Source organism: Pseudomonas sp. FSL L8-0168 (assembly GCF_037976155.1).
In the GTDB taxonomy this organism is placed as follows: domain Bacteria; phylum Pseudomonadota; class Gammaproteobacteria; order Pseudomonadales; family Pseudomonadaceae; genus Aquipseudomonas; species Aquipseudomonas paracarnis.
On record NZ_CP150262.1, the window covers coordinates 287,840 to 345,510 of the forward strand.

At 60.2% G+C, this 57,671-nt stretch carries 38 protein-coding genes and 1 pseudogene (2 of these 39 running past the window's edge); 17 read left to right on the forward strand and 22 right to left on the reverse strand.

What is annotated here, in order from left to right; translation table 11 throughout:
• A protein-coding gene (locus MHH62_RS01245) for an amino acid adenylation domain-containing protein (RefSeq protein WP_339232267.1) crosses the window boundary here: on the forward strand, positions 1-2,444 show its 3' end. Its footprint begins 8,044 nt before the window's first position; 2,444 of the gene's 10,488 nt are visible here — the last part of the coding sequence; its start codon lies off the left edge, out of view; the stop codon is at positions 2,442-2,444.
• Between the two features lie 131 nt (positions 2,445-2,575).
• On the opposite strand, the gene MHH62_RS01250 is transcribed toward MHH62_RS01245, so the two are convergent.
• Positions 2,576-5,008: a TonB-dependent siderophore receptor gene (locus tag MHH62_RS01250; protein WP_173877515.1), complete on the reverse strand. Its 2,433-nt coding sequence runs from the start codon at positions 5,006-5,008 to the stop codon at positions 2,576-2,578.
• Between the two features lie 118 nt (positions 5,009-5,126).
• Positions 5,127-6,779, reverse strand: a complete 1,653-nt coding sequence (locus MHH62_RS01255; RefSeq protein WP_019816834.1) for a cyclic peptide export ABC transporter — start codon at positions 6,777-6,779, stop codon at positions 5,127-5,129.
• Positions 6,780-6,981: 202 nt separating this feature from the next.
• Here MHH62_RS01255 and MHH62_RS01260 point away from each other — a divergent pair, with 202 nt between their 5' ends.
• Positions 6,982-7,809 carry a N(5)-hydroxyornithine transformylase PvdF gene (locus tag MHH62_RS01260; protein ID WP_014718818.1) on the forward strand — a complete coding sequence of 276 codons (828 nt, stop codon included), beginning with the start codon at positions 6,982-6,984 and terminating at the stop codon, positions 7,807-7,809.
• A gap of 51 nt (positions 7,810-7,860) precedes the next feature.
• Here MHH62_RS01260 and MHH62_RS01265 read toward each other — a convergent pair whose 3' ends face one another.
• The 3 genes and pseudogenes from MHH62_RS01265 to pvdM form a co-directional block, all read right to left on the reverse strand.
• Positions 7,861-8,733: a formylglycine-generating enzyme family protein gene (locus MHH62_RS01265; protein ID WP_014718817.1), complete on the reverse strand. Its 873-nt coding sequence runs from the start codon at positions 8,731-8,733 to the stop codon at positions 7,861-7,863.
• A 29-nt stretch (positions 8,734-8,762) separates the two neighbouring features.
• Positions 8,763-10,031: an aminotransferase class V-fold PLP-dependent enzyme gene (locus tag MHH62_RS01270; RefSeq protein WP_020303054.1), complete on the reverse strand. Its 1,269-nt coding sequence runs from the start codon at positions 10,029-10,031 to the stop codon at positions 8,763-8,765.
• 18 nt (positions 10,032-10,049) lie between these two features.
• Positions 10,050-11,399, reverse strand: a pseudogene (gene pvdM / locus MHH62_RS01275) (pyoverdine-tailoring dipeptidase-like protein PvdM).
• A gap of 142 nt (positions 11,400-11,541) precedes the next feature.
• On the opposite strand from pvdM, the gene MHH62_RS01280 reads away from it, so the two are divergent.
• Positions 11,542-13,170, forward strand: a complete 1,629-nt coding sequence (locus MHH62_RS01280; protein WP_339232268.1) for a PvdJ/PvdD/PvdP-like protein — start codon at positions 11,542-11,544, stop codon at positions 13,168-13,170.
• 17 nt (positions 13,171-13,187) lie between these two features.
• On the opposite strand, the gene MHH62_RS01285 is transcribed toward MHH62_RS01280, so the two are convergent.
• Entirely contained in the window at positions 13,188-16,955 is a 3,768-nt protein-coding gene (locus MHH62_RS01285; RefSeq protein ID WP_339232269.1) for a hypothetical protein, read from the reverse strand.
• A 174-nt stretch (positions 16,956-17,129) separates the two neighbouring features.
• The gene (locus MHH62_RS01290) at positions 17,130-17,672 is read right to left on the reverse strand and encodes a thioesterase family protein (protein WP_014718812.1); all 543 of its coding nucleotides are present in this window, start codon (positions 17,670-17,672) and stop codon (positions 17,130-17,132) included.
• A 109-nt stretch (positions 17,673-17,781) separates the two neighbouring features.
• Here MHH62_RS01290 and MHH62_RS01295 point away from each other — a divergent pair, with 109 nt between their 5' ends.
• Positions 17,782-18,753, forward strand: a complete 972-nt coding sequence (locus MHH62_RS01295) for a helix-turn-helix domain-containing protein (protein WP_339232270.1) — start codon at positions 17,782-17,784, stop codon at positions 18,751-18,753.
• 140 nt (positions 18,754-18,893) lie between these two features.
• On the opposite strand, the gene MHH62_RS01300 is transcribed toward MHH62_RS01295, so the two are convergent.
• Both MHH62_RS01300 and MHH62_RS01305 read right to left on the reverse strand, forming a co-directional pair.
• Positions 18,894-19,241 carry a hypothetical protein gene (locus MHH62_RS01300; RefSeq protein ID WP_081036792.1) on the reverse strand — a complete coding sequence of 116 codons (348 nt, stop codon included), beginning with the start codon at positions 19,239-19,241 and terminating at the stop codon, positions 18,894-18,896.
• Between the two features lie 145 nt (positions 19,242-19,386).
• Positions 19,387-20,109, reverse strand: a complete 723-nt coding sequence (locus MHH62_RS01305) for a pirin family protein (protein WP_014718809.1) — start codon at positions 20,107-20,109, stop codon at positions 19,387-19,389.
• A 181-nt stretch (positions 20,110-20,290) separates the two neighbouring features.
• Between MHH62_RS01305 and MHH62_RS01310 the strand changes: the two genes are divergently transcribed.
• A complete protein-coding gene (locus MHH62_RS01310; RefSeq protein WP_019816841.1) occupies positions 20,291-21,241 on the forward strand; it encodes a GlxA family transcriptional regulator in 951 nt (316 codons plus the stop codon).
• A 95-nt stretch (positions 21,242-21,336) separates the two neighbouring features.
• Positions 21,337-22,839: a winged helix-turn-helix domain-containing protein gene (locus MHH62_RS01315; RefSeq protein WP_014718807.1), complete on the forward strand. Its 1,503-nt coding sequence runs from the start codon at positions 21,337-21,339 to the stop codon at positions 22,837-22,839.
• Here the strand turns inward: MHH62_RS01315 and MHH62_RS01320 are convergent.
• Together MHH62_RS01320 and MHH62_RS01325 are read right to left on the reverse strand one after the other, a co-directional pair.
• Positions 22,786-25,548 carry a winged helix-turn-helix domain-containing protein gene (locus MHH62_RS01320; RefSeq protein WP_014718806.1) on the reverse strand — a complete coding sequence of 921 codons (2,763 nt, stop codon included), beginning with the start codon at positions 25,546-25,548 and terminating at the stop codon, positions 22,786-22,788. The genes MHH62_RS01315 and MHH62_RS01320 overlap by 54 nt on opposite strands.
• 58 nt (positions 25,549-25,606) lie before the next feature.
• Positions 25,607-26,005, reverse strand: coding sequence for an AraC family transcriptional regulator (locus tag MHH62_RS01325; protein WP_014718805.1), 399 nt, complete (start codon positions 26,003-26,005; stop codon positions 25,607-25,609).
• A 205-nt stretch (positions 26,006-26,210) separates the two neighbouring features.
• On the opposite strand from MHH62_RS01325, the gene MHH62_RS01330 reads away from it, so the two are divergent.
• Positions 26,211-27,119, forward strand: coding sequence for a LysR family transcriptional regulator (locus MHH62_RS01330; RefSeq protein ID WP_014718804.1), 909 nt, complete (start codon positions 26,211-26,213; stop codon positions 27,117-27,119).
• Positions 27,120-27,374: 255 nt separating this feature from the next.
• Here the strand turns inward: MHH62_RS01330 and MHH62_RS01335 are convergent, their stop codons facing one another.
• A complete protein-coding gene (locus MHH62_RS01335) occupies positions 27,375-27,857 on the reverse strand; it encodes a copper chaperone PCu(A)C (protein ID WP_014718803.1) in 483 nt (160 codons plus the stop codon).
• A complete protein-coding gene (locus tag MHH62_RS01340; protein ID WP_003191741.1) occupies positions 27,857-28,465 on the reverse strand; it encodes an SCO family protein in 609 nt (202 codons plus the stop codon). The genes MHH62_RS01335 and MHH62_RS01340 overlap by 1 nt, the downstream gene beginning before the upstream one ends.
• A 181-nt stretch (positions 28,466-28,646) precedes the next feature.
• On the opposite strand from MHH62_RS01340, the gene MHH62_RS01345 reads away from it, so the two are divergent.
• From MHH62_RS01345 to MHH62_RS01355, 3 genes are all read left to right on the forward strand, one after another.
• Positions 28,647-29,030, forward strand: coding sequence for a DUF2946 domain-containing protein (locus MHH62_RS01345; RefSeq protein ID WP_003191740.1), 384 nt, complete (start codon positions 28,647-28,649; stop codon positions 29,028-29,030).
• Positions 29,031-29,092: 62 nt separating this feature from the next.
• Positions 29,093-29,638, forward strand: coding sequence for a putative natural product biosynthesis protein (locus MHH62_RS01350; RefSeq protein ID WP_014718802.1), 546 nt, complete (start codon positions 29,093-29,095; stop codon positions 29,636-29,638).
• 129 nt (positions 29,639-29,767) lie between these two features.
• Positions 29,768-32,662, forward strand: coding sequence for an RHS repeat-associated core domain-containing protein (locus tag MHH62_RS01355; protein WP_339232275.1), 2,895 nt, complete (start codon positions 29,768-29,770; stop codon positions 32,660-32,662).
• A gap of 54 nt (positions 32,663-32,716) precedes the next feature.
• Here the strand turns inward: MHH62_RS01355 and MHH62_RS01360 are convergent, their stop codons facing one another.
• The 4 genes from MHH62_RS01360 to MHH62_RS01375 form a co-directional block, all read right to left on the reverse strand.
• Positions 32,717-37,147, reverse strand: a complete 4,431-nt coding sequence (locus tag MHH62_RS01360) for a SpvB/TcaC N-terminal domain-containing protein (protein ID WP_339232278.1) — start codon at positions 37,145-37,147, stop codon at positions 32,717-32,719.
• Entirely contained in the window at positions 37,144-41,823 is a 4,680-nt protein-coding gene (locus MHH62_RS01365; protein ID WP_339232281.1) for a neuraminidase-like domain-containing protein, read from the reverse strand. Before MHH62_RS01365 ends, MHH62_RS01360 begins: the two co-directional genes overlap by 4 nt.
• A 34-nt stretch (positions 41,824-41,857) precedes the next feature.
• Positions 41,858-44,494, reverse strand: coding sequence for a Tc toxin subunit A (locus MHH62_RS01370; protein WP_020303042.1), 2,637 nt, complete (start codon positions 44,492-44,494; stop codon positions 41,858-41,860).
• 183 nt (positions 44,495-44,677) lie between these two features.
• Positions 44,678-45,154 (reverse strand): hemerythrin domain-containing protein, encoded by a 477-nt coding sequence (locus MHH62_RS01375; RefSeq protein ID WP_020303041.1) that lies wholly within the window; start codon positions 45,152-45,154, stop codon positions 44,678-44,680.
• A gap of 298 nt (positions 45,155-45,452) precedes the next feature.
• Between MHH62_RS01375 and MHH62_RS01380 the strand changes: the two genes are divergently transcribed.
• Positions 45,453-45,659, forward strand: a complete 207-nt coding sequence (locus MHH62_RS01380; protein WP_003191730.1) for a hypothetical protein — start codon at positions 45,453-45,455, stop codon at positions 45,657-45,659.
• A gap of 60 nt (positions 45,660-45,719) precedes the next feature.
• Here the strand turns inward: MHH62_RS01380 and MHH62_RS01385 are convergent, their stop codons facing one another.
• Both MHH62_RS01385 and MHH62_RS01390 read right to left on the reverse strand, forming a co-directional pair.
• Positions 45,720-46,280, reverse strand: a complete 561-nt coding sequence (locus tag MHH62_RS01385; RefSeq protein WP_020303040.1) for a type 1 glutamine amidotransferase domain-containing protein — start codon at positions 46,278-46,280, stop codon at positions 45,720-45,722.
• Positions 46,281-46,310: 30 nt separating this feature from the next.
• Positions 46,311-46,814 (reverse strand): DUF4142 domain-containing protein, encoded by a 504-nt coding sequence (locus MHH62_RS01390; protein ID WP_020303039.1) that lies wholly within the window; start codon positions 46,812-46,814, stop codon positions 46,311-46,313.
• Positions 46,815-47,010: 196 nt separating this feature from the next.
• Between MHH62_RS01390 and MHH62_RS01395 the strand changes: the two genes are divergently transcribed.
• From MHH62_RS01395 to MHH62_RS01405, 3 genes are all read left to right on the forward strand, one after another.
• The gene (locus MHH62_RS01395; RefSeq protein WP_014718794.1) at positions 47,011-47,220 is read left to right on the forward strand and encodes a hypothetical protein; all 210 of its coding nucleotides are present in this window, start codon (positions 47,011-47,013) and stop codon (positions 47,218-47,220) included.
• A 178-nt stretch (positions 47,221-47,398) separates the two neighbouring features.
• On the forward strand, positions 47,399-48,193 hold the full coding sequence (locus tag MHH62_RS01400) for a class II aldolase/adducin family protein (RefSeq protein WP_339232284.1): 795 nt from the start codon (positions 47,399-47,401) through the stop codon (positions 48,191-48,193).
• 198 nt (positions 48,194-48,391) lie between these two features.
• Positions 48,392-51,388, forward strand: a complete 2,997-nt coding sequence (locus MHH62_RS01405) for an amino acid adenylation domain-containing protein (protein ID WP_339232286.1) — start codon at positions 48,392-48,394, stop codon at positions 51,386-51,388.
• On the opposite strand, the gene MHH62_RS01410 is transcribed toward MHH62_RS01405, so the two are convergent.
• Positions 51,368-52,213: a helix-turn-helix transcriptional regulator gene (locus MHH62_RS01410; RefSeq protein ID WP_032905012.1), complete on the reverse strand. Its 846-nt coding sequence runs from the start codon at positions 52,211-52,213 to the stop codon at positions 51,368-51,370. The genes MHH62_RS01405 and MHH62_RS01410 overlap by 21 nt on opposite strands.
• A 109-nt stretch (positions 52,214-52,322) precedes the next feature.
• Between MHH62_RS01410 and MHH62_RS01415 the strand changes: the two genes are divergently transcribed.
• The 3 genes from MHH62_RS01415 (at position 52,323) to glsB (ending at position 54,115) form a co-directional block, all read left to right on the forward strand.
• Complete coding sequence (locus MHH62_RS01415; RefSeq protein ID WP_020303036.1) at positions 52,323-52,733, forward strand: hypothetical protein; 411 nt, start codon at positions 52,323-52,325, stop codon at positions 52,731-52,733.
• A 73-nt stretch (positions 52,734-52,806) separates the two neighbouring features.
• Positions 52,807-53,151 carry a hypothetical protein gene (locus MHH62_RS01420; protein WP_014718790.1) on the forward strand — a complete coding sequence of 115 codons (345 nt, stop codon included), beginning with the start codon at positions 52,807-52,809 and terminating at the stop codon, positions 53,149-53,151.
• 55 nt (positions 53,152-53,206) lie between these two features.
• Positions 53,207-54,115, forward strand: a complete 909-nt coding sequence (gene glsB, locus MHH62_RS01425) for a glutaminase B (RefSeq protein WP_014718789.1) — start codon at positions 53,207-53,209, stop codon at positions 54,113-54,115.
• A gap of 1,257 nt (positions 54,116-55,372) precedes the next feature.
• Here the strand turns inward: glsB and MHH62_RS01430 are convergent.
• Both MHH62_RS01430 and MHH62_RS01435 read right to left on the reverse strand, forming a co-directional pair.
• On the reverse strand, positions 55,373-56,617 hold the full coding sequence (locus MHH62_RS01430) for a saccharopine dehydrogenase family protein (protein WP_019817179.1): 1,245 nt from the start codon (positions 56,615-56,617) through the stop codon (positions 55,373-55,375).
• Between the two features lie 28 nt (positions 56,618-56,645).
• Positions 56,646-57,671 carry the 3' portion of a carboxynorspermidine decarboxylase gene (locus MHH62_RS01435; protein WP_019817180.1) on the reverse strand. Its footprint extends 72 nt past the window's final position, so the window shows 1,026 of its 1,098 coding nt (coding positions 73-1,098); the start codon falls outside the window, past its right edge; the stop codon is at positions 56,646-56,648.

Genomic DNA, 57,671 nt, shown 5'->3' on the forward strand with positions numbered 1-57,671 from the left:
TGGTAGGTGTGGCGATGGAACGCTCCATTGAAATGGTGGTAGCACTTCTGGCTGTGCTTAAGGCAGGTGGCGCCTATGTGCCGCTGGACCCGGACTACCCGCGCGAACGCCTGGCCTACATGCTGCAAGACAGCAACGTACCGCTGCTGCTGACGCAGGCGCATTTGTTACAGGCCTTACCGGTCAGCACGCCCTCGCACTGTCTGGTGGTCGAGCCCGACGATCACTGGCTGAGCGAGTATGCCGATACCGATCCTGATGTGGCCGTAGACGCGGAAAATCTCGCTTACGTCATTTACACCTCCGGTTCCACCGGCCAGCCGAAAGGGGCGGGTAACCGCCACTGTGCGTTGACCAATCGGTTGCTATGGATGCAACAGGCTTATACGCTCGGCGCCGAAGATACGGTGTTGCAAAAGACACCGTTCAGTTTTGACGTATCGGTATGGGAGTTTTTCTGGCCCTTGATGACCGGTGCACGGCTGGTGGTAGCGGCTCCTGGAGATCATCGAGATCCATCGAAGTTGGTGGAGTTGATCAATCGGCACCAAGTGACCACCCTGCATTTCGTGCCTTCCATGCTGCACGCATTCCTGCAGGATTCACAGGTGGCCAGCTGTCAGGGGTTGCGCCGTATCATCTGTAGTGGCGAAGCCTTGCCGGTGGGGGTGCAGCAACACGTATTCGCCGAGCTGCCGAATACGGGCTTGTTCAACCTGTATGGACCGACTGAGGCTGCGATTGATGTGACTCACTGGACGTGCGTCGATGAGCATCGTGACAGCGTGCCGATTGGCAGACCCATTTCCAATCTGCGCACTTACGTGCTGGATGCGCAGTTGCAGCCGGTCGCGGTGGGCGTTGCGGGCGAGTTGTACCTGGGGGGCGTCGGGCTGGCACGCAGTTACCATCGACGTCCCAGCCTGACCGCAGAGCGGTTTGTACCGTGCCCGTTCCAGCCTGGCACGCGGTTGTATCGTACCGGCGACCGGGTGCGACAGCGCAGGGATGGCGTGATCGAATACATTGGGCGCCTGGATCATCAAGTAAAACTACGCGGTTTGCGCATAGAGCTGGGTGAGATCGAGGCGCGCTTGCTGGAGCATCCACTGGCGCGCGACGCCTCGGTGCAAGTGCATGAAGGCAAGTATCTCGTTGGGTATGTGGTGCTGCAGGATTCGACACTCGCCTGGCGTGATGCACTGAGCACTCATTTATTGGCACATGTGCCGGACTACATGGTGCCTGCGCAGTGGGTACTGCTGGACCATATGCCACTGAGCCCCAACGGCAAACTGGATCGCAAGGCATTGCCTGCGCCGGATTCAAACTTGCACGAACGGCACTTCGTCGCAGCGCGCAATACGCTGGAGCAAACACTTGTAGCCATTTGGCGCGAAGTCCTGGAGCTTGAGCAGGTGAGTGTCGAAGATAACTTCTTCGAGTTGGGCGGGCATTCGTTGCTGGTCTTGATGCTCAAGGAGCGCATCCGCAAAGCTGTTGGCGTGGAGCTGTCGGTGAGTCAGTTGATGCTCAATCCGAGCGTCGCAGGGCAGGCGGCTTGCCTTGAGGGAAGCGCTGGCAGTTCGTTGATCGTGAGGCTCAACAGTCAAAGCCGTGGAACACCGTTGTACCTGTTCCATCCCAGCTATGGCTCGGTGCATTGTTACAAGGCGATTGCCCTTGCGTTGCGTGAGCACAGGCCGGTGATGGGGGTGATGTGTCGCGCCTTGGCCGAGGAGGGCAGCGAGGTGCCAGCCTGGGCTGCAATGGTCGAGGACTACACGACGCAATTGTTGAAGGCTCAGCCCGAGGGTCCGTTCCGTTTGGCCGGTTGGTCGCTGGGGGGCAACCTGGCGATGGAAGTCGCCTATGGCCTGGAGCAGGCGGGCCGACAGGTCGAGTGTGTTGGCTGGATCGACGCATCCCCGCCGCAGTGGGTCAAGCCGTTTTGGGATACGGCGGTGATGGTTGACGAAAGAGATATTTCTGCCAATGAACGGCGTGTGGAACTGTTGGAGGTGATGTTCCCTGAGTTCTCCCAGCAGATTCATGCCCACTGGTCCGAGCTGCAATGCTTAGAGGCTGCAGAAGGCGAGCAATGGACTGCATTCAGCCACTGGGCCGAGGAAACCCTGGGCTCGCGTTTTGGCGAGCTCAAGGATGAGTTGCTCAGTGGCCACGAAGCGCAGATTTCCTGGGAGGTTGACCGCATTCTCGGGCAGCGCCTGCACGATGCCGACTTCAAGGCGATCAAGGCACCGATAAGTTGCTGGTGGGCGACCTTGAGTCGTACTGGGGTACATCATCAATTGATTGAGGCGAGCATGCTGGAAGTTGCCGTGCAATCAACGATCGAGCGCTCAGTGTTGATCGAGACCAGCCATGACCGATTAATCGATAACGCAGAGTTCGTCCATAGCTTCGCTGCCGCGATGAGCTGACCAGAGGCCAATATGAAAAGCCCCCAGTCACCTTGAGCGACTGGGGGCTTTTTTATGGCCCTATCTATAGTATTTATTCGGACAAACAAAACGCCCCGGGCAGTCATTGCCTCGGGGCGTCTGATCCTGCTTTAGAAGTCCCAGCGAGTGCTGAGCATGAAGTTACGGGGTTCACCATAAGCGGCAGAATTGTAGAAGCCGATGTTGGTGTAATAGGACTTGTCGAAAACGTTGTTGATGTTCAGCGTCGCCGACACGTTTTTAGTGAATTGATAACGGGTCATCAGGTCCACCAACCAGTACGCTTCTTGAGAGAACTCCTCGTAGCCACCACGGGGAGAGTTATAGATATTCTGCCAGCCAACGCTCTGCCAGCGAGCGCCACCGCCAACGGTCAACTTGTCAAGATTACCCTTGAGCTTGTAAGTGGTGTACAGGCTGACCTGGTCTTCGGGTTCGAAAGTGGAAATCTTGACGTCTTTGTCGTCACGCACAATCTTGTGCGTATAGCCAGCCTGGAGCTGCCAGCCCGGAGCCAGTTCGCCGGACATCTCCAGCTCGTACCCCTTCGTCACGGCCTGGGTGCCTTTGAACGCGTAGTTCGAGGGGGTAGGTTTCAAGTTGTTGTAGTCATCGTCCGAAACGGAACGGTTGTCTTCATGGATCTCGAAGTAGGCCGCACTGGCGTTTACACGACCATCCAGGAAGTCGGCCTTTACACCCAACTCCCAATTCTGGCCTTCGTCCGGCTCAAGCAGCTTGTTGTCCCTGTCGCGGTTATAGCTTTCCTGGGGCATGAAAATATCGGTGTAGCTGGCGTAAACCGAGTAGGTGTCATTCAGGTCGTACACCGCACCGACATAAGGTACAAAGCGTCCTGACTCGCGATAGGTAGGGTTGTAGCCGGTCACCGTGTAGTTGACTACCCGGCCACCGAGCAGCAGCTTCAGGTCGTCAGCAAGGTTCAGCCGTGTTGTCATGTACATGCCGGTCTGGCGGACGGTGTCGTCGATTTTCGATTGTGGTTTGCCCCAATCAGGTTGCGGTGCGTTGCCGTGCCAGTTATTGAAGTCCACCAGGTTGGGGGCGAGGTTCCAGTAACCATTGCCATTCCATTCCGAAGCGCTGATGGAACCGCCGAATACCAGTTCATGCTCCCTGCCTCCCAGGCTGAAGGGGCCGCTCACATACAGATCGGCGGAGTCACTGACGGTTTCACCGGTGTATTTGCCCGAAGTCAGCTGTGACTTACCATCCAATCCCGGGGTGTCACCCTGAATGGAACCCATGAGTGCGTGGTAGCCGTTGATCTTGTGATCCAGTTGCAGTTTGGTTATCCAGCCATCCCCCAGGTCGTGCTCCAACATGGCGAAGACGGTGCGGGTGTATTGCTCCCAACTGCTCCAGTCGGCCGCGTTGTTGAACGAGCGCTTGACGTCGTTGCGATTACCCTGGGCGTCGATCAATGGGAAACTGCCCGACCAGGATGAGCCTTTCGGCAGGCTGTCCTGATAATCGCCGCCGACTGTCAGCAGGGTATCGGGAGACAGGTCGAACTCCATGATGCCGTAGTAAGTCGGGCTTTTGCGCTCGTAGCGGTCCATGAACGAGTGTTTGTCCTGATAGGCGGCGACGGCCCGGCCACGGATATTGCCGGTCTCGGTCAGCGGGCCACTCACATCCAACTCGCTGCGGTAGTTGTCCCACGAACCGGCACCCAGCGTGGCATGACCTTGGAACTCAGAGGTCGGCTTTTTGCGTACCAGGTTGATGGTGGCCCCCAGTGAACCAGCACCGGTCAGCAGGCCAGTCGCGCCCTTGAGTACTTCAACACGGTCGTAGATCGCCATGTCGCTCAGCGTGTTCCCCGCCGAGTAAGCCACGTTGCGTGCGGTGGAAGGGATCCCGTCATATTGGAAGTTGTTGATAGAGAAACCACGAGCGTAGTAGTTGCTGCGCTCAGTATCGAAGGCTGAAACGGTAATGCCCGGCGTGTGGCGCATCACGTCGTCGACACTGTTCAGGCCAAAGTCGTCCATGTGCTGACGCGTGACCACGGTCACCGATTGCGGGGTTTCCTTGGGCGTCAGGACCAGGCGCGTTGCGGTGGCAATCGAGCCTGGCGTATAGGAGCCGGTATTCTCGGTGACGTTACCCAGCATGTTGCCAGTGACTTGCGTCGGGCTCAGCTCCAGCCCACCACCACTACCAGCAGCAGTGACAGTCAAGGTGTTGCCGTTGAGGTTATAGGTGGTCTGGCTACCGGCCAGCAATGCATTGATGGCCTGCTGTGGCTGCATCTTGCCCTTGACGGCGGGGCTGTTCTTGCCCTGCACATCGCCCGGGCTGTAGAGCACTTGCACATTGGTCTGGCGGCCAAATTCCTGCAGTGCGCTCCCCAGCGACTGTGCAGGAATATTCAACTCGATCTCCTGGGCCTGCACATAGCCTGCAATCGGCATCGACACAGCCAACGCCAGGGTACTGGGCAAGAGGTTGATGTTCAGGGCCCGGCGCATGGATAGCGCTTTGCTCAGGGGGCTGAGACCGAGTCGTGCTGGCATGGATGCTTTCTCTTCTATGTTTTAAGTGGGCAATTCTAAGTGTTTATTGAGTTTAGTTCTCATTACCACTAGTGAGACGTTCCTACTTCGCAAAACCGGAAAAAATTATTCCGGTACTTCATGCAGGCTCCATCTCATGCACCACCTGACCGGCGCGCAGGCGCACCAAATGATCGGCGATGTCGAAATAACGGTCGTCGTGGCTGATCACGATGATGGTCTTGCCCAGGCGTTTGAGGTCCGGCAGCAGCTCGGTGTAGAAGATGCGGCGGAAGGCCGGGTCCTGGTCGGCGGCCCATTCGTCGAATACCAGTACCGGGCGCTCCTCCAGCCAGGCATTGACCAGGGCCAGGCGCTTGCGTTGGCCGGTGGACAGGTCAGTGGTGCTGAACACACCGTCCTTGACGCTGACCTTGTGCGCGATTTCCAGGCGCTCAAGGTATTGGGTGGCGCTGTCCAGGGACTGGGTGGCACTGCCTTGTACCAGGTCATCGAACAGGTAATAGTCGGAAAACACCGTGGTGAACAACTGGCGATAATCATCGCGCTCTGGGTCGGTCACCGCTGTACCGTTGAGCAGGATCTCACCCGCCTGAGGCGGATACAGGCCCAGCAGCAATTTGATCAGGGTGGTCTTGCCGCTGCCGTTCTCGCCGACGACAAACACGATATCGCCTTGTTTGATGCTCAGGTTGATCGGCCCCAGGTGGAACGGTTGGCTGCCTTCAACCGCTGGCGGGCTGTAGCTGACGCCGCGCAGTTCGAGGCTGTTGACCACAGGCTTCGGCGCTTCACTGTCGTCCATCAACAAGTGGGGCTCGGGCGAAGAAAAACGTTCCGACAGTTCGCTGATGCGCCCAAAGGCAATCTTCGCCTTGCCAACGACGGGCAAATAGCCCAGCAGGTGTTCCAGCGGGCCTTTCATATACAGCAGTACCAGCACGAAGCCGGTAATCACGGTGGGATCGGGGTTGGGATTGTAGGCCTGCATCGCCAGGGCCAGGCCGATGACCACGAAGAACAGCATCGAGCCAAAGGTCTTGGCCAGGATATAGATGTTGACCGAACGCACCTGGATATCGCTGATGCGGTCTGCGGTTTCCTGGATGCGGTGGGTGTTCATGCGAAACCGCCGCGGGCGGTGCATGCGCAGTTCCTTGGCGCCAGAAGCAATCGCATTGTAGTAACGCTGCAATTCATCTTCGTGGCTGCGGGCCAGATCGAAGCCCTGAATGCCTTTGCCACCGGCGATGAATTGCACGGCGCTGCCGATGATGATTGCGACCACCATCATCAGGAACATCGGCACGGACAGGTAAGCCAGGTAACCCAGGCATCCCAGGGTAACGGTGGCGGCGATGGCCAGGGGCGTGAAGGCAAAGGAAAAATCGCTGATGGTGTCCACGTCGTGGGTCAGCACCGGGATCAGGCGGTGAGAGCGATATTGCTCGATCTGCCCGATGGGCGCTGACAGCACTTTTTCACCCAGGTCCTTGCGCAGGGCGGCAATGATCCGTTGCCCGACGTAGTTGGTGCCGATGTCGGAAATGATCGAGCTGACCAGCGCCACCACGCACAATGCGGCGAAGGTCAACACCACACCCTGGGTCATGCCCCCCGCCGAATGCAGGGCATTGTTAATCGTCGCCAACAGCAAGGTAATGGCCAGGCCGCCCGCCATGCCAAGGGCGACGGACACCGTCACGATGGTGCGAAAGGGCCTGAGCAATGCGAGCAAACCTTTGAAGGCGCCGCGCTTGGGGTCGGTCATAAATACTTCCCGGAAAGTGAAAAAGAGGGGGCTGGGCACACAGACCCTTACCCATGACAAACGAAGCTGTGGCGTGACTATTTAGCGCGGCGTGCCGGGCGGTGGCAGTGGGCGATAAATTGCCCGGGGCCTGGTTCGTTCTTGTTCTGTAGGCGCACGTGTATCAATGCCGTGCGTGACCCTTTGAGCGAGAGCGAAACACATGACGAAAAAGAACCTGGTGTATGTCTGGTCCCTGAGAAACGCCGCCGCCGACAAGGCGGGGCAACCGGTGGCCTATAAAGACCACGAGCGCTATATGAAATCGGTGCTGGAGTTTCTGGTGGGCTCGCTCAACGACACGTCGCTGGGCGAGGCTTACAACCTCGTAGGCGTGGTGTATGACGACGATGAGCACAACCCGCGGGACCAGCAGTTGGTGGCGGACTATGGCTTTGCTTACCAGCCGGGTCGCCAGTGGTTGTACCCGGCGGATTTGCGTGTGCAAGGCACGTTGGTCAATGACCTGCTGCTCAGCGTGCCGTCGACCTATCGTCGCCTGCCACGGGGCAGCGCCGAACATGTCGCCGGCAAGCAGGATTTCGAGCGTCGGCTGCATGACACCCTGGTGGAGTTGAAGGCTGACATCGTGGTGCTGGATGGTTTGCTGGTGATCCTCGACGAACTGGTGCGCCCGGGTGCGCCGTTTGCACGGCGCATCATGAACATTCATCCGGGCATCACCCGCCTCGAGTCGCCTTACGAACGCCGTGGGGCGTACGCCACCTGGAATGCGCTGTACGGCGCACGTGGGCAGGCGATTACCGACTGGGCAACCAAGGCGACTCAGGCGTGCGAGCCGTTGTATTGGACCGGTGCGTCATTCCACTACGTGGATAACGGCATCGACTCGGGAGAGGTGTTCCACGACGTGCTCAAGACCGAGATTTCGCCCGAGGACACCATCCTTGAGTTGCGCTGGAACAACTTCAACAACAGCCTGTTCCCGGCATTGCATGAAGGCTTGGAGCTGTTGGCCAAACAAGGCTGAACCCTGTAGGAGCGAGCAAGAACTAGGCGTCCCCCTCGCTCCTACAAGGTATTAGAGTTCGCGTACTACCCGGAACCCAATCCAATCCCCCCGTGTTTGCGGGTAGATGTTGTTGCGATTGCCCGAGCGTGAAAACACCGGCGCCTCGCCCCAGTCATTGCCGCGAATCTGGTAGGCCTCGCAGTTGGGCTCCACCCAGGCACTGCCATCAGTTGGCGCGCCGACGTAGTTCGGATGCTCGCAATCAGCCACCCGCTCATACACATTGCCGTGCATGTCATACATGCCAAAGGCATTCGGTGGGTAGCTGCCCACGGGCGACGAATAGCTGTAGCCGTCCGCCGGGCCGTAGGTGTTGGCGTGCTGGGCGATGCTGTAGCCCTTGCCTTCGTCGAACGGGAAGGGGAACGGGCCGGTGGTGCCGGCGCGGGCGGCGTATTCGCGTTGGGCTTCGCTGACCATCTGGTACGTGTGCCCGGTCTTCTTCGACAGCCAGCTCACGTACTGCTTGATGTCGTCCATGTCCATGCACACCGCCGGCTGACGTGGCCCCTGGGGGTAGCGCGGCTTGCTGGCGATGCATTCGCGGCCGGGGCGGTCGTCGCCATTGGCGATCTTGACTCCGGTCTGGCGCACGTAGCTGTCCCATTCGCCGGCGGTGATGTGGAAGCGGCTCATGGCGAACGGCTTGGCGAAGGTCACGGCATGCATGGGGCCTTCGTCGGGCTCGCGGCCCACTTCGTCTTCCGGGGTACCCATGGTGAAGGTGCCGGCGGGCAGCACCACCATTTCCGGGCAGTCCTTGCAGTCTTTGAAGACCTTGCCCGGTTGTGGGGCGGCGGCATGGGCCAGGCCGGGCAGCAGGGCGCCGCACAGGGCGGTGAGTGCCAGTGCGGTGAGCGGTTTGAGTCGGGATGGCGTCATGGAGGCGTCTCGTTCAAAGGGAAAAGGGGTCATAACCGCTGGCTCAGCAGGGTCATGAAGCGCTGGATCTCATCGGAGTTGTTAAGCAGGCCCGGCGAGGTGCGAATCACCGGGCCAACGTCACGGTCCACCGCGTCCACCACCACGCGGTTTTTCATCAGGTAGGCCGCGACGGCATCGCTGTCCTGGTTCTTGACCCGAAAGAAGGTGAAACCTGCTGACAGCTCGGGGCTGCGCGGCGTGACCAGTTCGATCTGCGGGTGGGCCAGCAGTTGGTCCTTGAGTTCGGTGTTGAGGGCATGGATGCGTGCCTGCACCGCTGCCTTGCCCAGTTGCAGGTGCAACTTGAAGGCTTCGTCGGCGGCCCAGCGATGTTCGAAGGCGTGGTAGCCGCCTGGCGTCATGGTCGTGGCGAAGTTTTTGTCTTCGGAGAAGGTCGGAATCATCGGCGTGACGTATTTGTTTTCGGTCTCGCGGGCGCACACCAGGCCGGTGCCCCGCGGGCCGAACATCCACTTGTGGGTGCCAGCGATGAAGAAGTCGCAGTGCATAGCGGGGAAGTCGAGGTCTTCCACGCCGAAGCCGTGCACACCATCGACGATATAAAGCAGTCGGTCCGGCTCGTCGCGGTTGCGGTTGTGTTCGTCCACCAGCTTGCCGATCTCACCGATGGGCAGTTTTACGCCGCTGCCGGATTGCACCCAGGTCATGCCCAGTACACGGGTGTTGGGGCGAATGTTGCGCTGGATATTGCCCAGCACTTCATCGGCCGAGACCTGATTGGGGTTTTTGAACAGGCGTATCTTGCGAACCTGGGTCTGCTCCTTGCGTACCCGGAAGTCCAGGCTGAACTCGGTAGCGTAATGCTCATGCACCGTGGTGAGGATTTCCTGGTCGGCGCGCACCTTGATCCCGCCATAGATCATCGCCAGCCCTTCGGACGTGCTGCCGGTCAGGGCGATCTGCGCTGGCGTGGCGTTCAGGTAGCGGCCGGCCCACTCGCGTACCTGGCCCTCACGCTTCCAGGTTTCCTGCAGGTCCCAGTCCATGGCCAGGCCAGGGTTGCGGTCGATCTGTTGGCGGTAGCGTTCGATGGCCTCGCGCACGGGCCTGGGGTGCGAGGCCACCAGGAAGTTGGAAAAATGCAGGTAATTGGGGTCCTGGTTGAACAGTTGTTTCAATCCCGTCCATGGGTCGTTCGTGGCGGCGGCGACTGCCTGAGGCAGCAACGCGGTGCCCAGCGGCAGGCTCGCGGCAAAGACGCCGGCCTGCTTGAGAAATGTACGGCGGTCGGTCATGGACTTACTTCGTGGTGGTTAGCGGTTGGCCAAGGGTTTGGCGGCTTTTTGGACCTGGTCCCACACCCGCAGGAAGTTGCCTCCCCACAGCTTGGCGATATCGGCTTCGGAGTAGCCGCGCTGGATCAGTTCGGCGGTGACGTTGCGCACTTCGCCGACGTTCTCCCAGCCCTGGAGGCCGCCGCCGTCGTTGAAGTCCGAGGCAATGCCGACATGATCGATGCCGATCTTGCGCACGGTGTAGTCGATGGCGTCGCCGAGGTCCTTGAGGGTGGCCTTGGGCTCTTCCTCGAGAATGCCGTACAGCGCGCTGGCGTATTGGCCGAAGCGTTGCTCGGGCCAGGCGGCAATGATTGCATCGCCGGGCATCAGGGCCATGGCCAGATTCGGCAGTGGCGGCAGGTCGAACCGTGCGCGCAAGGTATTGAGCTTGTCCTGGGTCGGCTGGCTCAAGGGGCGCAGGTAGGCGGGGAAGCCCACCACCTGCACCACGCCGCCACTGTTCTTGATCAGTTGCAGTTCCTTGTCGCTGAGGTTGCGCGGGATATCCACTGACGCCCGAGGCGCCGAATGGGACGCCACCATCGGCGTGCGGCTCAACTGCGCGACCTGCTCCAGGGCCTTGGTCGACATCTGCGACACGTCGATGATCACCCCCAGGTCATTGAGGCGATGCACCGCTTGCTGGCCGATCGGCGACAGGCCTTCAAGGGCGTCGGGGGAGTCATTGAAAAACGGCAGCGGGCGCGACGAGTCGGACCAGGCGTTATTGCCGATGTAGCTGAACCCGAACATGCGCATGCCGCGTGCGGCCCACAGGTCCAGCTGGTTCAGGTCATTGCCCAGGGGGTAGGCGTTGAGCATGCTGATAAAAATCGCGAACTTGCCTTCGCCGTGCAAGCGGCGCATATCGTCCGGGGTGTAGGCGATGCCCACCTGGTTGGGAAAGTCGCGCACCATGCCGGAGATGATCTTGTAGCGCACCTCCTGCTCGTGGCGGGCCTCTTCGACAAAACCATCGGTGGGTTTGTGCGGAGCGTTATCGCCGTTCTAGATTTCCGGCCAGCCGAAGATCGTCAGCGCGGCGCCCGACAATCGGCCGCGGGCGGCCTTGGCCAGGTCGAACTGGCCGCTGCCATCCTTGTCGGCCTCATTGCCCGCCGTGCCGAAATCCAGGGGCAGGGTGATATGGCTGTCAAATGACAACAGGCGATCCTGCATTTCATTGGCCTGCTTGATCACCTCCAGCGGGTAGCCGGCGTTGCCCTTGAACCACTGATCCCAGACCAGCAAGCCAGCCCCGGCGCCGATAGCCAGGGCCAGCGGCAGGCCGATATACAGCGCCTTTTTCGAACGTGATTTTGTCATTGCCATCTCAGTCAGTTGAGGCCTTTGCTATCAGGGAAGGACGAGCGATGACGGGGGAAATTTAGGTGGCGGGGGCAGGGCGGTAAATTTCATCGGGTTGCAAACGTTCTAGCTCTGATCAAGCCGTTTCCTAAGGTAGCCAATGACAATCTCTCGACGTGGGTTCATCGCAGGCCTGGCGCTGACCGGTGCAGCGGTGCCTGCGGCCTTTTATGCCCATCGCGAGTTGACGCGGGAAGACGAGTTTCCCATCACCCCCGACGAAGCTACGGTCGACCTCGCTGACACCCAGGGCCAGCACCTGGCGAACACCCTGCGGGGCGTCTGGAGCCTGCGCCTGGAAGGCCGCGATGCGGGCCTTGCGGGCCTGCCGCTGCAAGGCTTGGAGCTGCTGCTGGACATCGCTCCCCGTGGGCGTGGCCTGCGCGGTTACCTGGACACCGCCGAGCAGCTGCGTGCGGACGGCGAGCCGCGCTACCGCGTCTTGGGTGATGTGCTGACGGGCGAGGGCGCCGTGCTCTATTGGCGCTTGATCGACCGCGATTCCGCCGGCGGTGTGCCGGCCTATGAATTCAAAATGACCCTAGATGAAGTCTGGGCCGATTTCAGCAATGCCGGCAGCGCCACCCTCAGCGGGCACATCCTCGATCTTGAGCGGCCCTTGGCGCTGACCGAACGCGACAACCGTTTTATCGCCCACAAACAACTGTTCCCCGAAGCCCGCCAGCGCATCGGTCTCAACCCGACCTTGCTGGCCTGGCTGGTTTCCCCCGAGCATCGGCTGTTTCACCAACTGTGGCACGCCACCCGCGATCAGTGGCACAAGCTCTCCGAAGAAAAACGCGAGGCCCTGCGTGGCATCGGCTGGCAACCCGGGCCCCGTGGCCAGGAGCGCGACGCCCGCGGCAAGCGCAAGGACCGCAATGGGTCGGGCATCGACTTCTTCTTCATGCACCGCCATATGCTTGGCACCGCACGCTCCATGCAGGACTTGCCGTCCTGGCCGCAATTTCCCGAGCCGCAACCGCCGTTGGAGCGTGATCGCCTGGGCTTTGTGCGCTACTTCGACAACCACGACGGTTTCGCGCTGCCGCCCTGTTGGTCAGCGCCGGATGATGCCGACTACACCCAGTGGGTCAGCGATATCAAGGCCGCCCAGACCTACCACAGCAATTTCCAGGTGTGGGAATCCCAATACCGCGACCCGCGTTACCTGGCCAAGTTGACCCTGGGCCAGTTGGGCTCGGAAATGGAACTGGGCCTGCACGACTGGCTGCATATGCGTTGGGCCTCGGTGCCCCGCGACCCGTCCAACGGCGCCCCGGTACCCTTCGCCCGTGACCCCGCGGACTTTGCCCCACGTTGGTATGCGCCGGAGAACGACTTTCTGGGCGACCCGTTTTCATCCCATGTAAACCCGGTGTTCTGGCATTTCCACGGCTGGATCGATGACCGCATCGAAGACTGGTTTCGCGCCCACGAACGCTTCAACCCAGGCGAGGTGAGCCGCCTGGAAGTCAACGGCGTAGCCTGGTTTGCACAGGGCCGCTGGGTTGAAGTAGGCGACCCTTGGCTGGGACCGGACACCCATGGCTGCAGTACCACACCGGGGCTGCAACGAGGGCGTTCGATGGAAATGGATCCGGAAGTCATGAAGCTGGCCCTGCGCATTACCTTCGGCGCCGATGAGGACGTGCTCAAGGGGTTGTTCAAGCGCGTGCCGCGGCGGCCGTGGTATGCCCGACATTTGAAGGTCACGCACACGCTTTAAAACGTGTTGCAGGCGCTCTAGGTCACCGATATCGCTGCCGAATACAGCCCGCTGACACTTCGAGGATCCCCTATCTTGTTGATCAGGTATAACTCGTTGAATTCAGACACCGTGTACCCATCGGCCTTTTTGAGCGGCTGGAACAAATGGCTGGTCTGGCCACTATTGAGTGCACGCTCCATACCGCTGCGCATGTCCGCCTCCTTGGAGAATTTGACGAGCCCGAAGTTGGGGTCATAGTAAAACCAGATCTTTTGGTCCTTCGTGATTTTGACGCCAGCGGTAACACCGTGCTTTGAATTGCTGATAAGAAAGGCTTTGGAGGTGGTGGCCGTTGCCAAATCCGAGATGATCCTGTCGCAGGTCGCACTGCGGGTGAGCTGCCCAGAGTGAAAATCATCTCTGAGGGTGTTTTGAAATCTCTCCAGGCTGTCGCGGAACCTTTCAGTATTAGGGTGTTTGGGGTGCGCCAGACTGAGGAAGAAGTTGCTGATCAAGGTGTTTTCCGAGCCATCGAGCATGGCCATAGCCATGGTATTCGCCAACGCGGCGCAGCCGCCCTCGGATGCAACGTTGACCTGGCTCAGGTAATACCCTTGCGGCATGGCGATCAAAGTGCCATGGGCGGCGGTCATGTCATCAGCGAATTTTCTGCTTAGCTCTAAGCTGGTTTCCATTGCTCGTTTTTGCAAATGCTTGAACAGAGCCCCGACTTCGGCAGACGTCAGCTTCGGGTCCAGTATCAGTTCGCGCAATTGATGCATTTTCATTGTCGGTGAGAAGCCGTTGATCCCGTCCGGAGCCCCCCTTGCGAGCGCCTCTTCAAACTGCAATTGTTCTGGCGTCGCGGGCTTGCCGGGCAATGGCTTTGTGGGCGGAATGAGCTTTTCGTAGAGTGTTTTGACTTTGCCTGGCAGCGCCTCCAGCTCGTCGATACGCCTGGACAGGCTACCCAGTACCTCGGGTGACGCGGTGGCGTCCGTGGCCAGTTTTTTCAACTGAGTGATGCCCAGCTCTGCTGAATAGCCAGAAATGCTGGCCGGGGCGAGCGTGTTGTACCCCTGATTGAATGCCGCGTGGCCTGTGGTGGTTGCTTTTGCTGCGTCAACTGCGTCGTTGAAGGCCTCCGGTATGGGTATGCCGGGTTTTGCCGGGTTGAACCAGTTGGCGACCCACTCGCTGAGGGTGCCGTTGATTTCACCCTGGGTTGCCAGGACTCTCGGCGTGAAGCCATTCACCGGCGTGCCGTAGGGTTGACGGGTGATGGGGTCGTAGTGGTGCCACTGATCGTTTTTGAATACCACAACACTATCAACTGTGCGCCCGCCGGAGGTGATCGAACCGAGCAATGCATTGCCATGCTCCTGGCTGATAGCCTTCAACCAATCATGGGCTTTATCCGTGTTTCGTATGTTGGCCAGCCACGCGGTGCTTTTGGTCAACCCTTTGCTCAGCAGGTTTGCGCCGCCAATGGCCAGGTCAGCCAACCCGTCCAGAGGGTTGAAGTTGCTCAAGGTGACCATGCCGATGACTTTGCCCGTTCGCGCAACCTTGGTGGCAAGGGATGCGGCACTGCCGGCGACCTTGGTGAGTTTGCCGATATTGGCCGCGCCCGCTGTGAGAAAGCCAAACACATCCAGGGCCAAGTCAAACCCGCCCTCGACGTTGTTGCCTTTTTTAAAGTTTTCAATTGCCGAGCGGAAAGGAATCAAGTTCATGAAGAAATCGTTTACCTGATTGATTTTCTCGTTCGCCAGGTCCTGGGTCGTCTGCCCTCTGGCGTATTTCTTGATATCCGGGTCATCGAGATTGAAATGCTCAACGAAGGCATCAGCAATGTCTTGCGTGCGGGCGGTAGCAAAACTATCAATAGCTGCGTCAGTTGCGCCGGCGCGTTCGTTTGCGTGGTCGGCACTGACGCTTTTGGGGACGAACACGCTGGTGTTGAACGCTACATTCGCCTCCCTGGATTCACGTTCTTTCAGCGCCCACATTTCAATGGGCACGATTTCGCCTTTGGTCGGGTCGATACGGTAGCCGCTGGATTGCCCGTCGCGTTCAATTTTCACCAGCAGGTTTTTTTCATACACCGGGTCGGACTTGCTCCAGAAACCCAACTCAGTGGATGAGTTTCGATAATACGTAACTTTGCCGTACTCAAAGTTTCTACGGTCTTCCAGGGGGAGCTGCGCGATCAGGTGTTTGACCGTCGTGGCGAGGGCGATCTTTTTCTTCTTGATTGTTTCCTCAAAGCGCTTTTCGAAGTTATCGCTCACACCAAATCGGTAGCGGGCGTTCAAGTCGTTGATCGGTACACGTTTGTTCGCGGCTTCAAAGAGATAGGGCAATCTCAGATCCATCATTGCGATGTCGAGCATCGAATGCAGGCCGGGTAGCCATGTGTGTGCCTTGTTCTGCCCTCTGCGCGGAATGTTGCTGGTCTTGATCAGTTTTTGTTTGAACAGATCACCCAGGTCGCCATACCGTTCCACCAGTACGGCCATGGCCATCTTTTCTCGGGTGGGCAATTCCAGATCCAAGGCGGCAGAGGCGCCTAGCATGTCCTGCTGTCGGGCTGTGAAGGTGGTTTTCAGGGTTTCCAGCTCTTGCACGGTGTATTGCGTGTCGTCCTTGCGGGCAATTACGTTATGGCAAACCCCCCAATCTACCAGCGCTGCTGTACGAGCTTGCGCAGCCGCCTCGGGTTGCGCCACCCTTGCATGTTCGCCTTCCTGCATCACTTGGGCAAACGTCATGTTCGGGACTTTCCCCGGCGTACTCGCTTCAATGCTCGCCACGGTAATGACCAGGTTCAGCCAGGCTGGGCTGCCGTGCCTCACGGAGGGCGGTATGTCTTTGATCAGGTAAACAGGGGCCTTCCTGGCCAGCAACACATACGCAGCCACTTTGGACAGCACAGGGCTGATCCTGCCACTGTCGACCAAATGCTTGCTCAACGTATCCAGCACTGTAGACGCGGGTTTGCCCCAGTGGCGCGCGTGCGCCAGGTCAAACCCCGCCACGTTATTACGTTGAGGGGCGGTAATGGATTCGGGGTCCAGTTGCAACTGAATGGCAGCCATCAGGTAGTCGGTGGCGCTGTTGGCAGTGGCGATACCGCCGGATTGCTCCTGCAGGTGTTTACCCAGCGTTTGGCCTGCGGAGGAACTGAGCAGGGCCTCCAGTGCTTGCGCGGGGTCACTTTGTACCTCGGGGGTTAGCGGGTGCTGGGCCAGCAAGGCATCCAGGGCGTTCAGGTAGTCAGACCTCATGGAGATAATGCGTAGTCGGCTCTGCTCAGCCTGGCTCAGGGGTATTGACCACGACAACGCGCCACCAAAATTACCCATCGGCTGCGTCAGGGCTTCCTGTTTCACCGTCTTTATCAGCTCGGTCAGCGAAAGTTGGGTGGTAGGTATCGGCCAGCCCTTGGCCCTGATAAAGCTCTCCAGTGTCGCGCCTTCACTGGGGCGCACAGGGAACGATGAGTCAGGATGAATATCCAGGGGGGCTCTCAAGGCAGCCAGTATCGCTTGAGGCGTGGTGTTCACATCCAATTGCTTCGCGATGTCTCCGAGTTTCGTGGTCAGCGTTTGCAGGTCGTGTCTGTCGCCGAACCCTTCCTTGTAGGTTTTCGGTGCAGGCGCGTGCGTCGCGCCAGCCAAGGCAGGGGGAGTGGTTAGCGGCTCGATCAGCGGTGGCTGGCGAGGTGGCCCATCGGGCTTGGTAGAGTGGAAAGGGACGTCATACCAGTGGGGGTTGGCTTGCTTGGTCGTACTGAGCATGGGCGGGGACCTGTAAGGCGAATATCCAATAGGCAAGTTTCCTGAGGAGTGCGTCTGAATTTCAGACGCATTGTTGGGTGAAGGAAAAAGCTGCGAGAGTTCCGCTCGGGCAAAGGATGGAGTGTGACCAATAGCGACATGCGGTTAGTCGCGTTTCGGTGGTCTGAACACCCTTCAGGCTCGCTCTTGTTCCCGTAATTGCGCACTCATCTCATCGCAACTGCATGACCAGTCGCTGAGCCATTGCGGCATCGGCGGCGAGGTGTCGTCCAACCCCAGCTCGCGGACGAACTCGGAAGGGGGCAGGGTGCCCTTGGCGGAGCGAAACAACCCACGCATCACCACCACGCCGACCACTCGCCCATTGCTGACGAAACGGTGCTCCATCAGGTTCCACTTGTGGTCCCAGCCGAGAATGCGAGTGTGCACTTCGAATGCTTCGAACAGCTTCAATTCCCGGCGAAACTTGCCCCAGGTATCGCCGACTATCGGCATGGCCTTGTGGCGCAGGGCCACGCGAAAGGCGCCGGTGCGCAGCACAAAATCCATGCGCGCCACGTCGGCCAGGGTGAAATATCGGCCATTGGTGACATGCCGGTTCAGGTCCAGATCCAGGGGCCAGACCCGCATGCGCACCACTGTGGTGGCCAGGCCATGGACCGGTTTGCGCCAGGGGCGGCGCAACAGCATATGCAGTAATCGAAACCAGAGATTCATAAAGACGCCAGACAGTTGATCAATGGCTGCACTGTACGGAGCCGGAATCGGCTAAGGTAGATGCGTAAATGACTTATTACATGCGAAAAGTGCAAGCTGGAGTTTTTACATGCACGTCACCTTGCTCCTGGCGGACCAATGCTCCGCTGCCAGTGCCACCCTGGCCATGGAAATGCTCAGCGCGGCCAATCTCTTCGCCGACAGCCCGCCCTTCGAGGTGACGCTGGCGTCCCTGGACGGCCTGCCGGTGACGGCGTGGGGCGGGCAATGCCTGCAAGTGCAGGGTTCACTGGCGCAGATCGCGCATACCGACCTGGTGCTGATTCCCGGTTTTCTCTTTACCCTCAAAGAAGCCATGCCGACGTTCGCCACCTACGGCCCCTGGTTGCGTCAGCAGCATGGGCAAGGCGCTGTGTTGGCTTCGATGTGCACGGCGGCGTTCATGCTGGCCGAGACGGGGTTATTACACGGCTTGCGTGCGACGACCCACTGGGCATTTGCCGGGTTCTTCCGGCGTCGATATGCCCAGGTCAGCCTGGATGAGCGGCAGATCCTCTGCGAAGAGAATCGGCTGGTCACGTGCGGTGGCGCCACTGCGGCGATGGATTTGATGCTGCACCTGATCCGCCGTTTCGGCTCGCCGGAGCTGGCTCATACCTGCGGCAAGTACTTGCTGATCGATGCCGGGCGCACCGAACAGTCGGCCTATGCGATGTGGTCGTTGCCCAAGAGCCACGGTGATGCGCAGATCCTGCGTGTGCAACACTGGTTGGAGCAGCACTTTGCGCAGTCGTTGGTGATCGACGAGGTTGCCCAGCGCTTTGGCTTTGGCGTGCGTAATTTCAAGCGGCGCTTCAAGGACGCCACGGGCTCTACACCGATTGGTTATCTGCAGAGCCTGCGTCTGGAGCGAGCCAAGCAGATGCTTGAGTCGACACGTATGACGCTCGATAGCATCACGTATGCTGTGGGTTATGAAGACAGTAATTCGTTTAGGCGGTTGTTTCAGCAGCGGGTGGGGATGCTGCCGGCGGCGTATCGCAAGAAGTTCCTGATCGCCCAGGGTGTGAAGACGACCTGATACACCCACGATCCCAATGTGGGCGTTGGCTTGCCTGCGATGGCGGCCTGACAGCGTGTGATGTAGAGACCTTGCCAATCGAAGACGAAAAAAAACCGGCTGATCAGGCCGGTTTGGGGTGTCCCGCCAACAGTGCGGGGTTATACGTGGGTGCTCAGCAGACGCTCGGCACCCCCTTCAGCCAGACCACGTTCCTGCAAGCGATCAGCACCGCCTTCAGCCAGACCACGTTCTTGCAAGCGATCAGCACCGCCTTCAGCCAGACCACGTTCCTGCAAGCGATCAGCACCGCCTTCAGCCAGGCCACGTTCCTGCAAGCGATCAGCGCCGCCTTCAGCCAGACCACGTTCTTGCAGGCGATCCGCGCCACCTTCGGCAACACGGGTTTCTATCAGGCGATCCGCGCCGCCTTCAGCGACAACCGGGTGGGCAAAAGCGTTTGCAGCGAGTACCGAGAAAGCGAGGCTAAGCAGGATTTGGCGTTTCATGATGGTGTGCTCCGAGTATTTAAGTTGGGTGCCGTTTGGCATGGGTTTGATGTTACGCGTTGCATTTTTTAAGAGAACTTCATTGCGCTGATGGTGACTATCGATGCCAACGATGGTCCCGCTGGCGGGACCATCACTGCGACCGTCATGGCATTTGCGGCAGTTCGTTGGGGCGCAGGTCAAACACCAGCACTTCGGCGTCTTCGCCATGGCTCAAGCGGATCTGGCGTTCGTCCCGTACGCGTACACCGTCGCCTTCCTGCAAGCGCTGGCCGTTAAGCTCAATGCTGCCGCGCGCCACATGGATGTAGGCGTAGCGATCCGGTGCCAGTTCCAGGCGGGCACTTTCGTCAGCGTCGAACAGGCCGGCATACACCCGTGCGTCCTGGCGCACTTTCAGCGAACCGTTGGCACCCTCTGGCGAGATGATCAACTGCAAGCGCCCACGTTTTTGCGCTTCAGTGAAATGCTCTTGCTGATAGCGCGGTTTGGCGCCGGCTTCGTTGGGCACGATCCAGATTTGCAGGAAGTGCACGCCGTGACGCTGGCTGTGGTTGAACTCGCTGTGGGCCACGCCGCTGCCCGCGCTCATCAGTTGCACATCGCCGGGGCGGATCACCGAGCCGGTGCCCAGGGTGTCTTTGTGCTCCAGCGCACCTTCGAGCACGTAGGAGAAGATCTCCATGTCGCGGTGCGGGTGCTGGCCGAAGCCTTTGCCTGCGGCGACGCGGTCATCATTGATCACCAGCAGGTCGGAAAAACCCTGTTCCTTGGGGTTCCAGTAGTTGGCGAATGAGAAGGTATGAAACGACTTCAACCAACCGTGATTGGCGGCGCCGCGTTCGGAAGCTTTGCGAAGGGTCAGCATGGTCCAGTCCTCAAGTGAGCGCGGGCTGCGAGATGCAGGGCGCTTGCGTTGAGAAGAAGGTTAATGGTTAACGAATGATTGATTAAGAAGATGAAAATAGAATAACTGTCGCTTTCAGGTTGACAGTTAAAGTCGTGCCATAATGCTCGCCGCACTCCTTCTCGATGGACATTTCCCGCTTATGAAAACCGTGGCCATGGCGCTGTTCCCGGACTTCCTGCTGCTCGACATGGCCGGGCCGCTGGAAGTGTTTTCGATTGCCAACCGCTACCTGCCAGCGGCCGATCACTACCAGATCCTGACCATCGGCACTGAGCCCGGCCCGTTGCAGGCCTCCAATGGCGTGAGCGTGCAGACCGACCTGCTGTTGGAACAGGCCCAGGCGGCTTATGACTTGCTGTTGGTGCCGGGCGGCCCCGGCGCCTATAACGAATGCCACCCCGCGCTGTTGCCGTGGCTCAAAGCTGCGGCGCCACGGGCTCGGCGTATTGGCTCGATCTGCACCGGCGCTTTTGTGCTCGGCCACGCAGGCTTGCTCGACGGGCACCGCGTGACCACCCATTGGCACTACACCGAGCGGTTGATCAAGGCGTTTCCCAACGCCATCGTCGAAACCGACCGCATCTATTTGCAGGACGGGCGCCTGATCACCTCTGGGGGCGTCACTGCGGGTATCGACCTGGCCCTGTCGGTCGTTGCCCAGGACCATGGCAAGCAAGTGGCGGTGGACGTAGCCAAGGTGCTGCTGGTGGTGATGAAACGCCAGGGCGGCCAGGCCCAGTTCAGCCCGATGACTGCCGCCGTGGCGCCCCAGGAAACCCCGATCACCCGTGTGCAGAACCACGTCCTGGCGCATCTGGATCAACCCTTTACCATCGAGTCCATGGCTGAGTTGGCCGGGATGAGCGCGCGCCACTTTGCGCGGCTGTTCGCCAAGGACGTGCAGATGACGCCCATGGCGTTCCTGCAGGGCGCGCGTATCGACCGGGCCCGGCACCTGCTGGAAACCACCGACCTGCCGCTCAAGACCGTGGCCTTCCACGCCGGCTTTGGCAGCGTGCGGCATATGCGCTTTCTGTTCAGCGAAAAGCTCGGGCTGAACCCTACCCAATACCGACAACAGTTCAGTTAACGACACCCTGTCCGTCTCAGGCACCCGATTGTCCGTATTGCTCCCCGTGCCAGCATTGTCCTGTCATCGCCAACTGGCAAGATAGCGTCGAGCCCATGGAAAAGGATGCGCAGGCACTCAAGCACGGGTGTTTCAGCGCTGTGACGGACATGCAAAATGGTACGGCGGTGAGCTTTGGCCCCTACACCTTTCATCGGCAGCAGCGCCTGGTCAGCAAGGCGGGTTGGCCGGTGCCGCTGGGCGGGCGAGCCTTGGATATTCTCGCGGTACTGCTTGAAGCGCCCGGGCACTTCATCAGCAAGGCGACCTTGATCGAACGGGTGTGGCCCAACAGCGTCGTCGAGGACAGCAACCTGCGCGTGCACATCGCCGCGCTGCGTCGTGCGCTGGACGGCCAACGCTGGATCCTCAATCACCCCCAGCGCGGTTACTGCTTCGCTGCGCCTGCGCAGGACGCGCTGCCGACGCTGCTGCCTCAGCACAACCTGGCTGCACGGCTCAGCCCGGTGTGGGGGCGTGATGAACTGGTGGGCGTGCTGGCGCGACGGTTGGCCGCGCAGCGGTTGCTGACCCTCACCGGTGTGGCCGGCATTGGCAAGAGCACGCTGGCCCTGGCCCTGGCCGAGCGGGTATTGCCGCGTTATCGCGACGGCGTATGGTGGGTCGATATGGCCGCTGTGCAAGCGCCAAGCGAGCTGCTCGATAACCTGGCCAGGGTCTTGCTGTTGCATTCGGCGCCCGCCAGCCTCAACGAACTGGGCCGGCGTCTGGCATCGCGTCAGTTACTGCTGATACTCGATGGCGCCGACCTGCTGCTGGGCGCGTGTCGACAGCTACTGCGTGCGCTGCGTGAGATGGCGCCTGGCATCAGCGTGCTGATCACCAGTCGTGAAGCCTTGTTGGCCCCTGGCGAGTGGGTGGTGCGCGTGCCTCGGCTGGCGATGCCGGCGCCGTCGGCCAATGTCGAACAGGCGATGGCCTGTCCTGCGGTGCAACTGTTCGTGGCGCGCGCGCGTGCCAATCAGCAGGGGTTTGATTTGCGGCCTCAGGATGTGGCGCCGCTGCGCGACCTGTGTCGGCGCCTGGATGGCCTGCCGTTGGCCCTGGAATTGGCGGCGGCCCAGGTGGATGCGTTGGGCATCGGCGGTGTGCAGATGCAAGTACGCACGGGCTTGCAAGTGCTGGCCCGTGGGCGCCGCACGGCGGTGGCGCGCCATCGATCACTGACCGCGGCCCTGGATTGGAGCTACGAGCGCTTGAGCCTGCCGCAGTGCTGGCTGTTTCTGCAATTGAGTCTGTTCAAGATGGCAGTCACCTTACCCACCCTGAGTGACCTGGTGGCCGGTACCGAGCTCGAACATGCCGACCTGTCTTACCTGCTGGCGCGCCTGGTCAACGTCTCGCTGCTGAATGTCGAGCCCGGCCTGGGCCCGCCGCGCTATCGCCTTCTCAACTGCGTGCGCAGCTACGCCTTGGGGCAACTGCGGGACCCGCGCCAGGTCGAGCGTTTGCAACAAGGCTATGCGCCTTGCCTGGGCGCGTTCTCAGGCCGGCCGCTTGTCCTGCAACTCGTCGAGCAGGCAGCGCACGCGCAGTAGATCCCGGGTGGCGAAGCCTTCGCTGAAGCGTGCATGGATTGAACTGAGCAAGTCCCTGGCGAGCTGAATGCGCCCTTGCTGTTGCCACAGTAGCGCCAGGGATGCGCCGCAGCGTAGCTCCCAGGCCAGAGCGCCTTGCTGGTGCGCCAGGCCCAGCGCCTCCAGCAGCAGGGTTTGCGCGGCGTGCTCATCCTCTAGCTGCAAGGCGTACACCCGCAGAATCTCCGGGGCGCACCAGCCCGCAGCTCCACTGCGCGCGCGTTCCAGGGTTGGCACATCCACAGCATGGGTGCCGAAGGTGATCAAGGTGTCTTGGATCAGGCCCAGGCCCTGCCAATCCGGTTGGCCAAGAATACCGGCGTAATGCCCGGCCCAGGTCTGGAACAACTGCACCGAATGCTTGTGCGATTGCTCCAGCAGCAGCCTTTGCAGGGCTTGGGCGTCGTCTTCGGCGCCGTTGTAGCGGGCGATCACCACTCCAGCCAGGGCCAGGGTGTAGCAGATCGAGGTGCCGTGGTTGATCTGTAGCGCCAGCTCCAGCGCCTGGCTGGCGGTGCGCCAGGCGCGCTCGGGAAAACCCTGTAACCACAGGATTCGCGCCAGCACGGTCAAGGAGGCGACGCTCTGGTCGTATTGCACGCCAACCCCGAGGGCAAAGCGGTTCACGTGACCACTTTGGGACATACGCTGCAGCACCTGCTCGGCGTGGTGCCTGGCAAGAGCCTGGTTCCCGGTGTAATGCTGGCCCAGCGCACGCAGCCGCTGGGCGCTCAGGTCCAGCAACGGCTCGGTGCGTGGGTCCAGGCGATCGAACTGCAGGCTCAGCTCCTGCGCTGGGCCATAGCGCCCGGCGCACAGGTTCACCGCCATCAGCCCGGAGACCGCGCGCAACTGGCCTGCACGGTCCTGGTGCATCTCGGCCAGGCGCGCAGCCCCCTCAAACGCCGCGATGGTCCGAGGCGCAGCGCCCATGGCGTGATAGGAGAGGCTGCCCAGCGCCAATTGCAGTTGCAGGGTCAATTGCGTGCAGGGCGCGCTGACCTGGCCGATCAGCGCCAGCGCCTGGTCCACATAGCCGCCGTGCTCACGCAGCAACGACAATTCTTGCCACAGCGGCATCGCGCTGACCGTCAGGCGGATAGCCAGCAACTGCGCACCGCCCTCGGCAAAGCCCCAGTCGAGGGCGGCACGCACGTCTTCGCGCAGCGGTGCGTAACGGTCGATCCACGGCTGTGTGGCGATCAAATCCCAATCGCCCTGGGCCTGTTCCATCAGTGCCAGGCAGCGGGCGGCGTGGCGCTCTCGCGTGGCATGCAGCTCGCAGGCTTGGCTGAGCTTTTCCAGGGCATAGGTGCGGGTGATGTCCAGCAGGCGATAGACCATCTCGTCATCGCTGGCCTCCACATTCAACAACGACTTGGCCACCAGTTGCGTAATCGAGCCCAGCACTTCGGCGGGGGCCACCTGCTCTCCGGCGATTACCGCCGCTGCGCTGGCCAGGCTGAAGCCGCCACGAAAGACCGCCAGGCGGCGCAGGCAGATTTGTTCGCACGCGGTGAGCAGGTCAAAGCTCCAATCGAGCGTGGCGCGCAGGGTCTGCTGGCGAGGCAGGGCACTGCGTCGCCCACGGGTCAGCAGGCGAAAGTTGTCTTCCATCTGCACCAGCAGGCCCGGCAAGCCAAACCGTTCGATTTGCGCCGCCACCAGTTCTATCGCCAGGGGAATGCCGTCCAGGCGCTGGCAGATATCAATCGCCAGGGGCAGTTCAGCGTCGCTGAGGGCAAAGCTTTCCTGGTGGGACATGGCGCGCTCGATCAGCAATTGCATGGCCGGGTAACCCAGGGCCTGGGCGCGGTTGCCGGTGGCGGGCGGGCAGGCCAGCGGTTCAAGGCGCTGCACATGCTCACCTTCGGCGCGCAGGGCTTCGCGGCTGGTGGTGAGGATGTGCAGGTGCGGTGCATGGCGCAACAGGGTTTCACTGATGAGGGCAATGTCGTCGAGCAGGTGCTCGCAGTTGTCGATCACCAGCAGCATCTGGCGTGCCTGCAGGTTGCGGGCGAGGCTGGCCAGGGACGCATTCTCGCCCGGCGTCAGGCCGAGCAGGGCGGCCAGGTTGGGCAGGATCATGGACGCTGCACTGAGCGGCGCCAGGTCCAGCAGGTGAATACCGTCGCGGTAATGCCCAATCAGCAATTCCGCGACGCGCAGGGCGACGGTGGTCTTGCCGATGCCACCGGCGCCGGTCAGCGTGATGAAGCGTTGCTGCGGCAGTTGTTGTACCAGGGCGTCGATCAGCGCTTGGCGGCCGATCATGCGTGTGCGGCGCAGGGGCAGGTTATGGCTGGGGCGTTGGGGCGCGCCGTCGGTGGGCAGCGTCATGGGTTCGATGCTCAGTGGCGCAACAAAACTGTAGCCGCGCTGGGCGACCGTGACGATATAACGCTGCCCGGCCTGGCCGTCCCCCAGTGCCTTGCGCAACGCCGCCATGTGCACCCGCAGGTTGCCGTCTTCCACCACGCTTTTGGGCCAGACTCGCGCGATCAACTCCTGTTTGCTCACCACATTGCCGGCGTGTTCCAGCAGGATCAGCAGAATGTCCACCGCCCGCCGCCCCAGGCGCAGCGGCCGGCCGGCCTCAAGCACCAGGCGCTGGCGCGGGTGGATGCGGTAGGGGCCGAAATGCACGGCCTGGTCGCTCAAGTCATTCATGGCTGCCCAGGTTCTGGAGGAAGGAAGCGGCCAGCATATTCCAGGTACGTGCAGACCACTAGGCAGCGATCACATCAGGTTTGCTACGCGAGTGGTGGTTTCGCCAGGTCATCGGGTTGACGCCTTCGCTGCGGGTGAACATATGGCAAAAGTGCGCCTGGTCGCAAAAGCCACATTCCAGGCTGATCTGCGTGAGGCTCAGGGACGAGCCGGTAATCAATTCCTTGGCGCGCTGGATGCGTTGCTGGCGAATCCATTCCTGGGGCGACAGCCCGGTGGTGCACTTGAAGGCGCGGGAAAAATGGCTGCGCGACAAGGCGCAGGCCTGGGCCAGGTCGGCAATCGCCAGGCTTTCGCCGAGGTTGGCGAGGATCAGTTGCTTGGCGATACGCTCACGCCGGGGGCACAGGCCGCCGGTGGGAGATAACCGGGGGGCATATTGCTCGAGTCGGGCCATGACAAATATCCGCAGTCGATGGGAACGTTCCCGGTGGATGGGTGCAGTGTAGACGCGCTTTATCTTGTTGCCCGAGTGCCTGGCTGACGAGTTAATCGTTGTTAATTTCGCCAGGTGCGGTGCTGGAAAAGACAGCACAGCTATGCAATCCCAGGCGTGCAGTGCATGCTTCCCTGGCCCTCTGGAAAACGTTTGGATAGCACCCATGAACCGCAACGATCTGCGCCGCGTCGATATGAACCTGCTGGTGATTTTCGAAGCCTTGATGTTCGAGAAAAACCTGACCCGGGTCGCCGAAAAACTGTTTATCGGCCAACCGGCAGTGAGCGCTGCATTGGGCCGCTTGCGCGATTTGTTCGATGACCCGTTGCTGCTGCGCAACGGCCGTGCCATGGAACCCACGGCGCGTGCACTGGCGATACTCAAGGAGCTGCAACCGGCCATGGACACCATCTCGGGCGCCGTCAGCCGTGCCAAGGATTTCGACCCCTCCACCAGCTGCGCGGTGTTTCGCATCGGTTTGTCCGATGATGCGGAGTTCGGGCTGTTTCCGTCGTTACTCAGCCGCCTGCGCGAAGAAGCGCCGGGCATCATTGTGGTGGTGCGCCGGGCCAATTACCTGTTGATGCCTTCGCTGCTGGCCAGCGGAGAAATTTCCGTGGGGGTCAGCTACACCACCGACCTGCCGGCCAATGCCAAGCGCAAGAAGCTGCGCGATATCCCCTGCAAGGTCCTGCGCGGGGATGACGGCGAGGCGCCGCTGACCCTGGATGATTACTGCGCAAGGCCCCATGCGATGGTGTCGTTCTCTGGCGACCTGAGCGGCAATATCGACCTGGACCTGGCCCGCATCGGCCGCTCGCGTCGGGTGGTGCTGGCGGTGCCGCAGTTCAGTGGGTTGCGGGCGTTGCTGGCGGGGACGCAGATTATCGCGACCGTGCCCGATTACGCCGCGTGCGCATTGACCGAAGGCACACGCCTGCGCGCCGAGGACCCGCCGTTTGCGATTGATGCGGCGGAGCTGTCGATGGTGTGGAGCGGGGTGCATGACAACGACCCGGCGGAGCGTTGGTTGAGGGGCAGGATTGCGGAGCATATGGCGCGGGACGTGTGATGGAGCTGACTCCTCTCCACCTGACACCTCACAGGGCTATGTACTGCCCGCAGAATCAGCGCCAGACGAAGTCCTTGTGGGAGCGGGCTTGCCCGCGAAGGCGGCCTGATGGTCGACACAGTTATACCGAGTACATGCCCCCACCACTCGGCACCCCGCCTGCGTTCGGCCAGCGTGGTTTAACGGGGCGCCTGAGATCAAGCTCAAAAGCAGCTCGCTTACGCGGGAGAAAAGGCCGTAGGTTTAATCGCCTACTCAATGCATCTTGCTATGGTCCATTTTGCTATGGTCCATGCCATCCAACCCACGGGCTGTCGCTTTCACTTCGACAGCCTGCTTTTCCCCCTTGGCATCTTGCACCGTCAGGGTCAGCGGTACCTGGTCGCCTTCCTTGATCTGGCCGGTCAGGCCCATCAGCATCACGTGGTAGCCGTTCGGGTCGAGCTTGACGGTTTTGCCGGCAGGCAGGGCCACCGAGTCCACTGGGCCCATGCGCATCACGTCGTCCTTCATGCTCATCTCATGAATCTGTACGTCTTTGGCGACCGGCGAGGCGACGCTCAGCAGTTTGCTGTCGCTGTCGGCGGTGAGGGTCATGAAGGCGCCGCTGGAAGGCTGGCCGGGTACGGAAGCGCGTACCCAGGCGTCGGTTACTTGTACTTGGGCGCTGGCGTGGGCGGCGAGGCCCAGCAGGGTGAGGCCGAGGGTGAGACGCTTGAGGTGTTGAACGGCAGTCATTAGCAGACCTCCATGACGGTGAGCAGATCTTCTGCGCACTCTTGAGCGGTAAGGGATGCCTGCAAGCCAAGGCGCAGGTTGCCACGGGTGTCGAACACGAAACTGGTGGCGGTGTGGGAGAGGGTATAGGTGTCGCCGGCGGGGATCTTTTCATAAAAGATCCCGAACTCCTTGGCGGCCACGGCGATTTCTTCCGGGGTGCCGTAGAGCGCTTCGAAGCTGGGGTCGAAGGCCTTGACGTAATTGTTGAGAATCTCGGGGGTGTCGCGCTCGGGGTCCAGGGTGATAAACACCACCTGCATGATCTTGCCATCGCGGCCCATCAGTTTCTTGGCTTGGGCGGCGCGGGCCAGGGCGGTCGGGCAGACGGCCGGGCACTGGGTGAAGCCGAAGAACACCACCGGCATGAGGCCGCGGTACGAGCTCAGGGTGACGGTTTCGCCGTCGGTGTTCTTGAGCTTGAAGGTACGGCCCATGATCTTGTCACTGAGGTCCTTGCCGTACTTGAAGTTCAGCTTGGGGCTGTAGTCACAGCCGCCCAGCAGGCTGCCCAGGCCCAATAGGCCCATGCCGGTCAGCACTTTGCGGCGGGTGAATAACGTACTCATCAACTGTGCATCCTGTGAAACGCCTGTAGGGCCGTGGAGCTGCTCCGCCAGGCTTTGAAAAGGAGTAACGAGAAGGGGACAGAGTCTAGCAACCCTGGCCGGCGCGCGTAATCTGCGACGTTCTGCCACAGGGGCGCGGCGCATTTCGTCCTTTTATGGCTTCGGTGGTAGAGTCGCCGCCATGAAATTGCGCCACTCTGACCGCTCACTGATCGCCTGGGCCCTGTACTTCTGCGTGCTGATGAACCTGTTCGCCTGCGGTTTGGGGCATGGCCAGATGATGGGGCAGCAGCTCAACGGCATCGGCGGGCTGTTCTGTTCTGTGGACGGCGGGCAGTCGCCCATTTCCGACAAAGGGTTGGCAAACCCGTCTTCCAGCAACATCTCGAACTACTTTGCCTGCCCGGTGTGCAACGCGGTTACCGTCGCCCTGGTGTTCCTGATCGGCCTGGCCTGGCTGCTCGGTCTTACGCAAACCCCACGTGTCGCCCATGAGCGGCGCAACAAGGCGCCTCCGCGCTATTCCTGGCCCTCGGCCAACCCCCGCGCTTCTCCCGCATCCTGACGTGTGCCTTGGGCTTCCTGTGACCAGGAGGCATTCTCTCGTCACGATTGTGAGAACACTCTATGAACCCTCAATTGCCTGCCGGCGCCAGCCGCCTGGTCAGTAAGGCGTCGCGGCGCCTGCGTGCGCAACCGGCGCTGCCTGATTACCCGAGTAATTCGCGCTGCTTCGTGCACCTGGATGCACGCCTGCTGCCTCACTGGCATACCTTGTTCGACATCTGTCCGGCGTTGCTCAAGCTCGACCCACCGGAGGGCTTGAACCTGTTTCGCGCCTTCATGACCTGGGCCTATCGCAACCAGCCGCCGCTGGACTGGACCTACCATCTGAACGTATGCCGCTGGTTGCTGAGTTCGGCGTACCGCACACAGATTGATGAGGAACCGATCGAAGCCTTCATGGCCGCCGCTGCTGCGCGCTGGGTGCTGACGGACGACAGCCCGTCGGCAGGCATTGTCCTGAGCTGGCGCGATTGCACGCTGTTCGACTGGAAGCATCACCCTTCGATAGCCGCGCCGCGACCGGCATTGCCGCCGCCCGCCTGGGACTTTGCCTGGTGCCCGTTGGATGCCCAAGGCGCTTTCAGCGGTTGGCTGCCGGTGCCATGAAGCGCCGCGTCCGGTAAGCCTCACGACACCCTCGGAAGCGCCGCACACGGCGCAGCGTGCGGGGCCCGCAGGCTGGCACCGACTTGATGACTAGGCTCTAGGCTTCTTTGGTTTTCAGGTCATCAGGTTATGTCTTCTTTGCATCACAACACGCCCACGCTGACGGTGGTCGACCCGCGAGGGTTGACCGTGCGCAGCGTGGCGTACCCTCGCAATACCGCGCAGCAATCACCCAGCGCGCAGGTCACGCGGCAGGTGTTCGACGCTCGCGGCCTGTTGCAGCAACAGTGGGACCCCAGGTTGTTTGAGTTGCACGCTGCCGACCCCGACGTGCCGCCCAATCTGTCTCATCGTTATAGTTTGGGCGGGCAAGTGCTGAGCACCGACAGCGTGGATGCGGGCCGTCAGACGCGCTTGCTCGGCAGTGGCGGCCAGGTCGTGCAACAGTGGGACAGTCGAGGCACGCGCCAGCGGTTCGAATACGACCCGTTGCTGCGCCCCGTGGCGGTATTCGAGCGCACGGAGGAGGTGGCGGTTGAACGCTGTGTCGAGCGCATGAGCTACGCGGGCATGACGTCTACGGAGGCGGCGCGCAATCGTTGTGGGCGCATGATTCGTCACGATGACCCGGCAGGCACGTTGCTCGTTGAGCGCTACGACGTGCAAGGCAACATCACCGAGCAAACCCGGCGCCTTTGCACGTCGCACACCGCGCCCGACTGGCCGCTGCCCATGAGTGAGCGGGATGCACAGTTGCAAGCCCAGACCTTCACCACCACTTGGCAGCACGATGCGCTGGGGCAACGTCTGGAGCAGGTCGACGCGCGCGGCAATCGCCAGCAATCTCAATACGGTGTCGACGGCCAATTGACGAAAAGCGAGATTCTGTTCAAAAGCGGAGCGCGCAAGACCCTGGTGGATCAACGCAGCGTCAACGCCTCGGGCCAGGTGTTGAGCGAACGCCTGGGTAATGGCGTGGTCAGCGTTGCCGAGTATTCAGACACCGATGGACGTTTGACACGCTTGAGCGCCCACCTCAAGGATTCGGCAGGCAAGCGCCTGCAAGACCTCTTCTATAGCTACGACCGGGTCGGCAATGTGTTGCGCATCCGCGATGCGGCGCAGCCGACCCGCTGGGCCAGCAACGTGCAGGTGGAGGCAGTAAGCACATTCGAATACGACAGCCTGTCGCGATTGATCAAGGCCACTGGCCGTGAAAACGCGCGCAATACTGGCGCATCCGCACTGCCGGGCCGAATCACGTTCGGCGCCACAGACGACAGTCTCTGGGGCAGCTACACCCGCCACTATGCCTACGACTCGGCCGGTAATCTGACGCAGATGCGCCATGTGCCCAGCACCGGCAGCGGTTATACCCAACGGATGCAGGTGGGCGAACACAGTAATCACAGCGTGATTGCCCGCGAGGGCGCAAAGGCGCCGGGCCTGGGTAACGGCTTTGACCAACGTGGCAATCTTCAGGCTCTGGCGCCTGGTCAGGCATTGACCTGGAATGGGCGCAACCAGTTGGTTCGCGTCGCGCAGGTGCTGCGTGACAATGGCGAACATGACGATGAGGTGTATCTGTACGACGGCGCCGGCCAGCGAGTCATCAAGCGTCGCGTGGCTCATGGCAAGACGCAGGCTCACACCCATGAAGTGCTTTATCTGCCAGGGCTGGAGCTGCATCGCCACGGGCCGGATGGCGAGTGGTTGAACGTGATGCTCGCGCCGGGCGGGCGCCATTCGGTCAGAGCGCTGCAGTGGGAGCAGCAGCGCCCCGAGGAGATGCAGGACGAGCAACTGCGCTTCAGTCTCGACGACCATTTGGGCAGCGGCACCCTGGAGCTGGACGAGGCAGCCGGCCTGTTGAGCCAGGAAAGTTATTACCCTTTCGGCGCAACCGCCTGGTGGGCGGCAAAAAGCGCCTTGGAGGCGAACTATAAAACCCGACGTTATTCGGGCAAGGAGCGCGACGCCAGCGGGTTGTATTACTACGGCTTCAGGTACTACGCGCCGTGGTTGTTGCGGTGGATCAGCGCTGACCCGGCGGGGGATGTGGATGGGTTGAACCTGTATACGATGGTGGGGAACAACCCCATGGGTTATGTAGACGAAGACGGTTTGCAGCGCCGCTCGATGCTGGAGGTGGTGACGGTTCTGCTCCTGGTGTTGTTGATCGGGCATGGGATTGGTATAGAGGTTGGATACAGGGTTGAGCTGGCTTACTTTGGGCTGATTTCAGGAGTGGTGGGTGTCGCCTTTTACGCGCATCAACGGCTCAGCACTACTGAAGTTCGGCGCAGAGCGTTCTATGCGCAGTCCGCATTGGCCGGTGCGCAAGAGCTGGGCCATCGGCATGGCGCTACCGAACATGAAGTCAGCGAGTTGGCGGACTTTTTCCTGGAACACCGACTGGCCACCGCAGACACTAAGCGCCTGTCCTACGGACTGACGCCGGCAGCGCGGGGCGGGCTCTATGGGTACATTGGGCCCACCGAGCACCGGGAGCAGGCTGAAATAGCCTCACAAACGGAGCGTAACCCTAGTTTTACGCTTGCGAGGTTGGGGTTTGTCGGGATAGAACTTCGTGCCCCGGCACGCAAGGTGGGCGCCGGCCCGCTTCCTGCGGCTGGGCTGACCCACACCGAAGTACAACCGCAAACCAGGGTCACGAGCGTGGGTCGCCGAGGCTCCGCTTCTGAAGAGCCCGCCGCGCCACCGGTAAGCTCAGGACCTTCCTCCGGGCTGGAACCTGAGCGACTCGTGATTGACGTTGAGCCTGTTCTCAATGAGCTGCGTGGCGTAGGAGGAGGGATTATCAGGAATGTGATCAACCGCCTGGAAGCGCGCACCCTGGACTTTCATACCGGGCATGCCATGGCGGGCGGGCAGAATGTCCGTAGTTTTGACTTGCCGGGCTATCGCGGGCAGCGCGGTCGTGGCGCCTATCGGGTGATGATCCAGCACGTCAGTGGGCTTAACTATCGGGCGGTCAGGGTGATGAACCCTCACCGCCGTTAATACGCTTAACGTCAGGCCAAAGAGCACGGGCCGTGTAACGGCCCGGCTCTGTTGTCAGTCCGGCGCGTGCGTGTCGTTTTCGTCCTCAGCGATGCTGTACCAGGCGCAGTAGGTCTGGCGCCGTGTGTCGCCGTTGGCATTGACCACGCGCACCGGGCGTCCCAACGCGTCATGAAAATGTTGCTCGCTGGGGCGCAAGGTGTTGAAGGCCGCATCGTCGATATAGCCAGCACGGTCGGCAAAGTAAGGTCGCCAGGTGCGCGCCAGGCAACCTTGATTGTCATACTCCACACGGCCGCTGATCCGCCAACGGCGAGTGGCGTCGATTGGCTCGGCACCCGCGCTCAACATACCGGCGTCATCGACTGCAAAGGCCGGGCCTGGTTGCGCCTTTTCCTGGGTTTGCCGCACGCGGCCAAAGCCGTCGCTGAAGGCGAGAGCGACCTGAATCTGCGGGGTTGGCGACGTGCCTTGCCAACGGTCGGCGTGCAGTACCACGACGTGCACCGGCACTTGCCTGGCCGCCTGAATCAGGCGCTTGAGGGTTTGATGATGGGGGAGCGCAGCGCTCAGGCTGTTCAGGCGTGCCAACGCCGAGGCACGAATGTGCCCGCTGGGCAGCAGGTAACCGTTGCTTACCCATTGCGCCTGGATGCTGGCGGGTGGAATGTGCCCCATCCAACTGAACACGTCGTAGAAACACGCGCTTTGAGCGTTGAACAACGCCGCTTTCGGATCAGCCAGGGCCTGCGCCGGGCCCGTATCGGGCGTGCGGATGAAGGGCGTTTGGGCGTCATGGCCGACGGGCTTTCCTTGCTCCTCTCCCTTGAGGCCGGTCGCCAGCAGCTGCCCGTGGGCGTCGTAGTGCGCGTAGCGTTGCGTACGCTGTGCGTCAGTCACCGTCACCGGCAGGCCAAGACGGTAGTCGTACTGCGCCTGGGTCGTGCAGCCGTCCGCCAATTGCACCTTGATGATGTACAGCCCATAGCGGTCGTACTCGGACTGCGTGAACCCATGGCTCAGGCTCGCCTGATGCCGACGAGGCCGATAGAACATTTCAGCCTGGCCGTAACGGGTGTACCCCTGGCCGAGCGACCACAGGGTGATAGCCTCGTCCTGCCCGGGGGCCGGTGACAGGAACGCGGCCATGGCCCGATAGTGCTGTGCACTCAGCGTGGCAGCGACAGGGCGGCCCTCATACACCTCCAGCGCTTGCTGATCGAGTTCGGCTGTCTCGATATAGGCGGGCAGCGCCTGAAAACTTGCGGTGCCGGCCGGCAAGGGGGCGGTGTGCTCCGCCACGCAGTAGTGCTGCACCGACAGCCCCCCCAGCCTGCGTTCGGCCGCTGTTCCCAGTGGAGCGGACGGGCCCTGCGCAATGAAGTGTTCATAGCTTATTTTTTCAATTGCTAACGCCTCTTTGCTCAGGACCAGCACGTTGCATCGTTGCTGGTAGGGCAAGTGCAAGCGCCAGCGCTGCGCGGCGTCAAGGTGAATGAAGCGGGCGCGGGTTTCGTTGAGGTAATACGCCTGCTGCGCCGAATCATGCGCGTCACGCCACCACTGCTGCTCGTGGGCCGGCCCCGGCGGTGGGGCGTCGCTGGCTGTCTTGCGACGAGCGTAGTCGACCACCACGCTGTGCAGATTGCCGGCGTAGCAGTCCCAGCGCAGATTGAGGATATGCCGACAGCATGGGTCGCCCGGTTGGCGCTCGTAGCGACAGGTCAGCGACTCCAGCAACAGTGGCAGCAGCACCGCCGGTTCGCCGGCCTTGGCCGACGGGCTTAGTTGGCGTATGAAATAGCGCTGTTGCTGCACCGAATACGGCACTGCTTGTGGTGGCGAGTCGGCGGCTGCATATACCTCTTCACGCAGCAGGCTACCCGCCAATGCACGCTGCATCGCGCGGCGGGTGGTTGCGCCGGGCGTAGCGATCAGCGTATCTCCTGTGCGCCCGGCCTCCAACTGGCCCAGCAGGGTTGGCCCCAGCGCGGGCGCCTGCGGGTCGCCCGGGTAAAAAGCCTCCTGCGAGGGCTCAAAGGTGTGGAACCAGCGTTTGGTCAACACCCCAGGCGGCGCACCGGCCGTAGGAGGTTGTTCGGTGTGCAACACCAGGCCAAAGCCGATGAACTGGCGTTCCTCACGGTCGTAGCAGGCTTGCCGGTAACGAAAATACTGGGTGGAGCGGTTACGGCTGACCAGATCCTTTTGCTGTTGCCGCTTGACCACCTGTACCGGGAACGCAAGGCTACTGCCTCGAGGCACTCCCAGGGTTTGCCCGTGCTGTTTTTCGTCGAGCCATTCCTGGGCGCTGCTGCGGTAGCTCAGTTGGGTGGAGGCCCCCCGGTTGTTGAGCGTGGCGGTTAACAAATACGGTTTGAGACTGACGAAGTCATACCGCCAGTGCTGGGGTGTCATGTGCGGCACGCTCAGGATCAGGCTGGAACAGCCCAGGCCTTGAAGGTCGGCAAAGCTGACCTGGCATGTCGCGTCATGGCGCACGCCCTCGGGCCAACGCAGTGTCAGTGGCTCCGATGCCAGCCCGCTGCCGGCGCGGTTCATATAGATCTGTATGTGTTCAGGCGCCAGGTAAATCAGGTCCACCGCGCCTGAGCCGTCCAGGTCGGCGAGGCGAATATGCTCGGCATCGAAGCTGGCGTGGTCGAACGCCAGCGTGGCGAAGACAAACCCTTTGCCGAAGCGTCCACGGCCGAGGTTGGGCCAGCACTTGATTTCGTTATGGCGGATGCGCACCAGGTGTTGTTGGCCGCTGCCCAGGGGGTCGCAAAAGGCGATCAATTCGGCCGGCGAATGGCTGAGGGTTGGCAGTCCCTCATCGTCGGGCGCATGGCGCACCTGCTGGCCAGGATCAAACCCGCCGTCCTGGCGCTGAGCGTACAGGCGCACGCTGCGGCTGCCGATCAGAACCAGGTCCAGCCTTCCGCTGCCCATCAGGTCGGCCAGTTGCCCGTGGGGATGGAAAAACTCCTGGGGCATCGCCGCAAAAGGCACGAAACCCGACCATTGCCGCTGCGAGTCGAGGCTGAAAAAACCGCTCAGCCCTGGTTGCGCCACCACCCATTCCAGATGCCCATCGCCGTCAAGATCCGCCAGTGCCTGGCGCGTGGCTTGGGCGGTATCGGCGAGGGGGATGCGTGGCAGGGTCTGCCATGGGCCATAGATCAGCGCATTGCTGCTGGCCCGGCCGGGGGCCCTGAGCGGCTCGCGGTAGTACCAGCTTTTATCGGTGCGGTGCAGGATGCCCGGCAAACCGTCGCGGTACAGGTCGACCAGTTGATAATGCTGCCCGTCGTTGATGCCCGCCATGGCGTCGAACGCTTGGTAGCGCGCGGCGTCCAGCGTCGGCACGAAGGCGCTGTAGGCCAGTTCCAGAGGCGGCCAGGCACTGGCGTCCCCTTGGGCGTCAAAGGCCTGGTTGTGCACAGCGTTCAGGCAACTGCCGATGGCGTGGCGATGGGTGTACTCCAGCAATAGACGCCGCGTCAGCACCGGCTCGACGCCCAGGCTCGGCTCGTCGGGGAAGTAATGAAACATCAGCACTTGCTGACACCGCCGCAGGGTGCCGAGCTCAAAGCCATAGGCATAGCTGCTGATCGGGTCGTTGCGGATCGGCCAGGCATGTTGTTCGGCATAGGTCGGCACTTGGCTCAGGCCGGTGTGGCGTTCGCCATAATCCAGCAGCAGTTCGAAGTGCCATTGCTTGTCAGCGAGGGTGTCCGCACGCCACAGCGCCAGATGCTCAAGGGGCTTGAGGTTGCCGTAGCACACCCGCGCCAGATAACGCTGGGCGCGATAGTCCCTGGCGGCGCTTGGCGGCTGGTCGTCTGGTTTGTAGTGGTAATAGATCTGCTCACCCAAAGGGTTGAGGCTTTCCTGCAACAGCCATTGGGCAACACGTAGGCCGTCGTTTGGGTCTGCACAGCGCGCGATCAGAGTCTTGCCGAACAGGTGCACGCAGCCGTCGGCCCCCTGAACCAGCCAGAACCCGGCCTTGTCGCTGTCACAAGACCAATGCTCGATACGGTCGAAGCGCGCTTCTATCACCGGAAAATAGCGCACCACTCGGTGGGGTTCATCCAGGGCCAGGCCGTTATAGTGGTCCCAGGTGGTGGCCTGAATTGCGCCGTCGGCATCACGCTCAGGGATCATGTCGATGCCTTGGGGGCTGATGAAACGGTCGTCATCACCGTAGGCCGGTACGCCTTTGCGGGTATCACGGGTGATGGCGCCTGCCGACATCGCCCAGCCGAGGCCGAAGGGCCCGTTGCCTAGGGCGCTGCGATAACCCAGGCTCAGGGCCGGCGTGAAGCCACGGCCCGGCGAAATGGGCAAGGGCACCTCCAGGCACGCCTCACCCCGTGTGCCCACGGCACCCCATTGCGCGCCGGGGCCCTGGATGGCGCCACCGCCCTTGGGCAGCGCAGGAATCTTCGGTTCCAAGAGTTCGGGCGGCTGCACGCTCATCGTTGACCTCCGGTGTTTTTAGCGGTGTAGCGCAGGTGCACGATGATATCGGTGAGGGATTCGAGCAGGGCGTTTTGCCGGGCATGGTTGGGAAAGGTCAGTTGCCAGGTGGAGATCGCTCCTGTGTATTCGAACGGCAGGTAACGCTCGTCGCTGTCGAAGTTCAAGGTAAACAGGCCGCTGTCGTTGAGCCCGCTGGACAGGGCGATTTGCTGTTTGGCGCGCAGGTCTTTTTTTACCGCAGCGTCGGTGTGTCTGGCCGCGGGGGTGAGGTACGTGGTATTGGCGGTTTGGGTCAGGATGGCCTTGATGTCTTCATAGGGGCCCAGCGTGGCGGGCAGGGACACACTGACGTGCTTGATACGCCGCAGGTAATGGCCTGGGTAGTCGTCGTCAAATAGCTTGAGGGTCAGTTCAAAGGTCAAGGCGCCGGTTTTTACCAGGTCGGCTTTAAGCGCGGCCCAGGGCATGTCGCGCGTGGCCACAGGGTCTTGGCTGTGCAGATGGTGCAACGACACGGTTTTAGTGATTTCCAGCAAACGTTCGTTGTGGGTGAGGTAGGCGTTACTCATGCTCAGTAGGTTTTGCTTGAGCGCTTCCCCGGCGCTGAAGCCGCGATATTGATGGGTCCAATGCTGGGTTTGAATGAAGTGCTTGTCCCACTGAGCCCGTTCTTCCTGCCAACAGGCCTCGGCCGCCAGGCACAGCGACAGGCTCGAGTCATAGGCTTGGTAGTAGAAAGTGGAAAGTTGGCCATTGAGCCATTGATACAGTTGGGCGTTGGTAAAGCGTTTGCCGAGCTGGTCGTACAGGCTTCGTGCTTGGGCCAGGCTGGTCTGGGCCAGGCCCAGTTGCAAGCGGGTATGGGCTTGCTGTTCGGTGTAAGCCTGCAACTGGGCGTCGACCTGGGCCAGCTCAAGGCGTGCCTGTTCCAACGAATGGGCCCACTCGGCGGCGCGTCGGGCAAACAGGTCGGTGCGGTCCAGGTGGGCAGCATTGGCGCGCTTGTCATTGGCAATGCCTTGGGCCGTCGCGTGCAGGGCGTGAAAAGCGCCCTCGTAGCGCACGCCGCCGTTGGAGGTGCCAAAAATATTCGGTATCAGCATCGCCAGCCCCGCGCCGGCTTGTGCCACGGCGGCGGCGGTGTCCCAGCGCGCACTGTCCTGGTACTCCTGGGTGGCCTGGGCCTCGGCCGGGCTGATGCCTCGCTTGAGCTGCTGTTCGAAGAACGTCACCCGCGCTTCGACCATGCGGCGTCCTGCCAGCAGCGCTTGCTGGTTCCTCGCATCGAACTGTACGGCCTGGGCCTGTTGCTCGACGGCCAGCCTCGCCAAGTCCCAGGCTTGCTGCTGCTGGGTTTCCAGGTACTGGGCCTGCTCTTTGCGTTCGAACAACGACAGTAAGGTCGCCCCCAACTGGATCAGGTTGTCGACCGCTTGCAAGGCGTGTCCCAGCAATACCTGGAAGCGGTAGTGCGCGGCCTGGGCGGTGCGCAGCGACGGGCGCAGGCTGGCGCCGACCGAACCTTGCTGGTACGCGGCAAGCAGCGTTTGAGGCGTCAGGGTCGCGGCGTACAGCGGCAGGCTCAAGGGTTTGCCGGTCAGATCCAGGTGATGGCGCAGGTTGTGCAGGCGAGATTCGATTTTGTCCCAGCGCAGCAGCAGATCAGGGCTCAGGGACCGACACAGCCGCGAGGTGCCCGCAGGTACTGTCGTGCTGTCGAGCGCGGAAGGGTTTTGCAGTTTGTCCAGGGTCGTGGCTGCCCAGGGATCGACCGGGTTGAGCGGCGGTCTTGGCCCGAGCAAGCCCTTGGCGCGGATGTACCACAACTTGGCGTCGGCCAGGCCGTCACGGGTCATTTGCCGGTACGCCGCATCCCCGCGATTGAGCAGGATGTCGACGTACAACAGGTACAGCGCCTGACGAAAATGTACCGCGCTGCTTGTCGCCAATGGGTGGGGCAGGGCAGAGGCGTTGTGGCGTTGTGGCGCACTGGCAAGCAGCGCGGGCAGGCGCCAAACGTCAGATGGGTGGACGGGATCGAACACGTAGCGTATCCACGTTTCGGCCTCGGCGTATTGCTGCTCCTGGTTCAGGCGTTGTGCCAACAGCCAGGGCAGGTAAAGAAACAACTCCCAGTAATAGGTGCCATGGGGGCCGTGGAAGTCCAGTGGACTGGGCTTTTCCTCGCCTGGCAATGGCGGCTCGCGCCAGGCATCCGGGGCCAAGGCAAACAGCTCATGCAAACCTGCGCCCGCGGTTTTTGCCAGCAGCCCGGCCACGCAGGTGTTGGTGCGTATGGGCGCTCGTTTGTTTTCAGGCTTATCGATCGACTCGATCGTGGACCCGTCGAAGTCAATGAATTCTGCCGCGCCATAGGGCGGGGTTGCGAGTCGCCGGATAAACGGAGCCAGTGGAATGATGGGGGTGCTGTTATCGGGCGGCAGGGTGAAGGTCGCGGTTTTCAGCGCGTAGCCCAGGATGATGGGGTCGGGGTAATGCACATCGCTTTCCAGCAGCAACACGCCGTGAATCAGCGTCAATGTGGAAGCCGTCGTGTCAGTGGAGTCCTCGTCGTAGGGGTGCAAGGTCGTGGGGGAGAGTTCGATCTGCGCCTCAAGCGTGTGCGTTTCGGAGAGTTCAGTGAACGTGTCGCGCAGGGTGCGCCGAGAAGCGTCTGCCAGGCCGACGAGTACCGTGTTATTGCGGTGAGGGCTTTCCGGTAAAGCGCTGTGTCCTTGTTTGGGATACATCAACACGGGTTTGTACAGGCGTTGTTTCTGCTGGACCTGGACCTTGTCCAGTACTAAGTCGTAGGCATGGCTGCTGGTCTGCGCCTGATTGTTGTAGAACGACAGGGTGACGGTATAGGTGGCGTCTGGCGTATTGAAAAAATAGTCGAAGGCTTCTTGGCTAATGCGTTGGTCGCGCAGATTGAATGTCGTGCTTTTCGGGTTTTCTTCATCTTTTTCAATCTGCGGCAGGGTAAAGGTCGTCGGCTGATTCGCAGCATTTTTTATAAGTTGGGCATAGCTGACGCCGGTCTCATTGCACTTGAGGGTCAAGTCGATGCGCACGTTGGAGAAGGTTGCCAGCTTGGCGCCCTCCAGGAAAATCTCGGCGGTGGGGCCTAACGCCAGCGTCTCGTTCTGGGCAGGACCGCTGCTGCTGAGGGTGATGGTCAAATTGACCAGTGCGTCTGCCTTGCTGAACCTGACAGTGCGGTGCGGTTCGAAGCGTTTCGCCAGGCGGGTGGTGACCTCCAGTACTGACGTTGTTCGGTTGAACCGAATATCGCTCTCAGCCGAAAGACTGCGGATATGCTGTTGATTGTCTTCGTAGTTCCAGCCATGGGTGGTGCCATGGGGCGCGTCGTTGGTCAGGGAGTGGACTTTGACCTGGACCGTGTCGGGCGCCCTGAATTGAAATCTGGCCCTGTTGTGGTGCCCGAACAGGGCCAGGTACCGCCCCGCCAGTTCCGACTCTTTATGCCACGAGAACATCCGCCGAGTGCTGCCCTGGGTTTCAAGCCAATGGACGTTGAAGTGCTGATCCAGCCGTACGGCTTGAAAGAAATGCCGATGCACGCCGTTGTGCGGGGAAGCCGTTTGATGGTTCGGCTGTGCGCTCAGGCCCAGGAACAGTGACGGCGGTTGGCTTTTTGAATCGAGTACGGCGATGGACGCAGTGGCGCTCATCAGGTCTTCCGAGCTCAAGTCATCCAGGCCCTGTGCCAGGCTGTATTCCTGGATGCAGGCCTGCGGCACGCTCCAACTGTCATCCAGTTTTTTATAGGAAAAGTACAAGCGCAACTGTAGATAGGTGATCTTTATCCGGGTTTCCAGCCGTTGCTGGTATTCCTTCTCCGATTCAACATCACCGCGCCCGATCCGGGTGATGTCCCTCGACGACGACGTCGGGTTGATGCATTGGGCCCACACCACGAAGAGGCGCCCGTTGAACACCACCGGGCGAATCGTCTGTTCGGGGACGTTATCGTCAATCGACAGCGGGATCTTTTGCCAGGAGGACCAGGCTGGCGGAGTGGTCGCGTCGCCCGAGGCCATTTTCAGCGTGCGCCAGTAATAGGTGTTTTCCGGACTGGACTTGCCGGTGAAGTAATAAGTGCTGCTGGCAAAGCTGTCTTTATCACCATCGATATAACCATTGAGGGTCTTGATGTTGGCAAGTGCTTCGAAGCGGCTGAGGTAACTGTGGACGGCTGTCTGCAGCGGCGCAGGCTCGATACGAAATTGGTTGAGCTGGTTCTCCAGTTGCCTGAAGTTGTCGCTTTTGCCATGGCGCAATGTAGGGCTCAGGTAGGTGGCCGGGTAGTGCTGAAGTTGCTGGTGGGCACGCCACAGTGAATAGGACAGCAACTGGTCTCGCCACTCGATCTGCTCGACAGCGCTCATGCCCTGTTCGTCGTAGCCGGGCTCCAGGCCCAGGTAAATGCCAGTGATGTACTGCTGCAGGCTGGCAATGGCGCTGGCGACACGGGTGGTGGGCACCGTATGGCGGACCTGGGGGTCGAGCAGCCAATAGGTATAGACATCGTCGACGGTCTTGACGGTATCGGCCACTGCCGTGTCTTCAGGCAGCACGCTGTTGAGGTAGAACCCCAGCATCGCGTCGCGCAGGTGTTCGTTGAGGTGGTGGGTGAGGGTGTCAGACATGGTCATTCCTTGAACCAGGCGAAATACAACGGGGTTAGGGGGCTGTGGCGATCAATGCCGAGCCAACGTGTTGCCAGTCTTCATTCATCAAGGTGGCATGCAGGTCGGCAGCCTTGAGCAAGGCGTTGGCGGAGAGGCCGGTGAGCCTGACGGCTTCATGGCAACGCAGGAGCCAGTCCAGGTCGGCCAGGGTCTTCACCTGTTTGGCAGGCAGGGATTCAACGAGCAGGTTGATTTCATCGACATCCCACTTGAGCAATGCGGCCAGTTGCGAAGTGCAAGCCCCATCGTGAGATACGGCGGAGCCTTCAACGGAGGATGAATTGGCGCGCTGCAAATAAGCGAGCACGCGGTCCTGGGCCAGTCCGTAGGTGCTGAGGCAATGGGCAAAGCGTTGCAGCAGGTACAGCGTGCTCAGCGTCAGCTTGAGCAGCGAGGCCGCGGTGTGGTCCGGGCTCAGCCAGTGCGGATGGAGCACAAAGGCCTGCAAGGCCTCACGGCTCACTGCCAGACCCAAGGACACTTCGGCATCCGGCAGGCTCAGCAGTACATTTTTGTGCAGCTCCGTGGTGGATTCGGCAGTGGCGGTTCGGGCAATTTGTCGAACCACGAGTTTGCGCCATTGCAGGTACGCGGAGGCGTCACCGGCAAGGTGTGAGGGGGCGTTGAGCAGCGTGTCGATGTTTGCTTTAAGCGGCTGCATTTGTTGGTAGAACGCGCCGAGCTTCTTGGTCACTGCCTGTTTGGCATCGCTGTGCAGAGCCGTGTTGCGTTCTGGGTTGAGGCTCAGCGTCTGGGCTTCGATAAGCTGCACCAGCCCATTGGGCAGTTCTTTGGGCGGCGCGGGCTTGAGCAGCGGTTGGCTGTGCAGCAGCCCTTGTACGATGAGGGCATGCCAGGCAATGGGCGCCGCTTTGGTGTCAGGCTCGGGCTGGGGCAATGACAGGTCAGCGAGGTCTTCTTGCGCCAACAGGCCATGCCGAGTCAGTTCGACCACCTCATCGAGTTGGGTGATGTACGTCTGCACGTGGGGCGGTGGGGATTGGGCATCCAATAGCAGTTGACGACGAAGCTGATCAACCGTTTGACCCGTGTCGTTGAGCCAGCGGACCAGCCAGTCCATTTGCATCAGCACATCGAGCAGGTCGGCAGGGGCATTGACGCCCGAGCGACGCAGGCTCGGGTTGACCAGTTGGGTGGTGTAATCCTTACCGCCCAGCAGCGCCGCCATATGGTAGCTGTCGAGCACTGACAGCCCGAACATCCGCGCGATCCGGGTTTGGCGATACAGCGCGCTATAAAACGTCAGCGTCGGGCAAGCAGCGGGTAGATGCAGGCGGGCCTGCTTGATCAGCCAGTGCAACGAGGCCGGGGTGTCGCTCAGGTGCAGGCCGGTGCAGAGCTGGTGGCGCAGGGTTGTCGGGATTTCCTCCCTCAACGCCAGGGTCGGCCTGTCCAGCGTCAATGCCTGGCCTGGCAACGGGCCGGGGTTGAACAACTGGTCGTACAGCGACAGGCGAGTACCGGGTGCCCACACCGGTATTTCATCCAGCACGGCGGCAAAGGCTTGCAATGACAGGCTGTAGCGGCGTTCCAGATAGCGATAGACGCCCAGTGCGCGCAGGGTATTGTCGTTGGCGGGCCGCGCCGGGTCGCCCTCGTGTTCACGCCGCACGACGCTCGTTGACAGGGCGTCGAGTGCGTCGAAGGGCAATTGCGTCCAGCGTTGCAGGCGGATCATTCGGTGCAGGCGCTGGTAACGTTCCCATGAGGTATTGCGCAGGCGCGCAGCACCCTTGTCCTGTGTAGTGATCGACAGGGGCGACTGGGTCGCGCCAGCCTCGGTGATCGGCCCGTTCACGTACGCGGCACCGTCGTGCAGGCGCAGCTTGGCCGGCGGCGTTGGCAGGGCGCTTGCCAGAACATTGCTCGACAGCACCGGCACATACTTGCCGCAGGCCAGTAGCGCTTCGGTCTGATCGGCGGTGAGTCCGGTTTTTTGCAACCAGTGGGGCAACTCCTCAAGGGGCTGCGCCTGGGTGCCATAGTGCTGGGTAAAAAAATCCTCTGCCTGTACGTCTCCTGATCTTTTTAAAAAAGGCTCCGTCAATAACACCTGCTGGGCAGGGCTCAGCCCGGACAGCAAACGTTGCGCTTCATAGGCCTCGTGCCTGACCACGCCGTAAGTGTTTTGCGCACGCTGGCCGGTGGGCAGCTTGAGGCTGATGCGGTAACTGAGTTCGCCCAATTGTGGCTTGTTGCCGGACAAACCGAGCCAACACTGCCGATGCGCACGTTCGAACGGCAGCACGAAGGGGAAACGTTGCTTGCCGAGCACCTCATCAAGTGAGCGACCGCGGTATTCACGAGGGGTTTTTTTGAGGTGAGCGTCAATCTGGCGGGACAGGGTTTCGTTGATCATCGAGAGTTGAGGAATCACAGCGCTGAGGCTGCGTTCGTCCAGGGGCAGCGTCTTGAGTTCGGGGCGTCGCTGGTCGAGGGTGACCTTGGGCTGTTTGCCTTTACCGCTTTTTTCCAGCGCTTGGGCAAACAGGTATAACGCCTTCAGGTAGGCGATCGGGGAGTCGATTGCCGCCATGGAAGAGGCCGAACACAGCAGGTGCCAGTCCTCTTTGAACAGGTGGGTATAGGTGGGGGAGTGCGTGTCCATTGTGATGAATCTCCTGAAAGCCCCCGGCCACTGCCAAGGGCAATGGCACGCTAGCATGGGGCGCCAGGCTGGCTCGGTCGGCCGGATCGCTGAGTGAGCGAGGAGAAATCATCGGTGCAAATCGATAGCGCGACAGGGCCTGTGGGTCACTGTCGCGCGAACATTGCTACGAGGAGGCAGCCGTTACGCGGCCAGCGGTTTTTTCGCCATGGCTTTTTTGTGCGCAGCCTTCATCGCTTCCATCTCGGCCCCCAGCTCTTCGAGCAGCGCTTTACCCAGCAGTTTCTTGGCCTGGGGGAACATCTCGGTTTCTTCTTCTTCGATATGGTGCTCAAGCAGCTCCTTGACCACTTTGACCCGACCGGAAAACTCGGTGGACGATGGGTCGGTCTTTTTCAAGTCCGGCAGTACCAGCGAGTCGACGGTGCGGTGCTCTTCCTTGGCTTCGTGGTACATGATGTCCTGTTCCTTGCCACCCGCTTTCCTGAACGCGGGGTAGAGGATTTCTTCTTCAAGTTGGGTGTGCAGGGTGACTTCCATTTCAAGTTTGGCCAGCAACTCGGTGCGCTTTTTCACCCCGCGTTCAGTGGATTCGCTCAACTGGGTCAGCAGGGTCTTGACGCGTTCATGGTCGGCTTTGAGCAGGTCGATGGCATTCATAGGTAACCTCACGGGGGTGTGCGGGCGTGTCGAAGTGCACGCCTCGTGGTGAGGAAGGTTGCATCAGGCGTACCAACTTTTATGGTTATAAATCATCTTTAAAATCAGATGGTTATATTTTCATGTGCGCTTGTCGGTCGTGCAGCTTGCATGGTCGGGCCGCGTTGAGGTTGCACAACGCACAGCCGGTTGCTGACACTCCAGCGCAACGGGGGGCCATAAAGTGGGGCCAGGAAAATTCTAATGGAACCCTTGGGGCATCTGCTTGACCTAACGCTTAGACTTCAGGAGGTGAATCATGCAAATTGAATATATCTGGATCGTATTGGCGGTGGTTCTGCTGCTTTTGGAACTTTGGGCGATCAATATCGTTTTGCGCAGCACTGGCGGATGGGAGACCAAGGGGTTGTGGGTCGTGGTGCTGGTGTTCGTGCCGCTGCTGGGGTTGATTGCGTGGGCAATGTTCGGACCCAAGCGTGAAATGGCGCAGCAGCGTAAGAGCTGAAGCGGTGAGTGATAAAAAACAGGCGCCCATGGGGCGCCTGTTTTCATTGCGCTAAGCCGATCAGCCGCCGATGGCCTTGGCAATCGCCTGATTGAACGCCGGTAGGTCGTCCGGCGTGCGCGAGGTGATCAAGGTCCAGCCATTGGCCTGGCACTCTTTAACCTCGGCATCCACTACGCTGGCCGCGCCGGCGTTTTCAAGGTCGATGCGCACGCTTTTATAGGCGGTCAGGGTTTTGCCCTTGACCACGCCAGCGTCGATCAGGGTCCATGGCCCGTGGCAGATCGCCGCGATGGTCTTGCCGGCCTGTACAAATTCATTGATCAGGCGCAGTGCGGCAGTATCCTGGCGCAGCGTATCGGCATTCACTGTGCCGCCCGGGATGACCAGCGCATCGAAGTCGGCGCTGACAACATCCGACAGTTGCACGTCTGATTCCACGGTCTGGTCCTTTTCCGTGTCGCCGACAAATGTCTGGGTAGTGCCGCCTTTGCTGGAGGCGTGCGTCACGGTCGCGCCGTAGCCACGCAGCGTTTCCAGAGGCTTGAGCAACTCGTCGCGCTCGATGCCGGTGTTGGAGGTGATGACGAGGATGTGCTTGCCGTTGAGTTGCGCGCTCATGGTCGAGGGTCTCCTTAGGTCATGGGTTGATTAATGGGCGTATTTGGTTTGCAGTTCCTTGGCCATTTTCAGGTGGGCTTCAAGGGTGGGCAGGGTCTTGGTGGCGAAGGCTTTCAGCTCGGGATTGTCCGAGGAGGCCGCTTCTTTCTTGAACAGTTCGACGGTTTTTTCATGGGCCGCTACCTGGTTGTTGGCATAGGCCTTGTCGAAGGATTCATCGCGCATTTCCAGGATGGCTTTCTTCGCCTGGTCGGTGAGCGCGGCGTCATCGGGTACTTCGATATCGAGTTTTTTCGCCAGGGCCATCAGTTCCTGATTGGCCTTGGTGTGGTCTGTGACCATATGCTGGGCGAAGGTCTTTACGTCCGCCGAGCTGCTTTTTTCCAGGGCCAGCTTGCCCGCTTCCACCTCGGTGATACCGCCCTCGGCGGCGTTGTCGACAAAGTCGTTGGAGGTCGCCGCCATCGCGGTGGAAATCGAGCCTGCAATCAGCATGAAGGTAAGGCCCATCGGTTTCATCAGTCGAGTTTTCATGGTGTCTCTCCTTGGAAATGGCGGGATGCCGTTACCTGACTGTTGAATCGAGAGGCGGGTAAAAGGTTTAAAATTTTTTGCGCTTTTTTGCCCAGCGGTGAGGCGAGGCAATTGACTTGAACCAATTCGGATTCCCAGGGTTCTGCTGCATAGGGCCGCCATCTCAGGGGCCTGCCACTGCCAGGAGGATTGCACTGTGACTGATCATAAAACCGCCGATAAAACCCCCGACCCCGTCAGCTCTGAAGACGCGCAAAAAGGTAATGCCCAGGCCACCAAAGGGCAGACGCTTGAACCTGCGAACCCCAAGACTGACACCATCGACAAAGTGGTGACGCCGACCTCGATCAAGGACATTGAACGGCAAACGGATGCAATCAACGAAAAGCTCAACAACGGGCGTTGAACCTGCGGAGTTGATTGGCGGCGAGGGAGCTTGCTCCCGTGGTGGCCTGAACGCTGCCACTGCTGCTTTTTATAAATAAATATAATAATTAGCTTAGATTAAAATGTGCTTTTTATTATTTATGACCATCCCCTAGTCTTGCCTGGAAGTCCCCTTAGGCCATCCAGGAAGATTTGCCATGAGTAGCGTCACGCCGATTTCCAGTGTCTTGAGCAATGTGCGCCAGCGGGTAACACCGCAAGAGTGGGAGGTGCGGGTCAAGTTGGCCGCGGCCTACCGACTGGCGGCGTTGTACAAGTGGACCGATCATATCTACACGCATTTCTCAGCGCGGGTGCCAGGGCCCGAGGCGCATTTCCTGATCAATGCTTTCGGGCTGTTGTTCGACGAAATCAGCGCCTCCAACCTGGTCAAGGTCGATCTGGACGGCACCATCGTCGATGACCCAACGGGCCTGGGGATCAACTACACCGGCTATGTGATCCACAGCGCCATCCACGGCGCACGCCATGATTTGCAAGCGGTGCTGCACACCCACACCCGCGACGGTATTGCGGTGTCGGCGCAGAAGCAGGGGTTGTTGCCGATCTCCCAGCACGCTATCGCATTCTCGGGGCGTGTGGCTTACCACGGTTACGAAGGGGTGGCGCTGGACCTGGACGAGCGTGAACGGCTGGTGGCGGATTTGGGCGACAAGAGTGTGATGATCCTGCGCAACCACGGCTTGTTGACGGGTGGCGTCAGCGTCGAGCATGCCTTCCAGCAACTACAAAGCCTGGAGCGGGCCTGCAACATCCAGATTGCGGCACAGGCAGCGGGGAATACCGAGTTGATCTTCCCACCCGCAGAGGTGGTGGCCAAAGTCGAGCAGCAGGCCAAGGTGTTCAGCAATGGCGAAGGCCCGGGCGTGGCGCGGCATTGGAATGCGCTGGTGCGCCAGCTTGAGCGTACCGATACCGACTACAAGAACTGAGTCGGATGTGGATTGTTCCCACCCGGAGCGTGGGAGCAATCACTGTAAGGTCGTGATGGGCCACCTTTGGTATCAGAGGCGCATCTCATATAGTAAAAATATATAAAAAACTGTCATTTCCTACAGTTATTCATCTCGGCCAATAAAGAAAAAATAGCCTCTCATTTTTTGGCGTACCCCGTAAAAGAGGTGCTTGAGATGCTGACGGACACGGTGCTGGATTTATTTGCAGATCGTCTCGCTCAGGACGCTACTGCTCTGGCAGTCGTGACCGAGACAGAATGTCTTACTTACGCAGAGCTGGATTACAGAAGCTCTAAAGTTGCGGCCTTTTTGCAGTCCCGCACTATCGGGCGGGGTGACTACGTGCTGGTGCAGGGCGAGCGCTCCATTGAGTTGATCGTTGCATTCCTGGGCGTCATCAAGCGCGGTGCGGCGTTTGTTCCGATGGACCGCCAACTGCCCTATAACCGTAAAGCCTATATCGCCAGGCAATGCGCGGCCTCAATCATCCTTTCCACTCAACGCCATGATGTCGAGCCCTTGCCGGCAACCGAAGTCATAACCGTCAGCGAGCTGCTGAACTCCAGTCAAGTGTTGAGTTATCAGCCTGTTGGTGTCCGAGGCCATGATGCGATTTATGTGATTTTTACCTCGGGCACTACGGGCGAGCCCAAAGGCGTAGTGATCGAACATCACAGCGTCGCGCAATTGATGATGCAGCACAATCGAGATTTGGGTGTGACGTCTTCCAGTCGTTGCAGTTTCATGGCCGCAGTGGGGTTTGATCTTTGCCAACTTGAGATCTGGTCCGCGCTGACGGCAGGGGCCTGTCTGTATGTTCCGGGTCAGGATGCGCTGCTCAATAGCGATGACTACTTGTCATTCTGTGTCGCGAAACAGATCACCCATGGCTTTGTACCCACGTTGAGAATTTATGACGTGCTGAACGCCAGGCAGCCGCAAGGATTAGCCTTGAGCTGTCTTTACACCTGCGGTGAAAAACTCCATCCCGTGGAAGTCGACCATCTGCCTTATCGTGTTTTTGACTGCTATGGCCCCACCGAAACCACTATTTACGTCACTCGTAATGAGGTTCAGAGCAAACGCTTACAAAGGCCTGCATCGATTGGTTATGCGATAGATCACTGCCGCATTCATATTCTGGATGAACACCTCAACGAGCTTGTAGCTGGCGAAGTGGGGGAACTTTGTATTGCCGGGCCGGGCCTTGCTCGGGGTTATTTGGGTGCGCCTGAATTGACTGCGCAGCGCTTTATTTATTCACCCACGCTCAAATGCCGGTTGTACCGCAGCGCAGACCAGGCCCGAGTGTTGGCGGATGGACGGATTCAGTTTCTGGGCCGCATGGATGGGCAAACAAAGATTCGTGGCTACCGTATCGAAACCGGTGAAATAGAGACGCGCCTGCTCAAAGAGCCGAGCATCAACAGCGCGGCGGTGGTGGTGCAAGACACCGGTACACAAGCGCAAAAACGCTTGGTTGCTTTTGTCGTACCGCGCAACAGGCAGGTGCATAGCGGGCGATTGGTTGCAGAGCTGCGACGCAGCCTTGCTATGGATTTGCCTGATTATATGGTGCCCGAGTTATTCCATCGCCTTGACAGGCTACCTGCCAATGCCAATGGCAAGATAGACAGGCCAGCTCTGTTGACTCTATTGCAGGCGATGCCGACCGTAGCGTTGGATATACAACGCTTTACGCCGGGCCCACAAGTTACGTTGGCGAGGGCGTGGTTTGAGGTGTTGGGTCACGCTGATTTTGGCCCCCAAGACAACTTTCTGAAGGTCGGTGGGCACTCCCTGGGCGTGGCAGGATTGGCGGAGAAATTGTCAGTACAGTTCAATATTCACGTGGCGGTGCGCGACATATATGAACATCTGGTATTTGAGGATCTAGCGGCCACATTACACCGACGCACTCAGTCTTTACATGGAGAAAAAGGGGCCGAGCGTGTGCACGCTTTCGAAGCCGATGGGGCGCTCCCGCTGGACATGTGTTTCGCGCCAGGCTTCGAGTCGATGCAATTGAAGAGTCCCGAGCATACCTTACTGACTGGCGCGACCGGGTTTGTCGGTATTCATCTCTTGCACCAACTATTGGCCACCTCAATCGCCCATATTCATTGCCCGATTCGTTGTGACAATACGCCGGCTGGGCTGGTGAGGCTGCAGCAAGTCAGCGAGCGTTACCAAGTGCCCATCAGCGAAAGCGATTGGAAGCGCATTCACGTGTACGTAAGTGACTTGGCGGATGAGCAATTAGGTTTAGGGAAAGAAGTGTTCACCCATTTGGCGCGCTGCGTGGATGTGGTCTATCACTCGGCAAGCGCAGTGAATTTCATCATGCCTTACAGCTATATGAGGCGAGATAACGTAGAGGGTCTCAAGCAAATTCTCCATTTTTGCGGTGCGCAAAAGACAAAGGCATTGATGCTGATGTCGACCATCTCAATCTATAGCTGGGGCCATCGTTTCACCCATAAGAGCCATGTGTACGAACAGGATGATATCGACGAAAACTTACCGGCTATTCGCGATGACCTGGGTTATGTACAGAGTAAGTGGGTGATGGAAAAACTCGCAGATCTGGCCGCGTCCCGAGGTCTGCCGTTAATGACCTTTCGGTTGGGTTATGCCACCTGTCATAGCGTGACTGGCGAGTGTGCTCACTACCAATGGTGGGGGCGCTTTATCCGCACCTGCCTGGCGTATGGCGCGGTACCCGATCTGGAGCGTATGCGGGAAGGCTTGACCACTGTGGATTTCATGGTTGAGGCGGTGGCCCATATTTCCCGCGACCCCCAAGCGCTGGGGTTGAAGTTTAACCTGTGCCAACCAGAATCCACCAATCTGGACCTCAAAGCATTTTGTGAGCGGGTGGGCGAGCATTATGGCCGAACGCTTTCGGTTGTCCCGTATAAAAATTGGCTCGCATTGTGGGAACACAACCCCGAAGCATTACTTTACCCATTGCTTGGAATGTTCAAAGACCCGATGCACGCAGATCAGTCCATCCTTGAGCTTTACCAAGAAAATTATTCCTGGGATCGCAGCAACACCGTGCGGTTTCTTGAGGGTAGTGGTATTCGCGAGGCCCAGTTCTCTGGCGAAGTATTGGCGCGTTATCTCGACAAGTTAGATCCAAACAGCTCACGTCAAGGCGATAGTTGACGCGTTGCTGTGCGGCCCGACGGTACTGGCACGGTCCGCCAGGTAACGCGCCGGCGGTTGGCCCATGGCCTTGCGGAACATGGTGATAAACCCGCTGGCATTTTCATAACCCAGGTCCAGCGCCACGCTCTGCACACTTTCGCCGTTGGCCAGGCGCTGCAGTGAAAGGATTACATGCAACTGCCGGCGCCAGCGACCGAAGCTCAGGCCGATCTCTTCCAACAACAGGCGGGTCATGCTGCGTTCGCTCATGCCGATGCGCACGGCCCATTCGCCCAGGGTGGATTTATCGCCGGGGTTGGCCAATAAGCTGTTGGCCAGCCGATGCAAGCGGGGGTCTTGGGGCATCGGCAAATGCAGGGCTTCGATGGGGGCCTGGGCCAGTTCGTCGAGTAACGTCGCCACCAGGCGGCCCTGGGCGCCGTCTTCGTCGTAGAGCTGCGGGAAGCTCACCGCCCTGCCAATCAACTCATGCAGCAAAGCAGACACCGACAGCGTGCAACATTGCCGGGGCAGGGCGTTGGCGGCGTCCGGGTTGATCAACAGGCAGTACACATCCGCTTCGCCGGCACCGCGCGCCGCGTGTGTCACACCGCCGGGAATCCACAACGCGCATTGCGGCGGCACGATCCAGATACCCGCCTCGATCACACAATGCACCACGCCGCGCAAGGTGTAGATCAATTGCCCGTGTTGATGGTGGTGAGGGGTATGTTCCCAGCGTTCGGACGTATTCGAGGCGCCCACTGCAACAATCGAGCGAGGGATCGCGGCGGCGTCGCGGACCCGGCAGGGGTCGTACTGGTCGAGGCGGTGATGAACCATGGTGATAACTGCCTTGGCTGGATTGCGAAACATTCTGGCTATTCTGTGCAATGCTGTCCAGCGCCAGGCGCCCTATTATGAGAATCAATCTCATCAAAGGAGCTTTGCCATGCGACTCGACAGTTCAACTTTCCCGGTGGTGAAAATCTTTTTCGACGCGCCTAGCGAAGGTGCGCCGGAAGACGCCTTCCTGACCTTCGAATGTCTGCTGGCCCGTGAGCAGCCCTTCTTGCTGCTGCACGAAAAAGCCGTGGATGAGAACAATCACGAACACGCCCACGAAGAGCGCAAGCGCGCGTCTATCTGGATGAAGAAAAACAAGGCTGCCTTGCGTGCCTACGTCAAAGGCATGATCCAAGTGGAGCCCAGCGCTGCCAAGCGCCTGGCCCTCAAGCCCTTTGCCGTGACGTTCGGCAAGGCCTGGGGTTACCCGCTGCTGGTGGTGGAGTCCAAGGATCGCGCCTGGGCGTTGGCCCAGGATGTGCTGGATACAGAAGTGTCGGATGTGGCGCATTTCTGAGCCTGGCCAAAGCTCGACAGCGTCCACAATTGAACTACCTTGATTGACGAGCCTTCCCACTCGGTATTCAAGCATGCGCACTTTATGGACGCGGTACCTGGCGTTGCTGGAAAACGACCTGAGCACGCAGATTTTCGACAATGTTAAAAATCTGTTGGTCTGCGCATTGTTGTTTGCGGCGGGGACCAACGCGCTGGTGGGACCGCGCGAGTTGCTGATCGGTATCTTCGCCTCCAGCGTCGCGGGCTGGGGCTTGATTGTGCTGTCGACGGTGCTGATGCTGTTGAACGTCAGCGACGGCATTCGCCGCCTGGCCAAATTGCGTTATCACTTGGCGTTGCAACTGTTGTTGATCCTGATCTACGTGGTGATTGCCGAGCGGGTGGTAGAGATTGTGTGGGTGTTGCGCGCCCATTGACGTATCCTCCGCGCCTCGTTTACCACTGATTCGAACAAAGATGACAGGACAAGCTATGCAGGCGCTGCTGGAGTCGATCCTCGACGAAGTGCGCCCCTTGATCGGCCTCGGCAAAGTCGCCGATTACATTCCCGCGCTGGCCGACGTGCCCGCCAACCAACTCGGCATCGCGGTATACGGCAACGACGGCACGGCCTACTGCGCTGGAGATGCAGACACGCTGTTTTCGGTGCAGAGCATTTCCAAGGTCTTCAGCCTGGTGCAGGCCATCGACCATGGCGGCGAATCCATCTGGGAACGCCTGGGCCACGAGCCCTCGGGGCAGCCGTTCAACTCCATGGTGCAGCTGGAATTCGAACGTGGCCGCCCGCGCAACCCTTTTATCAACGCTGGCGCGCTGGTGATCTGCGACATCAACCAGTCACGCTTCGCCGTGCCGATTCTGTCGATGCGCGACTTTGTACGGCGCCTGTCGGGCAACCCGCAGATCCTGGTCAATAGCGTTGTGGCCGAGTCGGAAGCCCAGCACGGTGCGCGCAATGCGGCCATGGCCTACCTGATGAAGTCTTTTGGCAACTTCCACAATGATGTGGACGCGGTGCTGCACAGCTACTTCAACTATTGCGCGTTGCAGATGAGCTGCCTGGACCTGGCCCGAGCATTCAGCTTTCTGGCCAATGAAGGCGTGAGTGCCCACAGTGGCGAGCAGGTGCTGACGGCGCGCCAGACCAAGCAGGTAAACTCGATCATGGCCACCAGCGGCTTGTACGACGAGGCGGGCAACTTTGCTTACCGCGTGGGCCTGCCGGGCAAGAGCGGGGTCGGCGGCGGAATTGTCGCGGTGGTGCCGGGGCAGTTTACGGTGTGCGTATGGTCGCCGGAGTTGAACGCAGCGGGCAACTCGCTGGCGGGGATGAAGGCGTTGGAATTGTTGAGTGAGCGGATTGGGTGGTCGGTGTTTTGAGATCGTTCTCTCTGTGGGAGTTGGCTTGCCTGCGAAAGCGGTGGTTCAGTTGAAGAATCATTGACTGACAGGTCGCCATCGCGGGCAAGCCCGCTCCCACAGGGATCTATGCCTGGCGCCAATTCTGTGGGCAACCCACAACCAGTGTGGGAGCTGGCTTGCCTGCGAAAGCGGTGGTTCAGTTGAAGAATCATTGACTGACAGGTCGCCATCGCAGGCAAGCCCGCTCCTACAGGGATCTGTGCCTGGCGCCAATTCTGTGGGCAACCCACAACCAGTGTGGGAGCTGGCTTGCCTGCGATAGCGGTGGCTCAGTTGAAGAATCATTGACTGACAGGTCGCCATCGCGGGCAAGCCCGCTCCCACAGGGATCTATGCCTGGCGCCAATTCTGTGGGCAACCCACAACCAGTGTGGGAGCTGGCTTGCCTGCGAAAGCGGTGGTTCAGTTGAAGAATCATTGACTGACAGGTCGCCATCGCGGGCAAGCCCGCTCCTACAGGGATCTGTGCCTGGCGCCAATTCTGTGGGCAACCCACAACCAGTGTGGGAGCTGGCTTGCCTGCGAAAGCGGTGGTTCAGTTGAAGAATCATTGACTGACAGGTCGCCATCGTGGGCAAGCCCGCTCCCACAGGGATCTATGCCTGGCGCCAATTCTGTGGGCAACCCACAACCAGTGTGGGAGCTGGCTTGCCTGCGATAGCGGTGGTTCAGTTGAAGAATCATTGACTGACAGGTCGCCATCGCGGGCAAGCCAGCTCCCACAGGGATCTATGCCTGGCGCCAATTCTGTGGGCAACCCACAACCAGTGTGGGAGCTGACTTGCCTGCGAAAGCGGTGGTTCAGTTGAAGAATCATTGACTGACAGGTCGCCATCGCGGGCAAGCCCGCTCCTACAGGGATCTGTGCCTGGCGCCAATTCTGTGGGCAACCCACAACCAGTGTGGGAGCTGGCTTGCCTGCGAAAGCGGTGGTTCAGTTGAAGAATCATTGACTGACAGGTCGCCATCGCGGGCAAGCCCGCTCCTACAGGGATCTGTGCCTGGCGCCAATTCTGTGGGCAACCCACAACCAGTGTGGGAGCTGGCTTGCCTGCGATAGCGGTGGCTCAGTTGAAGAATCATTGACTGACTGGTCGCCATCGCAGGCAAGCCAGCTCCCACATTTTGATCCTCATTGTTCTTCGAATTGTAGGTGAGCCAAAACAAAAAATGCGCCCCTTTGGGCGCATTTTTTGCTCGGTCAGCTATGGCCTATCAGGCCGTCGCATCCCAGGCCCGATCACCGTTCTCGTCTTTGATCCGAGTCGGCAAGCCCATCACATCCAGCGCCTTGAGGAACGGCTCAGCTGGCAGTTCCTCGACGTTGGCCATGTGCTTCACATCCCACTCGCCACGCGCCACCAGCAGTGCAGCGGCTACCGGTGGTACGCCTGCGGTGTAGGAGATGCCCTGGCTGTCAGTCTCGGCATAGGCCTCTTCATGATCAGCCACGTTGTAGATGAACATCTCACGCGGTTGGCCATCCTTGGTGCCTTTGACCAGGTCGCCGATGCAGGTCTTGCCGGTGTAGCCCGGGGCGAGCGAAGACGGGTCGGGCAGCACGGCCTTGACCACTTTCAACGGCACCACTTCCAGGCCTTCGGCGGTCTTGACCGGCTGTTCGGAGAGCAGGCCGAGGTTTTTCAGCACGGTGAACACGTTGATGTAGTGTTCGCCGAAGCTCATCCAGAAACGCACGTTGGGCACGTCGAGGTTTTTCGACAGCGAGTGCACTTCATCGTGGCCGGTGAGGTAGAGGTTCTGCGAGCCAACTACCGGCAGGTCGTCGGTGCGTTTGACTTCGAACATGGTGTTGCTGGTCCACTGGCTGTTCTGCCAGCTCCACACCTGCCCGGTAAATTCGCGGAAGTTGATTTCCGGATCGAAATTGGTGGCGAAGTATTTGCCATGGGAGCCGGCATTGACGTCGAGAATGTCGATCGAATCAATGCGGTCGAAATGCTGTTGCTGCGCCAGCGCGGCATACGCGTTGACGACACCTGGGTCGAAGCCCACGCCAAGGATGGCGGTGATGTTCTTCTGTTTGCATTCTTCCAGGTGGTTCCACTCGTAGTTGCCGTACCACGGCGGGGTCTCGCAGACCTTGCCCGGCTCTTCGTGGATGGCGGTATCGAGGTAAGCCACGCCCGTGTCGATGCAGGCACGCAGTACCGACATGTTGAGGAAGGCGGAGCCGACGTTGATGACGATCTGCGAATCGGTCTCGCGGATCAGGGCCTTGGTCGCTTCCACGTCCAGGGCGTTCAGCGCGAAGGCCTGGATATCGGCGGGAACCTTGAGGCTACCCTTGGCCTTGACGCTGTCGATGATGGCCTGGCATTTGGAGATGTTGCGCGACGCGATAGCAATACGACCGAGTTCGTCGTTGTGCTGCGCGCACTTGTGGGCCACCACCTTGGCGACACCTCCTGCACCAATGATAAGAACGTTCTTTTTCAATTGCTTTATCTCTCCTTTATCCGCCAGCTCAGGACAGGCTGGACAGGTAGTCGTCGTAACCAAATTCACGAACCACCTCGACTGTACCGTCGAGTTGTTTCACTACGATGGACGGCATTTTCAGGCCGTTGAACCAGTTTTTCTTGACCATGGTGTAGCCTGCGGTGTCGATGAACGACAGCCGATCGCCGATGGCCAGCGGACGATCAAATTGATACTCGCCGAAGATGTCCCCGGCCAGGCAGGATTTGCCGCACACCATGTAGGTGTGTTCACCCTCGCTCGGCGCCAGTTTGGCGTTGAGGCGGTAGATCAGCAGGTCCAGCAGGTGGGCTTCGATGGAGCTGTCGACCACGGCGAGATTCTTGCCGTTGTAGAGGGTGTCGAGCACGGTGACTTCCAGGGAGGCGCTGTTGGTGATCGCCGCTTCGCCGGGTTCCAGGTAGACCTGCACGCCGTACTTCTCGGAGAACGCTTTGAGCCGTGCGCAGAATGCATCCAGTGCGTAGCCTTCACCGGTGAAATGGATGCCGCCGCCGAGGCTGACCCACTTGACCTTGTGCAGCAGCGCACCGAAGCGTTCTTCGATGGTGCCGAGCATCTTGTCGAACAGGCTGAAGTCGCCGTTCTCGCAGTTGTTGTGGAACATGAAGCCGGAGATCTGATCGATCACGCCATCGATCTTCACCGGGTCCCACTCGCCCAGGCGGCTGAACGGGCGCGCCGGGTCGGCCAGCAGGTAGTCAGAGCTGCTCACCTGCGGGTTCACACGCAGGCCGCGGATCTTGCCTTCGCTGCGTTCGGCAAAACGCTGCAGTTGGCTGATGGAGTTGAAGATGATTTTGTCGCAGTTCTCCAGCATCTCTTCGATTTCATCGTCGGCCCAGGCCACGCTGTAGGCATGCGCTTCACCTTCGAACTTCTGGCGGCCGAGCTTGAGCTCATACAGCGACGACGAGGTGGTGCCGTCCATGTATTGCTGCATCAAGTCGAATACCGACCAGGTGGCAAAGCACTTGAGCGCCAGCAGAGCCTTGGCGCCGGACTGTTCGCG

Excerpts from the sequence above, each read along its gene's own strand:
- MHH62_RS01280 (WP_339232268.1), top strand. The coding sequence starts at position 11,542 with ATGACAATCTCTCGACGTGGGTTCATCGCAGGCCTGGCGCTGACCGGT.
- MHH62_RS01325 (WP_014718805.1), bottom strand. The coding sequence starts at position 26,005 with ATGGCCCGACTCGAGCAATATGCCCCCCGGTTATCTCCCACCGGCGGC.
- MHH62_RS01370 (WP_020303042.1), bottom strand. The coding sequence starts at position 44,494 with ATGGACACGCACTCCCCCACCTATACCCACCTGTTCAAAGAGGACTGG.
- glsB (WP_014718789.1), top strand. The coding sequence starts at position 53,207 with ATGCAGGCGCTGCTGGAGTCGATCCTCGACGAAGTGCGCCCCTTGATC.
- MHH62_RS01420 (WP_014718790.1), top strand. The coding sequence starts at position 52,807 with ATGCGCACTTTATGGACGCGGTACCTGGCGTTGCTGGAAAACGACCTG.
- MHH62_RS01330 (WP_014718804.1), top strand. The coding sequence starts at position 26,211 with ATGAACCGCAACGATCTGCGCCGCGTCGATATGAACCTGCTGGTGATT.
- MHH62_RS01295 (WP_339232270.1), top strand. The coding sequence starts at position 17,782 with ATGCACGTCACCTTGCTCCTGGCGGACCAATGCTCCGCTGCCAGTGCC.
- MHH62_RS01290 (WP_014718812.1), bottom strand. The coding sequence starts at position 17,672 with ATGAATCTCTGGTTTCGATTACTGCATATGCTGTTGCGCCGCCCCTGG.
- MHH62_RS01365 (WP_339232281.1), bottom strand. The coding sequence starts at position 41,823 with ATGTCTGACACCCTCACCCACCACCTCAACGAACACCTGCGCGACGCG.
- MHH62_RS01350 (WP_014718802.1), top strand. The coding sequence starts at position 29,093 with ATGAACCCTCAATTGCCTGCCGGCGCCAGCCGCCTGGTCAGTAAGGCG.
- MHH62_RS01400 (WP_339232284.1), top strand. The coding sequence starts at position 47,399 with ATGAGTAGCGTCACGCCGATTTCCAGTGTCTTGAGCAATGTGCGCCAG.
- MHH62_RS01255 (WP_019816834.1), bottom strand. The coding sequence starts at position 6,779 with ATGACCGACCCCAAGCGCGGCGCCTTCAAAGGTTTGCTCGCATTGCTC.
- MHH62_RS01310 (WP_019816841.1), top strand. The coding sequence starts at position 20,291 with ATGAAAACCGTGGCCATGGCGCTGTTCCCGGACTTCCTGCTGCTCGAC.
- MHH62_RS01385 (WP_020303040.1), bottom strand. The coding sequence starts at position 46,280 with ATGAGCGCGCAACTCAACGGCAAGCACATCCTCGTCATCACCTCCAAC.
- MHH62_RS01335 (WP_014718803.1), bottom strand. The coding sequence starts at position 27,857 with ATGACTGCCGTTCAACACCTCAAGCGTCTCACCCTCGGCCTCACCCTG.
- MHH62_RS01320 (WP_014718806.1), bottom strand. The coding sequence starts at position 25,548 with ATGAATGACTTGAGCGACCAGGCCGTGCATTTCGGCCCCTACCGCATC.
- MHH62_RS01300 (WP_081036792.1), bottom strand. The coding sequence starts at position 19,241 with ATGAAACGCCAAATCCTGCTTAGCCTCGCTTTCTCGGTACTCGCTGCA.
- MHH62_RS01405 (WP_339232286.1), top strand. The coding sequence starts at position 48,392 with ATGCTGACGGACACGGTGCTGGATTTATTTGCAGATCGTCTCGCTCAG.
- MHH62_RS01305 (WP_014718809.1), bottom strand. The coding sequence starts at position 20,109 with ATGCTGACCCTTCGCAAAGCTTCCGAACGCGGCGCCGCCAATCACGGT.
- MHH62_RS01315 (WP_014718807.1), top strand. The coding sequence starts at position 21,337 with ATGGAAAAGGATGCGCAGGCACTCAAGCACGGGTGTTTCAGCGCTGTG.
- MHH62_RS01415 (WP_020303036.1), top strand. The coding sequence starts at position 52,323 with ATGCGACTCGACAGTTCAACTTTCCCGGTGGTGAAAATCTTTTTCGAC.
- MHH62_RS01410 (WP_032905012.1), bottom strand. The coding sequence starts at position 52,213 with ATGGTTCATCACCGCCTCGACCAGTACGACCCCTGCCGGGTCCGCGAC.
- MHH62_RS01355 (WP_339232275.1), top strand. The coding sequence starts at position 29,768 with ATGTCTTCTTTGCATCACAACACGCCCACGCTGACGGTGGTCGACCCG.
- MHH62_RS01250 (WP_173877515.1), bottom strand. The coding sequence starts at position 5,008 with ATGCCAGCACGACTCGGTCTCAGCCCCCTGAGCAAAGCGCTATCCATG.
- MHH62_RS01260 (WP_014718818.1), top strand. The coding sequence starts at position 6,982 with ATGACGAAAAAGAACCTGGTGTATGTCTGGTCCCTGAGAAACGCCGCC.
- MHH62_RS01340 (WP_003191741.1), bottom strand. The coding sequence starts at position 28,465 with ATGAGTACGTTATTCACCCGCCGCAAAGTGCTGACCGGCATGGGCCTA.
- MHH62_RS01360 (WP_339232278.1), bottom strand. The coding sequence starts at position 37,147 with ATGAGCGTGCAGCCGCCCGAACTCTTGGAACCGAAGATTCCTGCGCTG.
- MHH62_RS01390 (WP_020303039.1), bottom strand. The coding sequence starts at position 46,814 with ATGAAAACTCGACTGATGAAACCGATGGGCCTTACCTTCATGCTGATT.
- MHH62_RS01285 (WP_339232269.1), bottom strand. The coding sequence starts at position 16,955 with ATGCTCAGTACGACCAAGCAAGCCAACCCCCACTGGTATGACGTCCCT.
- MHH62_RS01265 (WP_014718817.1), bottom strand. The coding sequence starts at position 8,733 with ATGACGCCATCCCGACTCAAACCGCTCACCGCACTGGCACTCACCGCC.
- MHH62_RS01270 (WP_020303054.1), bottom strand. The coding sequence starts at position 10,031 with ATGACCGACCGCCGTACATTTCTCAAGCAGGCCGGCGTCTTTGCCGCG.
- MHH62_RS01375 (WP_020303041.1), bottom strand. The coding sequence starts at position 45,154 with ATGAATGCCATCGACCTGCTCAAAGCCGACCATGAACGCGTCAAGACC.
- MHH62_RS01380 (WP_003191730.1), top strand. The coding sequence starts at position 45,453 with ATGCAAATTGAATATATCTGGATCGTATTGGCGGTGGTTCTGCTGCTT.
- MHH62_RS01345 (WP_003191740.1), top strand. The coding sequence starts at position 28,647 with ATGAAATTGCGCCACTCTGACCGCTCACTGATCGCCTGGGCCCTGTAC.